Source organism: Pelosinus sp. IPA-1, assembly GCF_030269905.1.
GTDB lineage: Bacteria > Bacillota > Negativicutes > DSM-13327 > DSM-13327 > Pelosinus.
On the sequence record NZ_BSVC01000006.1, the window covers coordinates 230,687 to 283,586 of the forward strand.

The 52,900-nt window shown below is 43.4% G+C and carries 81 protein-coding genes, 1 tRNA gene and 1 riboswitch (2 of these 83 cut by a window edge); of the genes, 70 read left to right on the top strand and 12 right to left on the bottom strand.

The window, feature by feature from the left end; all coding sequences use genetic code 11:
* Positions 1–107, bottom strand: the start of a protein-coding gene (locus QSJ81_RS16015) for a hypothetical protein (protein WP_285718360.1). It extends 118 nt beyond the left edge of the window; 107 of the gene's 225 nt are visible here — the first part of the coding sequence; its start codon is at positions 105–107; its stop codon lies off the left edge, out of view.
* 102 nt (positions 108–209) lie between these two features.
* Here QSJ81_RS16015 and QSJ81_RS16020 point away from each other — a divergent pair, with 102 nt between their 5' ends.
* Both QSJ81_RS16020 and QSJ81_RS16025 read left to right on the top strand, forming a co-directional pair.
* Entirely contained in the window at positions 210–506 is a 297-nt protein-coding gene (locus QSJ81_RS16020) for a hypothetical protein (RefSeq protein WP_285718361.1), read from the top strand.
* Positions 507–541: 35 nt separating this feature from the next.
* A complete protein-coding gene (locus QSJ81_RS16025; protein WP_285718362.1) occupies positions 542–736 on the top strand; it encodes a hypothetical protein in 195 nt (64 codons plus the stop codon).
* On the opposite strand, the gene QSJ81_RS16030 is transcribed toward QSJ81_RS16025, so the two are convergent.
* Both QSJ81_RS16030 and QSJ81_RS16035 read right to left on the bottom strand, forming a co-directional pair.
* Positions 722–1,075 carry a hypothetical protein gene (locus QSJ81_RS16030; RefSeq protein WP_285718363.1) on the bottom strand — a complete coding sequence of 118 codons (354 nt, stop codon included), beginning with the start codon at positions 1,073–1,075 and terminating at the stop codon, positions 722–724. The two genes, QSJ81_RS16025 and QSJ81_RS16030, sit on opposite strands and share 15 nt — an antisense overlap.
* 127 nt (positions 1,076–1,202) lie before the next feature.
* Entirely contained in the window at positions 1,203–1,379 is a 177-nt protein-coding gene (locus tag QSJ81_RS16035; RefSeq protein WP_285718364.1) for a hypothetical protein, read from the bottom strand.
* 170 nt (positions 1,380–1,549) lie between these two features.
* On the opposite strand from QSJ81_RS16035, the gene QSJ81_RS16040 reads away from it, so the two are divergent.
* From QSJ81_RS16040 to QSJ81_RS16270, 48 genes are all read left to right on the top strand, one after another.
* The gene (locus QSJ81_RS16040; protein ID WP_285718365.1) at positions 1,550–1,714 is read left to right on the top strand and encodes a hypothetical protein; all 165 of its coding nucleotides are present in this window, start codon (positions 1,550–1,552) and stop codon (positions 1,712–1,714) included.
* Between the two features lie 296 nt (positions 1,715–2,010).
* Positions 2,011–2,547, top strand: coding sequence for a hypothetical protein (locus QSJ81_RS16045; RefSeq protein ID WP_285718366.1), 537 nt, complete (start codon positions 2,011–2,013; stop codon positions 2,545–2,547).
* A gap of 64 nt (positions 2,548–2,611) precedes the next feature.
* Positions 2,612–2,860, top strand: a complete 249-nt coding sequence (locus tag QSJ81_RS16050; RefSeq protein WP_285718367.1) for a hypothetical protein — start codon at positions 2,612–2,614, stop codon at positions 2,858–2,860.
* 55 nt (positions 2,861–2,915) lie between these two features.
* Entirely contained in the window at positions 2,916–3,116 is a 201-nt protein-coding gene (locus QSJ81_RS16055; protein WP_285718368.1) for a hypothetical protein, read from the top strand.
* Positions 3,117–3,416: 300 nt separating this feature from the next.
* Positions 3,417–4,163, top strand: coding sequence for a rolling circle replication-associated protein (locus tag QSJ81_RS16060; protein WP_285718369.1), 747 nt, complete (start codon positions 3,417–3,419; stop codon positions 4,161–4,163).
* A gap of 100 nt (positions 4,164–4,263) precedes the next feature.
* Entirely contained in the window at positions 4,264–4,668 is a 405-nt protein-coding gene (locus QSJ81_RS16065) for a single-stranded DNA-binding protein (RefSeq protein WP_285718370.1), read from the top strand.
* A 97-nt stretch (positions 4,669–4,765) separates the two neighbouring features.
* Positions 4,766–5,119 (top strand): DNA cytosine methyltransferase, encoded by a 354-nt coding sequence (locus QSJ81_RS16070; RefSeq protein ID WP_285718371.1) that lies wholly within the window; start codon positions 4,766–4,768, stop codon positions 5,117–5,119.
* Between the two features lie 7 nt (positions 5,120–5,126).
* Positions 5,127–6,473, top strand: coding sequence for a DNA cytosine methyltransferase (locus QSJ81_RS16075; RefSeq protein ID WP_285718372.1), 1,347 nt, complete (start codon positions 5,127–5,129; stop codon positions 6,471–6,473).
* Between the two features lie 119 nt (positions 6,474–6,592).
* Complete coding sequence (locus QSJ81_RS16080) at positions 6,593–7,048, top strand: hypothetical protein (RefSeq protein ID WP_285718373.1); 456 nt, start codon at positions 6,593–6,595, stop codon at positions 7,046–7,048.
* Positions 7,045–7,644 carry an ASCH domain-containing protein gene (locus QSJ81_RS16085; RefSeq protein ID WP_285718374.1) on the top strand — a complete coding sequence of 200 codons (600 nt, stop codon included), beginning with the start codon at positions 7,045–7,047 and terminating at the stop codon, positions 7,642–7,644. The genes QSJ81_RS16080 and QSJ81_RS16085 overlap by 4 nt, the downstream gene beginning before the upstream one ends.
* Positions 7,641–7,928 (top strand): hypothetical protein, encoded by a 288-nt coding sequence (locus tag QSJ81_RS16090; RefSeq protein WP_285718375.1) that lies wholly within the window; start codon positions 7,641–7,643, stop codon positions 7,926–7,928. Before QSJ81_RS16085 ends, QSJ81_RS16090 begins: the two co-directional genes overlap by 4 nt.
* Before the next feature lie 147 nt (positions 7,929–8,075).
* Positions 8,076–8,264 (top strand): hypothetical protein, encoded by a 189-nt coding sequence (locus QSJ81_RS16095; RefSeq protein WP_285718376.1) that lies wholly within the window; start codon positions 8,076–8,078, stop codon positions 8,262–8,264.
* A gap of 13 nt (positions 8,265–8,277) precedes the next feature.
* Positions 8,278–8,589, top strand: a complete 312-nt coding sequence (locus tag QSJ81_RS16100; protein WP_285718377.1) for a hypothetical protein — start codon at positions 8,278–8,280, stop codon at positions 8,587–8,589.
* Positions 8,561–9,319 (top strand): ParA family protein, encoded by a 759-nt coding sequence (locus QSJ81_RS16105; protein WP_285718378.1) that lies wholly within the window; start codon positions 8,561–8,563, stop codon positions 9,317–9,319. Before QSJ81_RS16100 ends, QSJ81_RS16105 begins: the two co-directional genes overlap by 29 nt.
* 43 nt (positions 9,320–9,362) lie before the next feature.
* On the top strand, positions 9,363–10,319 hold the full coding sequence (locus QSJ81_RS16110; RefSeq protein WP_285718379.1) for a hypothetical protein: 957 nt from the start codon (positions 9,363–9,365) through the stop codon (positions 10,317–10,319).
* A 63-nt stretch (positions 10,320–10,382) separates the two neighbouring features.
* Entirely contained in the window at positions 10,383–10,880 is a 498-nt protein-coding gene (locus QSJ81_RS16115; RefSeq protein WP_285718380.1) for a hypothetical protein, read from the top strand.
* A gap of 221 nt (positions 10,881–11,101) precedes the next feature.
* Complete coding sequence (locus QSJ81_RS16120) at positions 11,102–11,455, top strand: hypothetical protein (protein WP_285718381.1); 354 nt, start codon at positions 11,102–11,104, stop codon at positions 11,453–11,455.
* 726 nt (positions 11,456–12,181) lie between these two features.
* Positions 12,182–12,718: a hypothetical protein gene (locus QSJ81_RS16125; RefSeq protein WP_285718382.1), complete on the top strand. Its 537-nt coding sequence runs from the start codon at positions 12,182–12,184 to the stop codon at positions 12,716–12,718.
* Entirely contained in the window at positions 12,696–14,612 is a 1,917-nt protein-coding gene (locus tag QSJ81_RS16130) for a phage terminase large subunit family protein (protein ID WP_285718383.1), read from the top strand. The genes QSJ81_RS16125 and QSJ81_RS16130 overlap by 23 nt, the downstream gene beginning before the upstream one ends.
* Before the next feature lie 15 nt (positions 14,613–14,627).
* On the top strand, positions 14,628–14,846 hold the full coding sequence (locus QSJ81_RS16135) for a DUF6148 family protein (RefSeq protein WP_285718384.1): 219 nt from the start codon (positions 14,628–14,630) through the stop codon (positions 14,844–14,846).
* Positions 14,847–14,856: 10 nt separating this feature from the next.
* On the top strand, positions 14,857–16,500 hold the full coding sequence (locus QSJ81_RS16140) for a phage portal protein (RefSeq protein WP_285718385.1): 1,644 nt from the start codon (positions 14,857–14,859) through the stop codon (positions 16,498–16,500).
* On the top strand, positions 16,497–17,693 hold the full coding sequence (locus QSJ81_RS16145; protein WP_285718386.1) for a head maturation protease, ClpP-related: 1,197 nt from the start codon (positions 16,497–16,499) through the stop codon (positions 17,691–17,693). The genes QSJ81_RS16140 and QSJ81_RS16145 overlap by 4 nt, the downstream gene beginning before the upstream one ends.
* Positions 17,693–18,091 (top strand): head decoration protein, encoded by a 399-nt coding sequence (locus QSJ81_RS16150; protein ID WP_285718387.1) that lies wholly within the window; start codon positions 17,693–17,695, stop codon positions 18,089–18,091. Before QSJ81_RS16145 ends, QSJ81_RS16150 begins: the two co-directional genes overlap by 1 nt.
* Positions 18,091–19,140: a major capsid protein gene (locus tag QSJ81_RS16155; protein ID WP_285718388.1), complete on the top strand. Its 1,050-nt coding sequence runs from the start codon at positions 18,091–18,093 to the stop codon at positions 19,138–19,140. Before QSJ81_RS16150 ends, QSJ81_RS16155 begins: the two co-directional genes overlap by 1 nt.
* Before the next feature lie 25 nt (positions 19,141–19,165).
* Positions 19,166–19,519 carry a hypothetical protein gene (locus tag QSJ81_RS16160; protein WP_285718389.1) on the top strand — a complete coding sequence of 118 codons (354 nt, stop codon included), beginning with the start codon at positions 19,166–19,168 and terminating at the stop codon, positions 19,517–19,519.
* Complete coding sequence (locus QSJ81_RS16165; RefSeq protein WP_285718390.1) at positions 19,516–19,839, top strand: hypothetical protein; 324 nt, start codon at positions 19,516–19,518, stop codon at positions 19,837–19,839. Before QSJ81_RS16160 ends, QSJ81_RS16165 begins: the two co-directional genes overlap by 4 nt.
* Positions 19,836–20,411 (top strand): phage tail protein, encoded by a 576-nt coding sequence (locus QSJ81_RS16170; protein WP_285718391.1) that lies wholly within the window; start codon positions 19,836–19,838, stop codon positions 20,409–20,411. The genes QSJ81_RS16165 and QSJ81_RS16170 overlap by 4 nt, the downstream gene beginning before the upstream one ends.
* A 1-nt stretch (position 20,412) precedes the next feature.
* Positions 20,413–20,895 carry a hypothetical protein gene (locus tag QSJ81_RS16175; RefSeq protein ID WP_285718392.1) on the top strand — a complete coding sequence of 161 codons (483 nt, stop codon included), beginning with the start codon at positions 20,413–20,415 and terminating at the stop codon, positions 20,893–20,895.
* On the top strand, positions 20,885–21,163 hold the full coding sequence (locus QSJ81_RS16180; protein ID WP_285718393.1) for a hypothetical protein: 279 nt from the start codon (positions 20,885–20,887) through the stop codon (positions 21,161–21,163). The genes QSJ81_RS16175 and QSJ81_RS16180 overlap by 11 nt, the downstream gene beginning before the upstream one ends.
* Before the next feature lie 13 nt (positions 21,164–21,176).
* The gene (locus tag QSJ81_RS16185) at positions 21,177–22,652 is read left to right on the top strand and encodes a phage tail sheath family protein (RefSeq protein ID WP_285718394.1); all 1,476 of its coding nucleotides are present in this window, start codon (positions 21,177–21,179) and stop codon (positions 22,650–22,652) included.
* A gap of 13 nt (positions 22,653–22,665) precedes the next feature.
* The gene (locus QSJ81_RS16190) at positions 22,666–23,181 is read left to right on the top strand and encodes a phage major tail tube protein (protein ID WP_285718395.1); all 516 of its coding nucleotides are present in this window, start codon (positions 22,666–22,668) and stop codon (positions 23,179–23,181) included.
* Positions 23,182–23,195: 14 nt separating this feature from the next.
* Positions 23,196–23,483, top strand: coding sequence for a phage tail assembly protein (locus tag QSJ81_RS16195; RefSeq protein ID WP_285718396.1), 288 nt, complete (start codon positions 23,196–23,198; stop codon positions 23,481–23,483).
* A 151-nt stretch (positions 23,484–23,634) separates the two neighbouring features.
* Positions 23,635–25,926 carry a phage tail tape measure protein gene (locus QSJ81_RS16200; protein WP_285718397.1) on the top strand — a complete coding sequence of 764 codons (2,292 nt, stop codon included), beginning with the start codon at positions 23,635–23,637 and terminating at the stop codon, positions 25,924–25,926.
* The gene (locus QSJ81_RS25735) at positions 25,895–26,125 is read left to right on the top strand and encodes a tail protein X (protein WP_352230904.1); all 231 of its coding nucleotides are present in this window, start codon (positions 25,895–25,897) and stop codon (positions 26,123–26,125) included. Before QSJ81_RS16200 ends, QSJ81_RS25735 begins: the two co-directional genes overlap by 32 nt.
* The gene (locus tag QSJ81_RS16205) at positions 26,026–27,141 is read left to right on the top strand and encodes a phage late control D family protein (RefSeq protein ID WP_285718398.1); all 1,116 of its coding nucleotides are present in this window, start codon (positions 26,026–26,028) and stop codon (positions 27,139–27,141) included. The genes QSJ81_RS25735 and QSJ81_RS16205 overlap by 100 nt, the downstream gene beginning before the upstream one ends.
* Complete coding sequence (locus QSJ81_RS16210; protein WP_285718399.1) at positions 27,141–27,632, top strand: phage baseplate assembly protein V; 492 nt, start codon at positions 27,141–27,143, stop codon at positions 27,630–27,632. The genes QSJ81_RS16205 and QSJ81_RS16210 overlap by 1 nt, the downstream gene beginning before the upstream one ends.
* Positions 27,633–27,644: 12 nt before the next feature.
* Positions 27,645–28,217: a phage tail protein gene (locus tag QSJ81_RS16215; RefSeq protein WP_285718400.1), complete on the top strand. Its 573-nt coding sequence runs from the start codon at positions 27,645–27,647 to the stop codon at positions 28,215–28,217.
* Positions 28,214–28,534 carry a hypothetical protein gene (locus tag QSJ81_RS16220; RefSeq protein ID WP_285718401.1) on the top strand — a complete coding sequence of 107 codons (321 nt, stop codon included), beginning with the start codon at positions 28,214–28,216 and terminating at the stop codon, positions 28,532–28,534. The genes QSJ81_RS16215 and QSJ81_RS16220 overlap by 4 nt, the downstream gene beginning before the upstream one ends.
* Complete coding sequence (locus QSJ81_RS16225; protein WP_285718402.1) at positions 28,524–29,633, top strand: baseplate assembly protein; 1,110 nt, start codon at positions 28,524–28,526, stop codon at positions 29,631–29,633. The genes QSJ81_RS16220 and QSJ81_RS16225 overlap by 11 nt, the downstream gene beginning before the upstream one ends.
* Positions 29,630–30,271 carry a phage tail protein I gene (locus tag QSJ81_RS16230; RefSeq protein WP_285718403.1) on the top strand — a complete coding sequence of 214 codons (642 nt, stop codon included), beginning with the start codon at positions 29,630–29,632 and terminating at the stop codon, positions 30,269–30,271. The genes QSJ81_RS16225 and QSJ81_RS16230 overlap by 4 nt, the downstream gene beginning before the upstream one ends.
* 4 nt (positions 30,272–30,275) lie before the next feature.
* Positions 30,276–31,739 carry a gp53-like domain-containing protein gene (locus tag QSJ81_RS16235; protein WP_285718404.1) on the top strand — a complete coding sequence of 488 codons (1,464 nt, stop codon included), beginning with the start codon at positions 30,276–30,278 and terminating at the stop codon, positions 31,737–31,739.
* Between the two features lie 12 nt (positions 31,740–31,751).
* Entirely contained in the window at positions 31,752–32,138 is a 387-nt protein-coding gene (locus tag QSJ81_RS16240; RefSeq protein ID WP_285718405.1) for a hypothetical protein, read from the top strand.
* A 110-nt stretch (positions 32,139–32,248) separates the two neighbouring features.
* On the top strand, positions 32,249–32,545 hold the full coding sequence (locus QSJ81_RS16245) for a hypothetical protein (protein WP_285718406.1): 297 nt from the start codon (positions 32,249–32,251) through the stop codon (positions 32,543–32,545).
* Positions 32,546–32,549: 4 nt separating this feature from the next.
* On the top strand, positions 32,550–32,798 hold the full coding sequence (locus QSJ81_RS16250; protein WP_285718407.1) for a hypothetical protein: 249 nt from the start codon (positions 32,550–32,552) through the stop codon (positions 32,796–32,798).
* A complete protein-coding gene (locus tag QSJ81_RS16255) occupies positions 32,798–33,463 on the top strand; it encodes a hypothetical protein (protein ID WP_285718408.1) in 666 nt (221 codons plus the stop codon). Before QSJ81_RS16250 ends, QSJ81_RS16255 begins: the two co-directional genes overlap by 1 nt.
* 58 nt (positions 33,464–33,521) lie before the next feature.
* The gene (locus tag QSJ81_RS16260; protein ID WP_285718409.1) at positions 33,522–34,094 is read left to right on the top strand and encodes a GH25 family lysozyme; all 573 of its coding nucleotides are present in this window, start codon (positions 33,522–33,524) and stop codon (positions 34,092–34,094) included.
* A gap of 2 nt (positions 34,095–34,096) precedes the next feature.
* Complete coding sequence (locus tag QSJ81_RS16265; protein WP_285718410.1) at positions 34,097–34,450, top strand: hypothetical protein; 354 nt, start codon at positions 34,097–34,099, stop codon at positions 34,448–34,450.
* Positions 34,450–35,052 carry a hypothetical protein gene (locus QSJ81_RS16270; RefSeq protein WP_285718411.1) on the top strand — a complete coding sequence of 201 codons (603 nt, stop codon included), beginning with the start codon at positions 34,450–34,452 and terminating at the stop codon, positions 35,050–35,052. Before QSJ81_RS16265 ends, QSJ81_RS16270 begins: the two co-directional genes overlap by 1 nt.
* A gap of 107 nt (positions 35,053–35,159) precedes the next feature.
* On the opposite strand, the gene QSJ81_RS16275 is transcribed toward QSJ81_RS16270, so the two are convergent.
* A complete protein-coding gene (locus tag QSJ81_RS16275; RefSeq protein ID WP_285718412.1) occupies positions 35,160–35,462 on the bottom strand; it encodes a C1 domain-containing protein in 303 nt (100 codons plus the stop codon).
* Positions 35,463–35,725: 263 nt separating this feature from the next.
* On the opposite strand from QSJ81_RS16275, the gene QSJ81_RS16280 reads away from it, so the two are divergent.
* The 3 genes from QSJ81_RS16280 to QSJ81_RS16290 all read left to right on the top strand — a co-directional run bounded on the left by QSJ81_RS16280 (position 35,726) and on the right by QSJ81_RS16290 (position 36,912).
* Entirely contained in the window at positions 35,726–36,004 is a 279-nt protein-coding gene (locus tag QSJ81_RS16280; protein ID WP_285718413.1) for a hypothetical protein, read from the top strand.
* A 111-nt stretch (positions 36,005–36,115) separates the two neighbouring features.
* Positions 36,116–36,595, top strand: coding sequence for a hypothetical protein (locus QSJ81_RS16285; protein WP_285718414.1), 480 nt, complete (start codon positions 36,116–36,118; stop codon positions 36,593–36,595).
* A gap of 77 nt (positions 36,596–36,672) precedes the next feature.
* The gene (locus tag QSJ81_RS16290; RefSeq protein ID WP_285718415.1) at positions 36,673–36,912 is read left to right on the top strand and encodes a hypothetical protein; all 240 of its coding nucleotides are present in this window, start codon (positions 36,673–36,675) and stop codon (positions 36,910–36,912) included.
* Positions 36,913–36,941: 29 nt separating this feature from the next.
* Here QSJ81_RS16290 and ku read toward each other — a convergent pair whose 3' ends face one another.
* From ku to QSJ81_RS16305, 3 genes are all read right to left on the bottom strand, one after another.
* Positions 36,942–37,751, bottom strand: a complete 810-nt coding sequence (gene ku / locus QSJ81_RS16295) for a non-homologous end joining protein Ku (protein ID WP_502929662.1) — start codon at positions 37,749–37,751, stop codon at positions 36,942–36,944.
* Positions 37,752–37,849: 98 nt separating this feature from the next.
* A complete protein-coding gene (locus tag QSJ81_RS16300; RefSeq protein WP_285718416.1) occupies positions 37,850–38,344 on the bottom strand; it encodes a hypothetical protein in 495 nt (164 codons plus the stop codon).
* A 19-nt stretch (positions 38,345–38,363) separates the two neighbouring features.
* On the bottom strand, positions 38,364–38,612 hold the full coding sequence (locus QSJ81_RS16305) for a hypothetical protein (RefSeq protein WP_285718417.1): 249 nt from the start codon (positions 38,610–38,612) through the stop codon (positions 38,364–38,366).
* A gap of 145 nt (positions 38,613–38,757) precedes the next feature.
* Between QSJ81_RS16305 and QSJ81_RS16310 the strand changes: the two genes are divergently transcribed.
* The 10 genes from QSJ81_RS16310 (at position 38,758) to QSJ81_RS16360 (ending at position 43,195) form a co-directional block, all read left to right on the top strand.
* Complete coding sequence (locus QSJ81_RS16310; protein WP_285718418.1) at positions 38,758–39,027, top strand: hypothetical protein; 270 nt, start codon at positions 38,758–38,760, stop codon at positions 39,025–39,027.
* Between the two features lie 75 nt (positions 39,028–39,102).
* Complete coding sequence (locus tag QSJ81_RS16315) at positions 39,103–39,384, top strand: hypothetical protein (RefSeq protein ID WP_285718419.1); 282 nt, start codon at positions 39,103–39,105, stop codon at positions 39,382–39,384.
* 32 nt (positions 39,385–39,416) lie between these two features.
* Positions 39,417–39,581: a hypothetical protein gene (locus tag QSJ81_RS16320; RefSeq protein WP_285718420.1), complete on the top strand. Its 165-nt coding sequence runs from the start codon at positions 39,417–39,419 to the stop codon at positions 39,579–39,581.
* A gap of 98 nt (positions 39,582–39,679) precedes the next feature.
* Entirely contained in the window at positions 39,680–39,868 is a 189-nt protein-coding gene (locus QSJ81_RS16325) for a type II toxin-antitoxin system HicA family toxin (RefSeq protein WP_285718421.1), read from the top strand.
* A gap of 25 nt (positions 39,869–39,893) precedes the next feature.
* Positions 39,894–40,298: a type II toxin-antitoxin system HicB family antitoxin gene (locus tag QSJ81_RS16330; protein WP_285718422.1), complete on the top strand. Its 405-nt coding sequence runs from the start codon at positions 39,894–39,896 to the stop codon at positions 40,296–40,298.
* A 207-nt stretch (positions 40,299–40,505) separates the two neighbouring features.
* A complete protein-coding gene (locus QSJ81_RS25805; RefSeq protein WP_502929663.1) occupies positions 40,506–40,844 on the top strand; it encodes a L,D-transpeptidase family protein in 339 nt (112 codons plus the stop codon).
* A 38-nt stretch (positions 40,845–40,882) separates the two neighbouring features.
* Positions 40,883–41,026, top strand: a riboswitch (cyclic di-AMP (ydaO/yuaA leader).
* A gap of 51 nt (positions 41,027–41,077) precedes the next feature.
* The gene (locus QSJ81_RS16345) at positions 41,078–41,668 is read left to right on the top strand and encodes a 3D domain-containing protein (RefSeq protein WP_285718423.1); all 591 of its coding nucleotides are present in this window, start codon (positions 41,078–41,080) and stop codon (positions 41,666–41,668) included.
* Positions 41,669–41,807: 139 nt separating this feature from the next.
* Entirely contained in the window at positions 41,808–42,257 is a 450-nt protein-coding gene (locus QSJ81_RS16350) for a DMT family transporter (protein ID WP_285718424.1), read from the top strand.
* A gap of 173 nt (positions 42,258–42,430) precedes the next feature.
* Positions 42,431–42,970, top strand: a complete 540-nt coding sequence (locus QSJ81_RS16355; RefSeq protein WP_285718425.1) for a hypothetical protein — start codon at positions 42,431–42,433, stop codon at positions 42,968–42,970.
* 148 nt (positions 42,971–43,118) lie between these two features.
* Positions 43,119–43,195 (top strand) — tRNA-Val (locus QSJ81_RS16360).
* 587 nt (positions 43,196–43,782) lie between these two features.
* On the opposite strand, the gene QSJ81_RS16365 is transcribed toward QSJ81_RS16360, so the two are convergent.
* Complete coding sequence (locus QSJ81_RS16365; RefSeq protein WP_285718426.1) at positions 43,783–43,947, bottom strand: Y-family DNA polymerase; 165 nt, start codon at positions 43,945–43,947, stop codon at positions 43,783–43,785.
* Positions 43,948–44,118: 171 nt separating this feature from the next.
* Positions 44,119–45,156, bottom strand: coding sequence for a tRNA 2-selenouridine(34) synthase MnmH (gene mnmH / locus QSJ81_RS16370; RefSeq protein ID WP_285718427.1), 1,038 nt, complete (start codon positions 45,154–45,156; stop codon positions 44,119–44,121).
* A gap of 285 nt (positions 45,157–45,441) precedes the next feature.
* On the opposite strand from mnmH, the gene selD reads away from it, so the two are divergent.
* From selD to QSJ81_RS16390, 4 genes are read left to right on the top strand one after another with little or no spacing between them, the layout of a single operon-like run.
* Positions 45,442–46,464: a selenide, water dikinase SelD gene (selD, locus tag QSJ81_RS16375; protein WP_285718428.1), complete on the top strand. Its 1,023-nt coding sequence runs from the start codon at positions 45,442–45,444 to the stop codon at positions 46,462–46,464.
* 12 nt (positions 46,465–46,476) lie between these two features.
* Complete coding sequence (gene yedF / locus QSJ81_RS16380; RefSeq protein WP_285718429.1) at positions 46,477–47,088, top strand: sulfurtransferase-like selenium metabolism protein YedF; 612 nt, start codon at positions 46,477–46,479, stop codon at positions 47,086–47,088.
* A 38-nt stretch (positions 47,089–47,126) separates the two neighbouring features.
* Positions 47,127–48,269 (top strand): aminotransferase class V-fold PLP-dependent enzyme, encoded by a 1,143-nt coding sequence (locus QSJ81_RS16385; protein WP_285718430.1) that lies wholly within the window; start codon positions 47,127–47,129, stop codon positions 48,267–48,269.
* On the top strand, positions 48,266–48,502 hold the full coding sequence (locus QSJ81_RS16390; RefSeq protein ID WP_285718431.1) for a putative Se/S carrier protein: 237 nt from the start codon (positions 48,266–48,268) through the stop codon (positions 48,500–48,502). Before QSJ81_RS16385 ends, QSJ81_RS16390 begins: the two co-directional genes overlap by 4 nt.
* Positions 48,503–49,096: 594 nt before the next feature.
* Here QSJ81_RS16390 and QSJ81_RS16395 read toward each other — a convergent pair.
* Both QSJ81_RS16395 and QSJ81_RS16400 read right to left on the bottom strand, forming a co-directional pair.
* A complete protein-coding gene (locus QSJ81_RS16395) occupies positions 49,097–49,219 on the bottom strand; it encodes a hypothetical protein (protein WP_285718432.1) in 123 nt (40 codons plus the stop codon).
* A 398-nt stretch (positions 49,220–49,617) separates the two neighbouring features.
* The gene (locus QSJ81_RS16400) at positions 49,618–50,271 is read right to left on the bottom strand and encodes a cysteine hydrolase family protein (RefSeq protein ID WP_285718433.1); all 654 of its coding nucleotides are present in this window, start codon (positions 50,269–50,271) and stop codon (positions 49,618–49,620) included.
* Positions 50,272–50,571: 300 nt separating this feature from the next.
* Here QSJ81_RS16400 and QSJ81_RS16405 point away from each other — a divergent pair, with 300 nt between their 5' ends.
* From QSJ81_RS16405 to QSJ81_RS16415, 3 genes are all read left to right on the top strand, one after another.
* A complete protein-coding gene (locus tag QSJ81_RS16405) occupies positions 50,572–50,646 on the top strand; it encodes a putative holin-like toxin (protein ID WP_256380546.1) in 75 nt (24 codons plus the stop codon).
* A gap of 721 nt (positions 50,647–51,367) precedes the next feature.
* Positions 51,368–51,640, top strand: a complete 273-nt coding sequence (locus tag QSJ81_RS16410) for a hypothetical protein (RefSeq protein ID WP_285718434.1) — start codon at positions 51,368–51,370, stop codon at positions 51,638–51,640.
* Between the two features lie 145 nt (positions 51,641–51,785).
* Positions 51,786–52,049, top strand: a complete 264-nt coding sequence (locus tag QSJ81_RS16415) for a GlsB/YeaQ/YmgE family stress response membrane protein (RefSeq protein ID WP_285718435.1) — start codon at positions 51,786–51,788, stop codon at positions 52,047–52,049.
* A gap of 231 nt (positions 52,050–52,280) precedes the next feature.
* Here the strand turns inward: QSJ81_RS16415 and QSJ81_RS16420 are convergent, their stop codons facing one another.
* Positions 52,281–52,900, bottom strand: partial view of a LysR family transcriptional regulator gene (locus tag QSJ81_RS16420; RefSeq protein ID WP_285718436.1) — the 3' portion only. Its footprint extends 331 nt past the window's final position; 620 of the gene's 951 nt are visible here — the last part of the coding sequence; its start codon lies off the right edge, out of view; the stop codon is at positions 52,281–52,283.

The window sequence follows — 52,900 nt, forward strand, 5'->3', positions numbered from 1 at the left end:
AACACCGCTAGTACATCAAAACGCAATATATTATCACACTTAGTACACTTCTTTTCTAAGGTTTGCCCAAGAAGGTCATTTAAAGCTTTTTCTTGGTCTTGGTTCAATTAATCACATCCTAACTGCGCCTGTGCCAAGCTATTGTCTTCGACATTATAAAGAAAAATATCCTGCTTTAGTTAGGAGGGTAGAAAGGGGATGAGGAAACAATGATATCAGAAGAAAAAGGTACTGATAGAGAAAAACCAATAATGGTAGAGGTTAATGAAGAAACGTTTAATTTTCTCAAGGGAAAAAAACAAAAGCAGGATCATCTAATTGCTTTCATAAGCGAAAAATTGAAAAATCATTCGAGTGATGAAGTTAGTGAAAAATTGAATTTTGCTTTAGAACTTTTTTATGAAGTAGAAAAAAGTGGCGTGGCCGATGTTATTACAACAATAAAAGTTGCTCAATCAATCACACTGCAAAAAAATAAGTTATTTAAGAGTAGCACAACAAGGTGATAGAAAGCTAGCAGGATAGAAAGGGGGTTGAGAAAATGTTAGCGACAAATGAAACCGCCACTACTGGTAATAGTGACGGTAATCAAATTAAAAGCAAACATACTGATTTTGCAGTTGCTCATATTGCAGAAGAAATCGCAAAACAATTTATTAAATTTGGAATAGGTAATAAAAAAGCCAAGCTCATATTTGACGAAGTATTAAAGCTCGTAAAATTATTCGATGCTTGATCTTAGTTCATTATAGAAATCTTCTAGTTTTTTAAATTCTGAATGAGTTTCTTGTAAGCTATGATCGGTTTTTAGAGAATCTAAGTATTCTTGATTTACAAACAGAAACTGATGGTAAAACTGTTCTACTAGGTAATTAGGGCCTTTAGATTCTCTGATCAAATAATATTGATTCTGAAATTGTTTTGCACATTGGAAAGCTTGGTTCATGAATTGTAAAGAGACATAAAGTTTATTAGAAATATTCTCTTCTTCAATATATGTATCTATTGCATATTCGGAATTCAAGATGCACTCATGAGCCACTTGTAGTAAATATTCCATGCGGTTATCCATCATATCACCTCCTTCAAGGTGCAATTCGACAAAAGGCATAAATCACCTGTATTAAATTGTAAAAGAACAGAAGGGAATTGCTAAAAAAGAAAGTCATTTATTTTAAGCAAGGGATGCTAGACAGGGTAGATTATTTATCAATTTCAATTTCTCCATATTTTTCTTCATAGTTTTGTACATAACGTTTCAAAATGAGTTCAGCCTCTTTGCTTACGGAGCGCCCGTGAATTTGAGCTAGGCGCTGCAGTTTAGCTTTAAATATATCATCAGCTGTACGTACTGTTATTGGTGATAAATTAGACGGCAATTGCAACGCCTCCTACAAGGTATTCAAATTCAAGGATAACACAAAAGAGGCGGAACGGTTCAGAGTGGTGCTGTATGCATCTAAACGTTAACAAAGTGATGCACTTAACTTAAAAAAATCCAGTAATGTTGGAAAAGCTGTCGCACATAGATTGTATGGGAGGGGATGTTATGATTGACGCGGCGTTGTCTAGCATGCCAGTAAGTGAGAAAGCAAAAGAAGCTTTCAACAAAGTAGTTATGGAAATTCTATGTGAGATAGAGATGGAGAAATTCAAAAAGCTTAGTCATAATGTAACTCAATCTGATGAAGTAACTACGGAAATAGCCAGTTAGTCTGGCTTATGAATAAATTGGACAGGCAGGGTGATTGTATGGAAATTAATAATGTCCGTTATCCTTTTGCAATAATCACAACATCGCGACAAGCTCAACGGCTAGAGAACTTATTCTTGTTAGCGCTTCTTCTACTGGTGCTCTTTTTCGTGCCAGGTGAATTGTAAAAAAGAAAGCCTATCGTGTGGACAGGCTAAGTGGGGGTGAGAACGTAAGAAGTTGTCCTCTGATATAAGTATAGCAAATCATTCTGTCAGATAGTTTAGTGATATTCCGACAAAAGGAAGTGGTAAAAAATGATAGACGTACCAATGATGGATAGTATTGGTGACATGCTTGAATTAGCAATTATGTGCTGTGATCGACCACCGAAAGCACTAGCGGCAGATATAGGGTATTCAGTAGATTCTATTTACTCGGCTTGTAAGAATGCAAGAGCGATACCTAATAAGGCTAGGCAGAAACTATCCCAAATGAATAGTATTGCTGCTTCAGCAGTTGCATTAGAAGCTACTGGGTTCATGAAACTATTCGGATACCAAAAGGTTGATAGGCATGTGCAAAGCATGATCCTTCGTCTTAAAAAACAGGACAAAGAGGTCTTTGTATTGCTTGAAGATCTGCCAACTATCTTACTAGACAAAAATGATCGTAAAGATTTATCCGAAAATGAATTGAATGATTTAGAACTAACAGCACATAGGCTAGTAGATCGTGCAAATTCAACTATTAATCTAATCATGGAACTGGAATATAAGTATGGATTAGGTGTTACACAGTACATGCAGGGCAAAGAAAAATCGCCTGTGTTGGCGCACAGACGACTTAGTTAAAATATCAAATTCACCCCGATTATACCACGCCATATAATGCGGGGTCAATGGGAGGGCGTTATACATGAGTAAATTGACATTTGAGAGTTTTAGAAAACTACATAATTTATATCCAAAAACGGATAAAGCATATATCAGCGGTTATGAGTACGCTAAAAAACATGATCTTTTTAAATTAATGAGTGTAAATGAATTAATAGAAGCTCTGCGGGTCTATGTGGACATTGGCAGAGAAAATAAAGATATTCGTGCATTTGGTTTTGCCCAAGCAATCAGAGAAATGATCGGAGAGCGCCTGGGTGTAGCTGCATGAGTCAGAGGGTTATCTAATGTTCAAGACACAAGGTAAATAAGGGGGCGGGTTATAAGTGGCATATAAAAAATATCATCCCCACAAGTGCGGTGAATGTCGTTTTATTAATCGTGATGCCTATCGTGGAGCCGGGAAGAAAGTGTGCTATGAGATACAGCGTAATATTAATAATCAGAAAGTTGCAGTAGAAGTGACGGAAACTCAAAAAGCCTGTAATAACTTTCTTGTCGCGAAAAAAATAGACAGGGTAGGATGATACCTACTTGGGAAAATGTCAAAGATTTAAATTTTGGAGGAGGTAAATTAAAAACCCTTACGAGCTACTGCAAATAGCTTGTAAGGGTTTACTAGAGAGACTGTACATACGATGTAATTCGGTTAATTAATTATATTATATGTACGCAAAAATATCAATAAAAATACGGCTTAAGGCCGTAATTAACTTGATAAAGCTAATTAATACTAGAAGAAAACTATACACTTTCTATCTACAGTATATTCAATTCAGAAAAAAATATACCAAATAGAAAATATAGTTAAAAATAGGAGAAGTTAGATGTCGTACAGAGAAAAAATAACAACAGCTGGTAAGATCAAGGATGTTATTAAATACCATACCAGTAGAAATACATCATCTAAACGACCAAGAAATAAAAATATGAATCCTACATCTGAATTACAGAAAAAAGGCAATGAGAGAAGATCATATGAAAGCCTTTACTATGATATGAGTGAAAATTTTAAAGAAGATGATTTGTACCTAACATGTACTTATGGGAAAAACATGGAAGAACCACAACCCAAAGAGGCAAAGTCATTATTTAAAAAGGCTATTGATAAATTACGTTACCAATACAAAAAAGTAGGAGCTGTACTGAAATATATAGGCGTAACAGAACATAAAAAAGGACGCATACATCACCATTTATTAATTAACAATGTCCAATTGGGAATTAAAGCGATTAAAAAGGTTTGGAATTTAGGTTTTACTAAAATACAGCTTTTTGGAGGTGAGCCGGAAGATTGTGAACGTCTTGCCAACTATTTTATCAAAGAGAGTAAAAATACTTTTAATACTGAGGATAAAGTACATGGTCGGCGCTGGATCAGTAGTAATAACTTAGTTCATCCAGATAAAACACCAAAAATAAGAACCGTACATGCTAGCTCATGGAAAGAAGAACCGAAGCCTATTAAGGGCTATTATATTGCAGAAGTTAAAAGAGGTCATACGGAACATAATTATCCATATTTGTTTTATCGCATGATTAAGATTCCAGGCAGTGACGAAGATCGAATATGATTTGCCATCTGTTCTGTTAATTACATAGTATCAGATATTTTTGTCAGATAGTTTATAGAAATTCCGACAGAATAAGGGCAAAAAGAAAGGGGGAAATAATTTGAATAAAGTGATCATAGTGGGGCGCTTGACTAGAGATCCAGACGTGAGATATACCCAAACAGGCAAAGCAGTAGCTTCTTTTAGTGTTGCAGTAGATACAGGATATGGTGAAAACAAACGCGCTGATTTTATTCCTGTCGTAGTATGGGACAAGTTAGCTGAAGTTTGCGGAAACAACCTTACAAAAGGTCGTCGTGTACTAGTAGAAGGACGTTTACAAATTCGTGACTATGAAAAGGATGGACAAAAACGGAGAGCTGCCGACGTAGTAGCTCAGAACATTGAATTTTTAGATACAAAGCAAGCAGTAAGTAATCCTGCTGCAGCTCCTGCCAAAACCGCAGGATATGATACCAGTTCATTTGGGACAGAGGTTTTTCCCGAAGAAGAAATTCCTTTTTGATAGAGCCTCCGAGAAAACGGAACAGGAAAAAGGCTGAAAAGCTAGTCAATCGGGGGCGGGTTTAAAAATGTTATTAGAGCGTGAGGGAGGGGTGAGTATGAAACAAGCAACAAAACAAGCTTCATTATTCCGCGAAATTATAGTAGACAACTTCGCGGGTGGCGGGGGTGCTAGTACGGGAATAAGTTTAGCAATAGGCCGCTCTGTAGATATAGCAATCAATCATGACCCTGCTGCAATTGCAATGCATAAGGTTAACCATCCCGACACTGAGCATTATTGTGAGTCAGTATGGGATATTGATCCAAGAATAGTTACAGGCGGCAGACAAGTGGCTTTATGCTGGTTTTCACCTGACTGCAAACACTTTAGCAAAGCCAAGGGCGGGAAACCAGTTGAAAAGAAAATTCGAGGATTGGCATGGGTAGCTGTCCGATGGGCCGCTACTTGAAAATGGCATGCCAGATACTAGTAAGAAAGGCAGGACCTTTCAAGCCTTTGTAAATGCGTTAAAACGTCAAGGATATCAAGTAGATTGGAGAGAGTTAAAAGCATGTGACTATGGGGCACCAACAATTCGAAAGAGACTATTTCTAATTGCGCGGTGTGATGGTCAAAAGATTGTTTGGCCGAATCCGACACATGGAGACCCAAAAAGCTTAGAAGTAAAAAATGGAAAACTAAAACCTTGGAAAGTTGCCGCTGAATGCATTGACTGGTCACTGGATTGTCCGTCCATATTTGAGCGTAAAAAAGAGTTAGCTAAAAACACCATGCGAAGGATTGCCAGAGGAATACAACGATTTGTAATAGATAATGCTGATCCTTTTATTATTAAGGTTAATCACCATGGTACTGATTTTAGAGGGCAGAGCGTTGATGATCCGCTACAGACTATTACTGCGAAGAATGGTTGGGGGATGGTTACTCCATATATCGCGCGAATAGGTCAGACTGGCTTTGGCGGTAATCGACTACAGTATGACATTAATGATCCTCTTACAACAGTGACTACAAAGGCAGAACATTTATTGGTTACACCTACATTGATGGTAAATACGACAGGTCACCCAGGAAGCAAAGTAGACGAACCAATAAGAACCATTACAACAGGCAATCAACATGCATTAATTAGTCCTGTCTTAATTCAGATGGGGTATGGAGATCCAGAAGGAAGACGTGTACTGGATTTAAATAAACCACTAGGCACCGTTACAGCAGGAGGTAATAAATTTAGTTTAGTAGCTGCTTTCCTCGCCAAGCATTATGGCGGTGGATATACAGGACCAGGAGCAAACCTGAATGATCCTGCTCCCACAGTGACAACCGTCGATCATAATGCACTCGTAACAAGTCATTTAATTAAATTAAGAGGAACTTGTAAAGATGGGCAACCAGTAACGGAACCAATACCAACTATTACAGCCGGCGGGATGCATGTGGGAGAGGTTAGAGCATTTCTACTAAAGTATTATGGCACTGGCGAAGGACAATCTTTAGACGGACCAATGCACACTGTTACTACAAAAGATAGATTCGGATTAGTAACTATTCACGGTCAAGATTATCAGATCGTAGATATAGGCATGAGGATGTTAGAACCACATGAATTATTTACGGCAAATGGTTTCCCGAAAGATTACATTATTGACCGAGATTGTGATGGAAAAAAGTATTCTAAATCAGCACAAGTAGCCAGGTGTGGGAATGCAGTGCCTCCACCATTTGCAATAGCACTTGTAAGAGCTAACCTTCCTGAATTTTGTGACGGTTACGGTGAAGTTGCTACCGAACAGGCGGTATAAGATGCGGCAAATAAGTGCTAAATCAAGTTGGAAATGGATACGGCGTAACTACCGTATCCTAGCCTGCATCGTATACCAAGATGGTAGGAGAGAGGTTATATTGGGGAGGGCGGGATAACATGAGTTTTAAAGAGCAATTAAATCGATTAAAGGAAGCTGCTTTAATGAGGCAGCCAGGGCGCAGGGTAGATTTAGCATTAGTCTATAGGAAAGATTTAACCGAATTAATTTACCATTTTGATAGATTAGACCAAGAAGAGAGAGCAAGATATAAACCTGAAGAATTAAAAGGCACTGGATTGATATTTAGAGAGCGTCAACGGCAAATAGAACAAGAAGGGTGGACAGAAGAACACGATCAGGAGCATAGAAAAGGAGAACTTGCATTGGCAGCTGCTTGTTATGCTATACCTACAGAAAAAAGAACATGGTATTGTATCATAGAGAAATTATGGCCTTGGAGTAATAATTGGTGGAAGTCTACACCAAATGACCGTATTCGTGAATTAACAAAAGCAGGGGCCTTGATTGCCGCTGAAATAGACAGACTTATATCAGAAGGTGAAAAATCATGAAAGCAATAACCATATTACAGCCATGGGCGGGGTTTATACCTGCAGGTGCTAAAGCAATAGAGACTAGATCATGGGAAACCAAATACAGAGGCCCAATAGCCATACACGCAGCCAAGGATCAAGATAAAAAAGGTGAGCGTATTCGTCATATAGTGGCTAGAGCCGAACAATACGGCATCTTTGCCCCAGAAATGCATTTCGGTGCTATTATCGCTATAGCTAATTTAGTGGATTGTCTTAGGGTAGTCGGAAAGGTATCCCTCAAAATCGGAAATGAAAAAAGAGTAGCAGCTGTTTTAGAAAATGGCATAAAGGTTACGGGGATTGAACTGGAACTTGGTGATTTCACTATTGGACGTTATGCATGGATACTATCCAACGTGCAATCAATAGACCCAATACCAGCTAGAGGGCAGCAGAGGATTTGGAATTGGGCGGGTGCTACAGATAGGGGAAGAGTGATGGATAGTAATATTGAGTACTGGTGCAAGCATTACGACAAGCCATGTGATGAAGTAGACACTAGTGTTGATTCTGATATATGCGAAAAGTGTAATGATGAAATTAGAGTGCCTTATGATGAGGAGGGAGAATGATGGATGCTAAGATGCGTAATAGGGTACAGTTGTTGATTAATGATAATATTGATGATCAATTCATTATGAAAATGACTGGAATTAATCTTCAAGATATTCTTATAGCATTTAGACAGCAAGAAAAATACGCTGAGTTAGGGCGGTTGGCGGTAAAAGTGAATATTTGTAATGAACTATTTAATTACGGTTCTACTAATTGTTTAACTCATGGATGTTGTAAGAATGAATATGATTTTTGCCAAAAACGATCAGAATTACTGGCGGAGGTAAGCCATGAAAGATAAAACCAAGATAATCATATTAGGTAAAATACATAGTTGCATCACTTGGATTAATTATCGCTTTATAAGTGTTTCGTGTACCTTGCTGTCTATCAATAAAAAGATAACCAGCAAGATACAGGTTATCCATGACAGGAGAATAGTGGGATAATGCGCGAGAAGAAAAAAGAACTTGAAAGGATGGCAAAGCTAGGACAAGCCACAGAAAAAGGACTAAAAGTAATTCTAGAAAGTATACCATGCAAAGGAATCTATCGTTCTAGCCCGTGTAAAGAAAAAAATACCTATACACTTGGATGTGCGTTAAGGTATTTCTGTGAATTAAAGGCAAAAGAATAGGAGGCGGCTATACATGATAAGTAATCCATATCCTTCAAAGGGAACTGCTAAGAGTGGAGCAAAGGTATATGCAGCAAATAAAGGATTAACTAAATTTATTTTAATAGTTGACCCAGAGAAGAAATGGTACTTATTCTCTGATGAAGATAAAGCACCAGAAGCAAAAATGATCGTGTTTGGAAGATTCCAACTCATAAAAGGTAAATGGCGTGATAAAACACCTTTAGGTAAGGTTGCATGTAGCGGTGGGAGAGTAGTAATAACCGAAAACCTAATTGCAATAAGGAGAGAGTGTCATGAAAAATGTATCCATCCTAAATCTTAAAGGTGGAGTAGCTAAAACCATAACAGCTATTAACATGGCCCATATACTAGCAATAATCCACGGTAAGCGGGTCTTGCTAATAGATAATGATAAGCAAGGAAATTCATCGAAGTTTTTCAACTTACATAATTACGAAATGCCAGGGATAGCCGAATTGCTAACAGTAAGGAATACCAAGATACGTGAGGTTATACAACATACCCAATACGCTAATCTAGATTTAATTAGTGCAAATATGAACCTTGTAAATGCTAATTTACAAATTATCATGGACGTATCAAGGCAACAGCAAACCATCTTAAAAAAAGCTTTACAACAAATCGAATCAGAATATGATTACTGCATTATAGATAATGCACCAGATATTAATATCAGTGTAATAAATAGCCTAGTCGCTGCCAATGAAGTAATAGTGCCAATAAAAATAGATCAGTTTTCGTTTGACGGACTAAAAGAACTAACAGAGCAGTTTGAAGCAATCAAAGAATTAAACCCAACATTAAACTTCAAGGGATGCCTAGTTACACAATTTACAAAAAATGATGTAAATGTTCAAGGCGAAGACCACTTAAACAACCAAGCAAACTATCCTATCTTTGCTACTCATATCAGAAGAACAGAGAAAGTAGATGAAAGTACATTTTCGAGACAGCCAATCATTGAATACTCGCAACGGTGCGGAGCTGCAAAGGATTATATGAACTTTGTTAAAGAGTATTTAGGGGAATGAAATAAAGGTGTCCAAGTTGGATACCTTTACAGGGGGTGGAGTAATGGCAAAATTTAACTTAAATAATCTATTAAACTCACAATCAAAACCTGCAGATAAGAGTGAAATAATAGGGGCGGGTAATGACTTTAAAAGCAATGCAGCCAATATTGAAAAAGGTAACTTTTTAGATATATCATTAGTTGATAATGAAACTAAGCAATTCTTGAAAGAAAAAGAAAAAAATATTGAAAGTGTATTTCATAAAGCTAGGTACGATGTTGGTAAAGAACTAAGGGAAGCCCAGGAACAGTTAGCAAAGCATGGATATGGTTGTTTTGGTGAGTGGTGTGAATCAATAGGGTTTAATCGTGAAATGTCATCAAGATTAATGAACTATCATGACTTGATTGTCAGAAATTCTGACAAGCGAGATTTTATTGAATCTCTTCCTAAAACATTAGCTTATGAAACTGCTAGACCGTCTACACCTTTAGAACTTAAAGAAGCAGTTTTAAATGGTGAAATAACCACGAACAAACAATTACAGGAAGCTATCAAAGCCCAAAAAGAAGCCGAACGCCGAGCGGAAGAAGCAGAAAATGAATTAAAAGAGCTAGAAAAAGCTCTTGATATTACCGAGGAAGATAATACAGTACTTCGTAGGGAAAATAAAAAACTGGTTGATAGACCAATCGAAATAGCGGTTCAGGAAGTTATTAAAGAAGTAATTCCAGCTGATTATGAATTTCTTAAGAAACAAAATCAATTATTGACTAATCAGGTTGAGGAATTAAGCAATTTACAGGATGCAAACAATAATATTTCACCACAAATAACTATAGATGCAGCTAATAAAATCAAAGGGATTCTAGAACAAAGATTAAGTATAGCCACGCATGACAGAAATAAAGAAACAGCCGAAAACACCGAATATATAAGACTTTTAGAACTATTAATTAAAGTAGTAAGTAAAGAAGTATTTAAGGTTATGGGTGAAGATATCTTTAAAAATAAATAATTTATAAAGGGAGGCTAGACCTCCCTAATGGTATTTAATAATTGATTTTGTGGGGGTAAAAAAATGGCAATTCTAGCACTAGATATAACTTGGCAGGACATTAAGAAGCAAAATCAAACAGCGGCAGAGTGGCTTTTATACTATCACCAACGGAGGCATTTATATTTCCAAATGTTAAATAACTTCTCGGAACTGGCAGCTACTCAATATACTGGAATGCCTATTGGTTCGGGAACAGGTAACCCAACCGCACAGAAGGCAGTAGATTTAGGGAAATTAAAAGAATATGAACTATGGATTATGACTATAGAAGATGCAGAAAGGATATTAAGCCCCAAAAAAAAGGTCTTCCTTGAAGTTAGACGACTAGCAGAAGATATTAAGCATGATGGAGATATTGGAAGACCAAATTGGGCGGGTTATACTCAAGTAAATTATGCTGAAAAGATAAATAGACTATATAATTACGATCATGTACCTAGTGATAGGACTATGAGATCATGGTGGGATAGTATGGTTGACATAGTAGTAAGAATTGCAATAAAGCGAGGATGTTTATAAAAATACTTTTCGGCAGCCGAAAAGTACAATATTAAGGTGTTATTATAATATCATGGAAAAAGTTGAAACCGCTCCCGACTGTGGGCGGTTTTTATTATGCCTAAAATGAGGTGATAGATTGATTTGTTATACAGACTGTGCTTGTAACGTAAATAACGACTGTATAAGAGCAACCTTACATACCAAGTCTGCAAGGTGCAGAGATAGGACGGTGCCAAAAGATGCTAGAAAAAAAGAAGAGAATAGTAGATCCGAAAGGTATGAAGAAAGTAAAAGCCATTGACCACTGCGAAAAATGCGGCAGGATGTCAAATGGCTTTTATGTTTTAGAAGTTGCTCATGTAAAAGGAAAAGGGTGTAGTGGCCCAGACATTAAAGAAAATTGCTTAAAACTATGTGGACCTGCTTCTATGAGTATGGGATGTCATGGAGCCGATCATAGGGGAGAGATTACTGACGATGAATTGTTCGAAATTATAGCAAGACGTGAGGATAAACCATTAGAGGTTATACAAGAGATAGTTCATAAGGCGTGGAGATTTAGAGAATATCGGGCGGATGATGTTAATGTTTAGGAAAAAAATATTTATACCAGGGTTACGCGACATTTCTGAAAAAAGGGGGCCGGCATAGTGCCGACAACAAGGACGAAGATCGTGGCGCGGATGATCCGTCACCACGCGAGCACAGATGTACTTATTATCGGTCTGCAGCAATGAGATCGCGACGCTTGCAGGATTGGTGCCCAAGTGTCGCCAGACTGCAGCCGAGCAGAGGTCACGGTGAAGCGACAATAGCTGCGGCGCAGATTAGACATAAGCGCGAGGGAACGGTGCAAATTGTACGCGCTATGGTGGACACTGACGTGGCTGTTATCAAGGCGCAAGACGACTTCATTGGTGTGCGGATGCTCTCCACCAGGCGGAGAAAGGTGAGCTCGATGCCTATGACGCAAAGTCTACGGCGCTACGAAAAGTAGGCAAAAATTAAGAAGACAGAAATGAACAGGGGATTAGGCCAGTAGTTTCGCGGGTTGGAGGGCGTAGGTACTTCCAGCGAAGCAAAAAGCCTGCGGGTCTATCGAACCCCGACTTTCGACTAGATAAATGGCGTTTTTTTTCGGACATTTACTTTCGAAAAGTTTTTAGAAAAACGTGTCTACTGTAAAAAAACACGATGGTGGCGCGTTTAGAAATGGCAAGGTTTTGCAGGCTCTCGATTTTTTGGGAAATAATGCGAAAAGTCCTGCTAAAAACTATAAAAAACCGGGTTAAAAACTCTGTAGGATTTGGGGGTGCGCTGTGGCGGTTGAATTTAGAAAAGATATTTCGGATTTGGTTGTGTCGTCGGACACATTGGCGAGCTGTTTTAATTTGACGCGGCCGCGCATTAACCAGATGGCAGATGAAAATATACTGGTGCGCGAAGTGAATCGCAAATATTTGCTGCTGGAAAATATCCAGAGGTATGTCCGGTATGTGAAAAGCTCGGCGAAAGAGGAAGACGGCGACGAAGAATTTCAGGCGATCTATTGGGAAGAAAAAGCGCTGCACGAAAAAGCGAAGCGCGAGCTGACGGAGATCCGCCTGGATAAGACGAAAGGCAAAATGCACGAAGCCAGGGACGTCGAGCTGGTTATGACGGAAATGCTGACGACGCTACGCACGCAGCTGCTCGGATTAGCGAGTCAGCTTGCGCCACGATTGGCCGGCAAAGACCAGGAAGAAATTTATGAAAACATAAACAGCGCGATCGAGGAAAAGCTGCAAGAGCTGTCGGAATATAAGACGGAACTTTTCGAAGGAGAGATCGAGGATGAACCTGGCGAAGACACGTAGCCTTTTCGCCAAGGTTTTAAAGAAAGCGCTGGCACCAATACCGAAGATGTCGGTGTCGGAGTGGGCCGACAAGTTTCGAGTTCTGTCGTCGGAGGCGTCGGCGGAGCCTGGCCGCTGGCGAACGGATCGCGCTCCGTACCAGCGAGCCATCATGGACGCTTTTACGACGTCGAAAATCTGGAAGGTTGTGGTCAAGTCAGCGTCGCAGATCGGCAAATCGGACATTATGAATAACGTTCTGGGGCGCTTTGCGCACATTGATCCAGGGCCGATCATGATGATCCAGCCGACGATCGAGCTGGCGGAAGACTATTCGAAAAGTCGCATATCGCCGATGCTGCGCGACACGAAAGTATTGGCGAATCTGTTTGCGGACGTCAAGGCGAAAATAAGCGGCAATACAATATTAAGCAAGTTGTTTCCCGGCGGCCGTCTGATTATGTGCGGTGCAAATAGTCCGTCGGGACTGGCGAGTCGTCCGATCCGCGTGCTGCTCGCCGACGAGGTTGACCGTTTTCCGGACAGCGCCGGAACGGAGGGCGATCCGGTCGAGCTGGCGGCGAAACGGATGACGACATTTTGGAATAAGATCATGGGATTGTTTTCGACTCCGACGATCAAGGGAGCGTCGCGCATCGATACAGAATATATGGCCGGAACGCAGGAAGAGTGGCAGCATAAATGCCCAGGCTGCGGTGAGCTGCACCTGGTCACGCATCGTAATATTGATTACGAGCATACCGAGACGATCAACTCGGACGGTACAAAGTTTGTAATCGTCCTTTGGGTGAAATGGCGCTGTCCGGACTGTGGCAAAGCATTTACTCAGGCAGAGATGGCCCAAACGGAACAAGAATATGTGATGCAAAACCCTGCGGCGCTGGAAAACGGCATCCGTAGTTTTTTTGTCAATTGCTTTGCGTCGCCATGGATCAAATGGGACGATGTCATGCGGGAGTACCTGGAAGCGAAGGGCGTGCCGGAGCGTGAAAAAGTTGTCTATAATACGCGCTTTGGCGAGAGTTACGAAGCGAAAGGCGCGATCGAGGACGCTGATATTTTCCTGCGCCGGCGCGAAGACTACGGCGCGGAGCTGCCGGACGGCGTGCTGCTGCTTACGGCGGCCGTCGATACCCAAGATAACCGGCTGGAATATGAGATTTGCGGCTGGGGCGTCGGTGAAGAAAACTGGGGGATCCGCAAGGGTGTCATTTGGGGCGTACCGGATATGCCGGAAGTATGGAAGGAGCTGGACGAGCAGCTGGATCGCACATATCGGTTTATAAACGGCACCGGACTGATCGTCGCACGCACACTGATTGACTCAGGTGGTCACTATACGAAGGAGGTGTATGAATATTGTCAGCGCAATTTCCGCAAAGGTCGTTTTGCGATCAAGGGCATGGGGGATGTGGCAGGCTTGCCGCTGATCTACAAATTTTCGAAGGTGCCGGCATACGGGATCCCACTGATCATGTTGGGGGTTGATAGTGGAAAGCAGTATGTAATGGATCGGCTGCAGATCGAGGAACCAGGGCAGAAATACTTTCACTTTCCTCTCGATGCAAAGGGCGATGAAGGGGCCGCGATGACTGCGCGTGGTTATGACCGGGCGTATTTTAACGGCATGATCGCAGAGCGATTGGTGCCGCGCATCCGGAAAGGGAAGCGGGTTATGGTTTGGGAAAACGTTTCGAGTGACAAGCGAAACGAGCCGCTGGACTTGCGGGTGTATAACCTGGCGAACCTGCAGACGATCAATCCGAACTGGGAAAAATACCGGCAGGCGCTCGGCTTAGAGAGCGCCGATGAACAACCAAAGAAAACAGAACAGAAGGGGCCGCCGAAAAAGCAGCAGCAATATGGCTGCATTCGGCGGTCTTCTGCTTACTAAAAAGGGGGTGCCAGCATGAGCGTCAGCGAGATCCAAAAACAACGGCTGCAGAGCTATTTAGAGACAGAAAAAGAAGTGCTGACCGGCCAGGAGTACCAGACCGGAAAACGGCGGATCCGGCGCGCTGAATTAAGCAGCGTTAACTCAGGTATTAACCAACTACTGGCGGCCGGTGCCGGATGCGACGGGCCGGTGCCGGGAACGCGGGCGCGCCGCTGCATTTTACGGGACTGAGGTGGCATGAATGGGACGAAGGAAACATTTGGCGAGAGCGAGGACGCCCACGCCGGCACCGGCGCAGGAAAAGAAAGTCGGTGCCACGATCACACGGCAAATAAAAAACACCGGATACTCTACCGGCGCGGCAAGTTATTCGAAGCCGGGACTGGCGGCATGGACGCCGATCCGGAGCAGTCCGCAGTCAGACATTGACGTAAATCTTAACACGCTACGGGCACGATCGGCCGACTCAGTAATGAATAATCCGCTGGCATCCAGCGCGATCGGAACGTCGAGAACGAACGTGATCGGCGCGGGGCTGCGGCTGAGTCCGAAACCGAAAACCGGTCTGGTCGGTATGACGGCCGAACAGGCGAAAGAATGGAGTCGCAAAGTTAAAACGGAATTCGAGATCTTCGCCAGCTCTAAGTTTTGCGACATTACGCGCAAAAACAATTTATATGACCTGCAGGACATCGCCTATCAGTGTTACATGATTGACGGCGATAGCTTCGCAACATTTCAATATCGTCGGCCAATGCCTGGAATGCCTTACAGTCTGCGTCTGCGGGTGATCGAGGCGAGTCGCGTATGCAATCCAGGAGTACAGAGCCTGGCGGCGACATTGAATCCGTGGATGGTCACGGTACACAATCCGCAAAATGGAAACCGCATCGTCAACGGAGTCGAGATCGATGACGACGGCGCGGTGGTTGCATACTGGATCGCGAGCCGGTATCCGTATGATCCGGCGAATACACAGGAAGTACCGGAGTGGAGTCGGGTGGAGGCGTTCGGAGTAAAGACCGGCGCGCCGAACATATTGCAAATCAGTCATGACACGCGGCCGGAACAATACCGGGGTGTGCCGGAGCTTGCGCCGGTATTAGAGGTTTTAAAGCAGATCGGGCGCTATACCGAGGCGGAGCTGACGAGCGCCATTATCAAGTCGTTTTTCAGCGTTTTTATTAAAGAACAGATGGGCGCGTCTACTAACGGCGGATTTCCGCTTCCGGAAGCCTACGGAGAAGACGAAAAAGTCAGTGTGGATCCGAACTCGTTCGAGCTTGGTAGTGGTACGCTGAACGTCTTACCGCCTGGCTATGACGTGACCAGTATGGACGCCAGCCGGACGCTGTCAACTTATGAGCCGTTTACCAAACAGCTGATCCAACAGATCGGCGCGGCGCTGGATATACCGGCAGAAGTATTGACGAAGTCTTTTAACTCTTCATACTCGGCAAGCCGCGCGGCGCTGTTGCAAGCCTGGGCGGCTTTTAAAATGCGCCGCACCTGGTTTGCCAGGGATTTTTGCCAGCCGGTTTATGAGGCATGGCTGACGGAAGCGGTGGCGATTGGCCGTATTGATGCGCCGGGATTTTTTACGGATCCGTTGATCAAAGCTGCCTGGTGCAGCGCGGAATGGTACGGCCCGGTTATGGGCGTGCTTGATCCAGTTAAAGAGGTGCAAGGATCGGCGCTGCGTGTACAGTACGGCTACAGCACACGCGAGAAAGAGACAGCTGAGCTGACCGGACAGGATTGGGACGAAAACGTCGAGCGCAGCGCGCAAGAACTGAGCCGCATGAAGCAGCTCGGACTGCCGGCATTGACGGCAACGGTAAACAAACAGGAAGAATCACAGCCGGAAGGAGGGCAACCTGAGTGAAGTTTTGGAGTTTTAAAAACAGCTTGGCAAACGTAGGAGAGGTCGAGCTGATTTTGTACGGCGACATTTCGAAAACGTCTTGGTGGGGCGACGAGGTCACGCCGGAACAATTTGCAAAAGATTTGGCAGCCTGCACCGGCAAGGACGTGCGCGTCCGGATCGACAGCGACGGCGGTGACGTCTTTGCAGCGCATAACATTTGCAATCAGCTGAAAAATTACGCGGGCAATGTGACGATATGCGTGGACGGCATTGCGGCCAGCGCGGCAACGATTATTATGACGGCCGGGAAGGTGATCATGCCGGTCGGATCAATGATCATGATCCATAATCCGACACTGCAGACAGGATGGGGCGCGAGCTTTGACGCGACGGAGCTGGCGAATATGTCCCAGGCGCTGGAGACAATCAAACAAAACATTATTGACGTCTACATGCAGAAATGTAATCTCACGCAAAAGCAACTGTCGAGCATGATGGACGCGGAAACCTGGATGACGGCGTCGATGGCGCTGCAGTATGGTTTCGCGGATGAAATTGAAAATTCGACCGGCTCCGGCGAGTTACTGGATCAGGAAACAGACGACGGGCGAGAGGGCCTGATGGAGTCGCTGCTGCCGACAATGGTGGACGGCAATTATTTGGTCGTCAACAATGCGTCACGGCATGACGTGCGGCGACTGAGCAATGTCGCCGGTCTGCGCAATGCAATCGCCCAGGCGCGGCTGCCGAAAGTGCAAAATAACATGAGACAGCAAAGGGAGGAAACAACGGTGATTATCAAAAACTGTGCGGATTTGCGCAAAGCCTATCCGGATTTATGCGCGGAGCTTGCCGCTGATGCGGTGGGCCAAGAGTCGGCGCGAATCGCAGCGCTGGATGCGCTCGATAACGTACAAAACGCGGCGATCCACGCGATCGTCTGCGATGCTAAAAAGACCGGCAAGTCGGCCGAAAACGTGAAAACATTCGTCGAGATCATCAACAAAATGACGCCGGCAGCGCCGAGTGATCAGCAAGCACCGGCACCGGGAGCGCATCCGTTCGCAAAAGTCATCGAAGACTCGGCGCAATCTGGTGTCAATGGCGTCGGATCCGGCGGACAAATTGAAAACAAGGATAAAAAAGAGGTTAACGCGGCGGCCGATTATATGGCCGAAGTGATGAACCGGAAGAATGGGGTGGCGAAGTAATGTCGGAATTGGTTGGAACTGCAGCAACTTTCAGTTACAAAAACCTGGTTGGCGGCGTCAATCCGCCGATTCACACGTCGGTTGAAACGCTGGCGAAAGGAAGCGGAACGTATGTGAGCGGCGCGGTGCTTGGAAAGATTACAGCAGCCGGTGCGACGCAGGGTAAATGCCAAAGGGTAAACAGCGTAAACACGGACGGCAGCCAGACGGCAGACAGTGTGCTGCTTACTGATAATATCGACACGACTGCCGCAGATGTCATGGTGGTCGTTGCTAAGAGCGGATGCTTTAACCGCGAGGCGCTGACCTTTGGCGGTAGTGACACGGTTGATAAACACGAAGCAACATTGCGCGATCTGAACATTTATTTGACTAGCAGCAAAGGAGTTGGATGCTAATGAATTTGAATCAAACGCAAACATTATTGGAGGCGATCAGCCGATCCTTTCCGCCGCAGACGTTACTGCGTGACACGTTTTTCCCGAATCCGAAAACATTTGTGACGAAGACTGTTCTGATGGATTATCGCAAAGGGAATCGGCAGATGTCTCCGTTCGTGGCAAAAGGCGGATCTGGAGTCAACGTGAACCGAACAGGCTTTGTTACGAAAGAATATGAACCGCCGATGATGGCTCCGGAGCGGCCAACGACTGCGGGAGACATTGAGGCGCGTGGGTTTGGCGAAAATGTTTTTTCCAGCAAAACGCCGGCGCAGCGTGAAATGGAGTTACGGGCGCAGGATATGGCGGATCTGATTGCGATGAACACGCGCCGTATTGAGTGGATGTGTTCGCAAACAATGGTTTTCGGGCAATTCCAGGTCGCAGGCTATGCGGACGACGGCAAGACGCAGCTGATTGACACCGTCACATTCAGCGACTGGACGCAAAAAATGATCATGAGCGGATCCGACATGTGGACGAATTTGTCTGCCGACGCATACGGGCAGCTGCAGATGGCGTCGCAGTCGGTATCAAGAGCCGCCGGCATCGTTCCGGATGTCGGGATTATGAGCTTCAAAACGCAAAACTGGTTTATGCAAAATGCCGGCATTAAGGACATTTTGAAAGTACCGAACCTGAGTAACTTGTCCATGATGAACCTGGCTCCGCGCATTACGTCGCCGGGCGTTGTAAGAATCGGCATGATTGAAAGTTTGAATCTGGAGCTGTACGGCTATGATGGAATTTATCAGGACGATGCCGGAGCAATCCAACAATACATTCCGGACGGGTATGTTGTTATCGGTGCGCGTGGTCGTGGATCACAGCTGTTCGGAGCAGTAACGCAGCTCGAATTTGACGACGTTTATCGTACTTATGAAGGTTCGAACGTTCCGAAAGTTTGGAGCGAGCAAGGAAAAGATACGAAGATGCTGCGCGTCGCCAGCAAAGCTGTTGTCAAGCCGGAAACCACTGACGATTGGTATACTTTGAAAGTATTCTAAACGAAGAAAACGGAGGAAAAACAAAATGGATATTCAAATTTTGCGTTTCAGCGTTCGCCATAACGGTGAAGTGTTTGGGACGGGATCGACGCTGTACGATATGGATGACGAGGTGGCCCGCAAACTGGTAGAGGAAAGCAATGGTGACATTGTTAAGCTGCCGCCGCGTCCGGCCACTCCGGTGCAGCCGCCGGTGCAAGATCCGCCGAAGGATCCGGCAAAGGAAGATAATGCGGGGAAAGATAAAGACGACGGTAAAGGAAAGAGCGGAAGCAAGGGCAAAGGAGATGCTGTCGATAGTGGCAGCGGCGAAACCAATCAGCCGGACGAAGATGGCGCAGGATTACCACTGGTGGATCCTAACGAATTGAAAAAATGAAGCTAAAAGACCTGATGGCAAAAGATATTGACCAGGTCTTTTTTAATGAGGATCAATTTGCCGAAACTCATACGCTGGTGATTGAAGATGTGACCTATAACATACCACTGACGATCGAGCACGACGTGGACGGTGCGATGCAGCATCCGCTAGAAGAGGGATGGATGAACAGCATCACACTGTATTTTTCGGCGAAGATGATCAAGCGGCGGCCGGTGAAAGGGCAGCTGATTGAGTTTGACAAAAAAGACTATGTTGTCGCGGATTGTTTTGACGATTGCGGCTGCTATGAGTTGCGCCTGGAGGTAAACGGACGATGAGCGAGTTGATCGACTTTCCGGGATTTGCGCAAGAAGTTGCAAGGGCGAATGCTCTGCTAAGTCACATCAAAAACGGGGGGCCGAGGGCGATCAACTCGGCCCTAAATCGTACCATTACCGGCGTAAGGACAGACCTGGTGCGCAGCGTGCGTGATAATTATGACGTCAAAGCGTCCGACGTCCGGAATGCAATGCAGCTGAAAAAATCCAATCCGTCGACGCTCACGGCGTCGATCGGCGCGTCTGGTGCGCCGCTGCCGTTGATCAATTTCCGCGTAAAGCCGGCACAGCCTGGCAAGCAAAAGCCGGGAAGCACGCTGCGCGTCAGTGTCAAAAAGAGCGGCGGCAAGCCGATCAAAGGTGCATTTGTGGCGAAGCTCCAGGGCGGCCGTGTCGGCGTCGCGATCCGCGTCGGCAAAGCGCGGCTGCCGCTGAAAGAGCTGCATGGCCCGTCGGTGCCGCAGATGCTCGGCGAAGCGAACCTGGCGACGAATGTTATGAGCAGCGCGCAAGAGCGGTTTTTAAAACGGATTGCGCATGAGGTTGATTGGCTGCTGGAAAAGGGGAAGTAAAATGATTCTGCTGCAGGACGCGCTCGCGCGGCGTGTTGAAGAAATTACGCGCGATTTGACAATGCCGACGGCAAGCGGAGCGAAAGCGCTGAATGTGGTTAGCGGCTTTTTGCCGCCGCCGCGTGAAGGTGATCAGGACGACGAGTTTGCTGTGGCCGTCCGCCTGTTTGAAGGTGATGACGATATGGATCAGATGGCTGATGCGGCGAAAGCGACGGCGAAAGTTGCGATTAAGGTCGTGACCAAGACAAAGGACGTACAGCTAGGCCAGCGGATGACTCTGATGATCATGGAACGGATCCGGAAGAACCTGCACGAATATCCGTTTTTAGAGCAGCGTTACCGGACGATTTTGCCGCTCAAATGGCAAGCTCCGAACGGCGAAACATGGCCGCTGTGGGAAGGATATATGCTGACGACCTGGGTTGTTCCGATGCCGCAGGAAAATTGGGAAGAAGGAGAGACTGCAAACGATGTCTATTAAAGCCGAAGATAAAAAAAATGATAAAAAAGGAAATCTACACCGGGTGTATTGTGGACCGACGCTGCCGCGCCAATATGGCTTGCAGCAGCATGCGGTAATCATCGGCGAGTTGCCTGAACATATGACGCAAGCGGCTGCCGAATGTCCGTCTGTTGAGCAACTGATGGTGCCGATTGCCGAGCTGGCTCCGGTGCGCCTGGCGCTTAAAAATCCGACCAGCTCCGAGAGTTGGCATAATAACGCAATCAAACAGCATTTTTACAAGTAAGGGGGGGCAAACAATGTTTAAACATGGGATTTTTTCGAGCGATGTGCCGACGTCGATCGTGCCGCCGGCGCAGACCAGCGCCGGGATGCCGGTCGTATTCGGTACAGCTCCGATCCACCTTGCCGGCAGTATCGGAGAAAATGGATGCGGGCCGACAAACGTGCCGGTATTGGCGAATGTTTACGGTGATGTGGTGACGTCGCTCGGTTATTCGGATGACTGGAAAAAATACACGCTCTGCGAATTTATGTACAGCCATTTTCAGCTGTTCAATGTTGCGCCGGTGGTATTTGTCAATGTGTTGGATCCGGCGAAGCATAGCAAGGCATTAAAAGATCAAGCGGTTACGCTCGCGCTCGGTAATGGCACGATCGGCAGCGTGTCGCTGGGGACGGACGTTATCCTGTCAAGCATCGTCATCAAGCTGACGCAAGCAGGGCAGCCGCTGGCGCTCGGTACGGACTATACTACAGCGTATGACGCAAGCGGTAATGCAGTGATCACTCGGATGAAAAACGGCGCGATTGCAAACGATACGGCCACGCTGTCGGTATCGTTTACGCAGCTGGATCCGACGATGGTGACAAGCGCTGATATTATTGGCGGTGTTGATGCGGCAACTGGCAAACTGTCCGGATTGGAACTGATCAATCAAGTATTTCCGCGTTTCCGGATGCCGCCAGGGCAACTTGTCGCGCCGCACTGGTCGACGAGGCCGGAAGTGGCTGCGGTAATGGAAGCTAAAGCTGCCGCGATCAACGGTGTTTTTAAGTGTATCGCTCTGTGCGATGCACCGACGGACACGCTGCGCAAATATCAAGACGTGCCGGCATGGAAAAATCAAAACAATTATGTTTTCAACCGGCAGACGCTGTGTTGGCCGCGCGTGAAGCTCGGCAGCCGGATTTTTCACATGTCGACGCAGCAGGCCGGCTTGAATTGCCTGGTAGACAGTACGAACGACGATGTGCCGTATGAATCAGGCTCGAACAAGAATTTGCAAATGGACGGGCTTTGCTTGGAAGACGGGACGGAAGTCATTCTGGACTTGACGATGGCGAATTATTTGAACAGCCAGGGCATCACGACGGCGCTCAATTTTATCGGCGGCTGGAGATTGTGGGGCAACATGACGGCGGCTTTTCCGGCATCCACGGATCCGAAAGATGCTTTTCTCTGTATCCGCCGAATGTTCGACTGGCAGGCAAATACGTTTTTACTGACTTATTGGCAAAAGCTCGACAAGCCGTTGAATCGAGTACTGGTCGAAACGTTTGTAAATAGCGAAAATCTTCGCTTGAACGGACTGACGGCGCGCGGTTTTCTGCTGGGTGGCCGCATGAAGCTGCTGGAAACGGAAAATCCGGTGACAGATCTGATGAATGGCACGATCCGCTTCCATACCTATATGACACCGCCGACGCCGGCGCAGGACATCGAGGATCAGCTGGAATTTGATCCGCAATATCTCAAAACGCTGTTTGGATAAAGGGGGGTAAGACGTGAATTTACCGGAAAATATGATCAACTATGCCGTCTATTTGGACGGCTCGCGACTGATGGGTACGGCCAGTGTTGATTTGCCGTCTTTGGATCAGATTACACAGAAAATTACCGGGGCCGGTATTGGTGGCGAAGTCGAAGCGCCGGTCATGGGACATTTTGCAGCGATGACGCTCGGCGTCAGCTGGCGGACAATCACAAAAGAAGCGATGATCCTAGCGCAGCCAGCGGCTCACGCGCTGGAGTTTCGCGGCAGCCAGCAGGTTTACGATACGGGATCCGGCTTGTATTCTACAGTGCCGGTCAAAGTCATTGTGAAAGCGAGCCCGAAAAAGACGGGCCTGGGGAAAATGGTCGTCGCCGCGCAGACGGACACGAAAAACGAATTTGAAGTCTCATATATTAAAGTCTATTTCAACGGCGAAGAACAAATCGAAATTGATAAATACAACTTCATTGCGCGGATCCAGGGTACTGATTACCTGGCAGCTGTTCGCAATGATCTTGGAATTTAAAAGGAGTGACGAAAATGCCAAGTTTTAAACTGACTAAGCCGGTCGAATACGAAGGGAAAACGTTTGATACGATCAATTACGATCTGGATGCACTCACCGGCGATGATTTGCTGACGGCGGAAATGGAAATGACGACAAACGGGACGATCGCGCCGATCATCGACATTTCGAAAGCCTACCATGCAGGCGTCTTTGCGCGGGCGGCAAAAGTCGATTTTGGTTTTATGCGCAAAATGCCGGCGAAGGATTTTGCACGCGCGACGATGCTGGTGATGAGTTTTTTCGGCGGCTCGGACTTGTAGATAAGCGCCTGGGCGATTTGATTCGCGGTTTGTGCATGGAATTAGCGCAAAATACCGAGGATCGACTTGAATTTTTCGTAAAAATGGAGCTAAAAAAGATGCTTTTATGGCTTCATTTTGTGCGAAAATCGTCCAAAAAGGAGGGCTAAAAATGGCGAAAATCTATCAAATTGCCTTTGAATTGGCCGGAAAATTGGGTTCAAACTTCAGTCAAACGTTTCTTTCGGCGCAAAAATCGATCGCAAATGTGGACGGACAGATCCGAAAATTGACGGCAAATCAGGGCAAAATTACGCAATTTGACGCCATGAAGCGCGAACTGGTTGCAACGGAACGCGAATACAAGGCCGCACAAGACAAAGTAAAAGCCCTAGCTAACGAAATGAAGACCGCCGAAACGCCTACAAAGGCGTTGACGCGGTCTTTTGAACAGGCAAAGAACGAAGCTGCAAAGATGAAGGATAAAGTCGATCAGCAGCAGGCGACGCTCGGAAAAGTGCGGGCCAGCCTAAAGGAAGCCGGCGTCGCGACGACGGATCTGGCAGCGCAAAACCGAAAGCTCGGCCAGGAAATCGGGCGATTGAACCAGCAAAAATCCACGTATGCAGCCTTGCAGGCGCACGCAGATAAATTCAAAGCGTCGAGTGTATCGGCGTTTAAATCGGTTGCGGGTGCCGCAACGGCCGCAACGGTTGCCTTGTCTGGCTATTATGCGACGGCTCTCGGTTTTGCAAATGGCGTCATGGAAAAAGCCGCGAAAGCTCGCGGAGCTAACGCGAAGTTGGGGATCGGCATCGAGGCGTACCAGGAACTGCAGTATGCAGCGAAAATGAGCAACGTCGCGGCCGATGACTTCGACGGCTGCATGAAAAAGATGGTTGTATCGCTGGCAAAAGCCGAAAACGCCTTTAAAGAGAAAAAACTGGGGCCGAAGGGCAACCAGGAGGTCATCAAAGAGGCGAGCGGCTTGAACCTGGCGCTGGAACAGATTGGACTGTCCGCGCAGGAGCTGAGTCAGATCGGGCCGGATCGGGCGCTGATGAAAATTGCCGGTGCTTTGAGTAATGTGAAAGATCCGGCGGAAAAGACGCGTCTGGCGGTGGCTCTGTTCGGGAAAGAAGGTTTGGCGATGATGCCGCTTTTGAATCAAGGAGAAGCCGGCCTGGCGTCATTCCGTGAGGAGGCGAAAAAGCTCGGCCTGGTGCTCGACGAAACGACAGTAAAGCAGGCAGCGGCCTATGGCAAGGTGAAAAAGCAATTCGGCAATACAGTCGACGGCGTTAAAAATATCATCGGCGCAGCGATTTTACCGGCGCTGACAACCGGCGCGCAAGAATTAACTGATCTGATCAAAATGAACCAGGGCGACGTCAAACAGTTTGCATCGCAATTCGCAAATGGGTTGAAAGCATGCATCCCGTACACGATCCAGTTTATCAAGGGCGCGAAAGAGGTTGCCGTGGTCGGCATCGGCATTGCGAAAGGATTGGCGTATGCGGTAGGCGGGTTTGACAAACTGGCCTGGGTACTTGGCGCGATCATTGGAATAAAGGCAGCGACTGCGTTCTACCAGATGGGGCAGAATATGGTTGCAATGGGCCGCGATGCAGTCAAATTGTATAGCATTATGCGCAATGTATCAGGCGCGACGAAACTGTGGGCAGGCGCCCAGGCGGCGCTTAATTTCATTATGGCGGCCAATCCGATCGCACTGATCGTGATCGGCGTGGTGGCAATCGGCGCGGCGATCTTCTACGTGGTAAAACACTGGGACGATTTCAAAGGTTATATCCAGCGGTTTTGTCCCTGGATGATTTCGGCTGTATCAACGGCGGTCGATGCGGTACTGGCCGCGTGGGAATTTTTTAAAAGCGCCGGCGTTGCGATATTTGAGGCGTATGTCGCTTATATCAAGATGGCGTGGGGCGTGGTAAAAAGTGTTTTAACCGGCGATTGGGACGGCGTGCTGGCGAGCGTGACAGTGTTCGTCGATAACATCAAAGGAATTTTCGCACCGTTTTTCAATTGGGTATCTGATAAATGGCAGTCCATGAAAAACGCTTTTTCCTCGATGCCGACGCCAACGGGCGGCGCTCCTGGTATTAGAATGCATGCCGACGGCGGCATATTTGATCGGCCGCATCTTGGTATGGTTGCCGAGGCGGGCGAAGAGGGTATTGTGCCGATTAAAAATCGGACACGCGGCCTACAGGTGTTGGCGCAAGTGCAAAAGCGTCTGGGCGTCGAGCCGCCGGTGCAGCCGGTGCAGGTGATGGCTTCAAAACAAGGAGCTGCCGGCAGTATGCAGGTAACATATGCGCCAAATTATCAGATTATCGGCGCAGATCCGGAAAAGGTGGCGGAAGTCGCGCGCAAAGATCGCGAAGATTTCGAAGCGCAAATGGAACGGTATGAGGCGCAGAGGGCGAGGGTTGCTTATTAGTATGTACACGACAAAGCAAGGCGATATGTGGGACGGAATCGCTTATAATATTTACGGCGACGAGCGCCGCATGGACGTCCTAATGGCGGCAAATCCGGCATGGATCCGCACAGTGGTCTTTTCGGCCGGCGTAGTGCTGCAGGTGCCGGATGTCGCTCCAAACGTGACGCAGAACCTGCCGCCGTGGAGGCGGTCGTGAGTACGGCGCGGCAAAGTTGGCTGGATGTGATCTACAATAAAACCAGTATTACGGCCGACCTTGCGCCGCACTTAAAAAGCTGGTCATATACGGATAATCTGAGCGGCCAGGCAGACGATCTGCAGATCACGGTCGAAGACCGGGCGCAGCTATGGCAGGGCAACTGGTTTCCGAGCCGTGGCGATACGCTGACGGCGACGATCCGGCGTAAAAATTGGAACAAAGACGGTGAGGATAGTCAGCTGCCGCTCGGCCGGTTTGAAATCGACGAAATCGAGGTCGGCGGGCCGCCGGCGGAAGTCAAAATCAAGGCGCTTTCGGTGCCGCAGTCGTCTCCACTTAAAGGCCAGAATAAACACCGGGCCTGGGAAAAAACAAAATTATCGGTGATTGCAAGGGACATTGCTGCAGGTGTGGCAATGTCCCTTGTTTATGATGTGACTGATGATCCGCATTATGACCGGATCGAGCAGACCGAAGAAACAGACCTGGAATTTTTGCACCGGATATGCAAAGAGGCCGGTCTGGCGCTCAAAATATCTGATCTGCAAGTCGTGATTTTCGATGCCGCAAAATATGAGCAGGCTGAACCGACGCTGATGATCGATAAAAAGCAGTATACCTTCCTGAGCTACAGCGGAAAATCGACGATCAACGAGGTTTATCATAGCTGCACGATCAAATACAAGCAGCCGAAAAGCAAAACGACGCTGACGTATACCTTTACGCCGCCAAATCCTCCGCCGACACAGCGGACCCTGGTGCTGCGCGAACACGTCGACAGTCTGGCCGAAGCAGAGCGCAAAGCAAAAAAGGCGCTGCGCGAGAAAAATTCGGCGTCCGACACGTATGGTTTTACGATTGCCGGCGCGCTGGATGTATGGGCCGGAATGACGGTGACGCTAAAAAATTTCGGCGCGTTTGATGGCAAATGGTTGGTCACGCAGGTTTCGCATAGCCAAAGCGGTGGTCATAAAGTGGCGGTGCAGCTGCGCCGTTGTTTGGAGGGATATTGATGCAACCTGATGCGGCTAAAATATTAAGCAGCTTGTTTCGAGTTGGCCCGGTGACAAGCATTGACGATGTGGGCCAGCGCGTCCGCGTGACGTTTGGCGATATGGATAATCTGGTTTCGCCCTGGTTGCAGGTAGCCTGTCGCGGATCCGGACAAGATGACGAATACTGGATGCCGGACATCAATGACCAGGTGCTTTGCTTGATGATGCCGACCGGAAATGCCGAGGGTTATGTGCTGTGCAGCGTGCGCGGCAATACTCCGAAAGCCGGCGCGGTCGGAAAGCGGTATGTGCGATTTGCCGACGGCTCCGAAGTGGAATTTGATCGGGCCAGCGGTACGCTGACGATAATCACGACAGGGCCGGTCAATATCACGGCAGCCGGTAACGTCAACGTGACCGGCGATGTGATAGCTGGCGGCGTGTCGTTGAAAAATCATACACACGGCGGCGTCGTATCTGGAGGCGGAAGTACCGGAAAACCAAATTAAAGGGGTGGGAGGATGTCGATCGGAGTGATCAGTGGGGCTACTCCCACTGAGAAAATTGAAATTGCGTTCGAAGTTTATTTCCAGTCGGCGACGCAGACAAACTCTGCTTTGACGGAAATGATTGCATCGAAAGCGGGCGCGGTTGGCTTAACGAATGCGTACAATACGGTATTAAATGCCAGTAATACAGCTGCAGGATCGAAAGACAAGAATCGCGTCATGACGTTCACGCAGTTTCAGCGGTCAGCTGATGGCCGATGGGCCACGCATGAGATTATCGGGCAGCGAAAGCCGATCCTGGAGTTTTTAGGGCCGGGGCTGGAGACGATCAGTTTTAATGTGATGCTCATGACCTCACTCGGCGCGGATCCGCTGACGGAGGCAAAGAAATTTCGAAAATTGCGCGATGCTGGTGCGGTCTGCGATTTCGTTTTAGGAAACGCCCCGGTGGGCGAAAACAAATGGGTTGTGCAGAAAGTCTCCGAGGCGCACAGCCATTTTGACGGAAAAGGCAATGTCATTGTCGCAGATCTGTCGCTGACACTCTCCGAATATATCGCGGATCCGGACGGAGGTGCGATATGAGTGAATTACTGCTTGATACGAGGGAACAATTTGTGATCAACTTCGCGCCGACGGAAACAGATGAAATCATGCAAAATGTCCGGATGATCATCCTGTCGGCCATGCAGACCTGCCCGATGCATCGCAGCTTTGCCTGGGATGGCGGCATACTTGATCGGCCGATCAATGTGGTGCAATCGATCCTTGGAGCGCGCCTGATCTCAGCAGTCAATCAATATGAGCCGAGAGCAGAACTGACGGGCGTGACATTTGCCGGCGATGGCGCAAGCGGTTTGATGATGCCGATCGCGAAAGTGAGGATCAAAAATGCTCAATAATTTACCTGATATAAGTTTTACAACGAAGGATCCGGCGCAGATTGAAGCGGAAATGCTTGCCGCTTACCAGGCGCAGACCGGAACGACGCTCGCGACGGCCGATCCGCGCAAGAAGCTGCTGCAGGCGCAAGTGCCGATCATCGTCGGCCAGCGTGCCGCGATCGATTACAGCGCAAAAATGAACCTTCTGGCATACGCCAAGGGGGATTTTTTGGATCATATCGGCGCGGAGCTGGACTGCAGCCGACTGCTGAGCTCGCCGGCGCTCATGACGGAGCGTTTTACTTTAAGCGCCGTGCAAACTTCGCCGTATTTGATTCCGAAAGGGATCCGTGTGACGGTTGGAGACAATGTGTTTTTTTCGACGGTGGCTGATACGTTGGTGCCGGCTGGTGCGCTGACGGCTGACATTACGGTGCAGTGCATGACGAGCGGAGTGGCAGGAAACAATTACGCGCTTGGAACGGTGGCAACACTGGTCGATCCGCTTCCGTATGTTGCGAGCGTAACCAATACAACGGTAAGCAGCGGCGGCGTCGATGTGGAAGAGGACGATGCATATCGCGAGCGGATCCATGAAGCTCCGGAAAAATTTTCCGTGGCGGGGCCGGAGGGTGCATATAGCTATTGGGCGAAAACGGCGTCCAGCACGATTATCGACGTCGCCGTTACGTCGCCGAGTCCTGGCGTTGTGTCGCTTTATCCGTTGGTAAGCGGCGGAAACCTGCCGACGCCGGATCTTTTGAACGCGGTAGCAGCGATCTGCAGTGATCGGAAGGTGCGGCCGCTGACGGATAATGTCCAGGTGGCGGCTCCGACCGGCGTCAATTACAACATTGATGTGACGTATTGGATTGCGCAAAAAGACGCGACGATAGTGTCGACGCTGCAGTCGGCGATCCAGCAGGCTGCGCAAAATTATATTGCATGGCAGCGCTCAAAGCTCGGCCGCAGTATTGATCCATCGCAGCTGATCTTTCTTATGAAACAGGCCGGCGCAGAGCGTGTGGCGGTAAGTGCACCGGTCTATCAGGCGCTGACGTTGGCGCAGGTAGCGCAAGAGCAGACGGTGTCGATCAAATACGGAGGTACTGAATGATGAACACGCTCGACACAGTCAAGCTGATCGACGTCGTGCCGCCGAGTATCGCCGGTGATCCGCAGGTGCAGGGAATTTCCGCCGCCGTATCGCCGCAGCTGCAGCAAGTCAGTGCGCAAATTGACGATTGTTTGATCATGCCGCGCATCGATCAGCTGCCGGAAAATATCGTCGACCTGCTTGCATGGCAAAAGCACGTCGATTTTTACGATGTTACGCTGTCAATCGATCAGAAGCGCCAGCTGGTCAAAGCGTCAATCGAGGCGCACCGGCACAAAGGGACGCCCTATGCGGTGGAATTGGTTGTAAATGCGATTTTTGGCGACTCGGTGGTGCAAGAGTGGTTTGAGTACGGCGGCAAGCCGTTTTATTTCCGAGTGATCAAAATAAAAGGCCAGGTGACGGCTGATATGTGGCCGCGCCTGGCTGTTGCCGTCAATTCGGTCAAGAATGTGCGCTCCTGGCTTGAAGGGGTATCACTCTCACGAACTATTAACAGCAAACTTTACTTAGGTGTAGGCCAAAGCATCCATAAAAAGATAGATATTTTTCCTGTTGCTTTCCGCATGCCTGACATATCTAGTCGGCAATATTTGGGTGGAGCTATAAATGTACATAAAAAAATAGGGATGAGGTGATCATATGCCAAACTGGTCAGGAGGAATCCTTACAACCAAAGGACAGGCATTACAAGCGAAAGTAGATGCGGGTCAAACGTTGCTCACACTTACGAAAATGAAGATCGGTTCTGGTGTCCTTCCGACAGGACAAACATTGCAAGGGCTCAATGATTTAGTTGCACCGGAGATGATTGTGCCAATAAGTGCTGTTTCAGCAGAGGGTAATGTATCGACCATAACTGGTGTTATAACAAATGCGGGACTAACTAATGGTTTTAACGTCCGTGAACTTGGGGTTTTTGCTCAAGATCCAACTTTGGGCGAAATATTATATTCCATCACTACAGACTCAGCACCAGATTATTTTCCACCAGAAGGTGGAGCAATAACGGTGTCTGAAGAATTTAATTATCATATTACAGTTAGTAATGCATCAAATGTTACAGCAGTTCTCAATTCAAGCGGATTAGTAACTGTAAGTATTTTGCAACAACATAATAGTGACCCGAACGCACATAGCGAAGCAATAGCAAAACATAATAGTAGCCTTAATGCACATGCTGGACTATTGCGTCTATGGCAGCCCATACGCGCCTATGTTGCTGGTGATATTTGTTACTCACCTACAGGTGCAAGTTATAAACGGTTTGAATGTACGGTAGCGGGTACAAGTGGAGCTACTGAACCGACATGGCCAGCAGTGGGTAGCACGATTGTTGATGGAACGGTAACTTGGAAAGTAGTCGATATAAAGAACTTTCTCCCATTAGCTGGTGGAATGGTAACAGGAGATGTCTTAGGAATAACAGCATCGCAGCTTGATAACAGTAAAAAACTGGCGACTACTGAATTTGTGAAGAAAGCGGGATTACAGTTAGCCGCAACAGCGCAATATACCGCTGGCCCAATCACACTATCAGCAGCACAAGCAGGGCAACTCATTGACTTGGCTTCTGGGTACACCGGAACAATTACCTTACCTGCTGCAGCATCTATTCCCGATGGATCTATTTACTATTTTTGGTCTGGGGCAAATGTGGCTGTACCAGTTCAGCGGTCTGGATCAGATACCATATATGTAAATAATTCTACTGTCACATCAATTAATTTAAATAGCGGCGATTCACTTATTTTAATGAAAACAGGTGCAGTAGGTGTGGGAGCTTGGATTGCTATTGGCGGTACTGCACGATTACCATTTATATCACAATTCGGCAGCAGCATAACTGGCAATGGCTATCAAAAACTACCGAGTGGGTTAATTTTGCAATGGGGAACAGCTGCTATTGTATCGGGTGGAGCAGTAACTTACCCAATCGCTTTTCCGAATGGTGTGTATTGGTTTGTGCCAGCGGTAACAGCGGTAATTAATTTTAATTCTGCATACGCGAGTGCTGCGGCAGCTCCTGGGTTAGCAAGCACTATTGTATATCATGGGGGTGGAACAACCCCGTACAATATCTCTTGGATGGCGATTGGGAAATAAGGGGGTAATAGGATGGTAAAAGTACATTATGACCAAGTTGGTAACATATCAGGGTATTACCCTAATAGCATTGAATATTCATCTATTCCAGAACCGTATATTGAAATAGATGACCAAGCACACCGGGATTGCTTTAATAATCCTGGACTTCGAAAAGTTGATCCTATAAATAAGGTAATTGTAGTTTATATGCCTCCTGCACCGACAGAAGAAGAATTAAAACAACAAAACCTAACTGCTCTCGATGCAGAATATCAGCCACGCTTTGCAGAATTATCGCAAGCTTTAGGTATGGCAACACTGGCAGATAGTACTGATTTAATCGCCAGTATAAAAGCTGACTACGCAAAGTTGAAAGCTGAATATAATGCAAAGCGAGGTGAGATAAATAATGGCTAAACGATGTTTCGTGTGTGGGGCTAAAGAAAACGAGGGTAAATGTACAAATCAAGATTGCAGTCGTAGCAAGTAGGAGCCGAGGGGCTCTATTTTTATTTTGGGGGTGGGGTATGGGTGAAAAGGCCGTAAGCGATAGCGCCTTAAGTGAGTTATTTGATTTAATACGCCAAAATACAGAAGCGATTCACAAAGTTGACAAAAACGTAGTTGCTTTACAAATTAAGATCGAGGAAAAAGATAAGGTATGTCAAAAACACGATGATATAGAGGTTATCCAAAATAACCGCCTTGCATCTTTAGAGCTATGGCGCGCAAGTCAATCTGGTGTATGGGTATTTGCGTGGAAGATTGCGCCGCTGGCTGTATCTTGTGTGGCAGTTTATGCTGCTCTGCGTAAGGGAGGTTAACGGGATGAAATGGTTAACTGACCACATTTCTATAGTGGCAATATCAATTACACTTATAGGGCTAATCTTTGTATTTTTATCATGGGCCGTTGGCTATTATGCTAACGGCCTTTATGGTTCCAAATTTGAACTTGCAAGTTGCTGGCAGGGATTAGCTGCTATTGGTAGCCCTGGCTTGTTGGGGCTACTGAAGTGGATAATTGACAGCTTTGCAAACTCTGCAAAAAATAAAATGCCTGGGGAGGATTCATAATGGACAAACAATTCCACCAACTCGCTCCACGAATCGCCTTAAAATTAATGCCTGAAGAATTTCAGGCTTTTTTTATTGCCGATGGATACAAGGAATCCCAAATCTCAATTGATGCTGATCTTCCAGACATGGTGGATCATGACAATATCACGATTAATGCTGAAATTCACCATGCACACAGCTATAAATTAGAAAAGTTAGAAAACGGTACTTATCATTGGTTAGATGGTGATGCACTCGAACGCCTAAAAGGCTTATGCGCTGATGTACACGATTTTTATGCAGAGGGCAGGTTTGATATGGTGCGTTACTGCCTTGCAAAAATGACTCACTATAGAATCGATTCTATGACATATCCTCACAACCATAGAGGCAAGCCTTGGAGTACGTACCATACTAAATTTGAGGATGAATTAGGGGCATTTATTATCCATAACCAAAATAAAATTGGTGAATTAATTTTCCAGCCTTACGCCGACATTTACAAAGGCGCACGTCAAACGGCTCTTACTGCATGGGAAGAAGGTTTAGTAATCGTTGAACAGTTAGAAAAAGGTATACCGATGACAGAAGAGCAGAAATTACATATTTGCCGTACATGTATTAAAGGCATTGGTGACTTATGGACTACGCTATGGAATGAAATTAATAGAAAGAAGGTGTAAGGTTTGTTGAAATGGCTAACAGATAGTTGGCAAGTACGAATAAAGGAGGATTTTAATAATGAGAGGTATTGACGTATCAGAAAACAACGGTGTAGTCGATTGGCAAGAGGTAGCCGATGCAGGTATTGAGTTTGTAATGATTAGAAGCTCATACGGTTTAAATTCAAAAGATAGTATGTTTACTATAAATGTTAACGGTGCTCACGCTGTAGGATTGAAGGTTGGTGCATACCATTACAGTTATGCTTTATGCCAGGAAGATGCTATTCAAGAAGCTAAAAACTGCCGAGAAGTTATCGACAATGCCGGAGTATTGCTTGAACTTCCTGTATTTTTTGACATGGAAGATGCTGACGGTTATAAGTCGCGCCACGGAATGCCAGAAGATATTACAGAAATATGTCGTGCTTTTATCGATAATCTTGATCTAGATTGCGGTGTATATGCGTCTTATTCTTGGCTTACAGATAGAATCGATTGGCAGTCGCTTGGTTGTGCTGTATGGAATGCACAATGGGGTGATATAGACGATATTAAGGGCTATATGTGGCAGTTTACTGATAGTCTCAATATTAACGGTCAAATATTTGACGGAAACGAATACTACGAAAAAAATAAAAAGGAGATGTGAAAATGGAAAATTACACTAGTGAACAATTGGCGACTATGACTCAGGAGCAATTAACAGGAATCATCCTGCAAGCTCAAGCAGAAACAGTTGTAAAAAGTGATAACAAAGAGGCAATTGATCAAGTAAAAACAGTAATTACGAATTTAGAAACTATTGGTGCTGAACTATTCGAATCTGAAATTACCGCACTAAAAGGAAAATTGGCCACGTTGGAAGCGCAGGCCATAGAAACAGTTAAAGAAGAACTTCAAAAGGCTGAAACCGAGGCCGTTAGTTTTTACGATAAGTACCGTACTGAAATAATTGTTGTAGCTGCAATCGTATTAGTTCACTTACTTGGAAAGGTGGGTTTCTAATGATCGATAAAAAATATATAATTGTTTCCGTGGCTGTCATAATCGCATTTTTAGCGGGTTTGTTTGCAGGGGTTAAGTATCTAGCCCCTGCTCTTACAACGACTAACAGCGTATCAAATACAGTCGAGAAACAGCCAATATACATCACTGGGCAGACAGTGAAGGAAACTGAATTGCAGTATGTTAAAGGCGAAACAGTATATTTACCTGCTCCTGCAAGCAATACGGAACTAGTTACACCAGTTAACAAAGATACACCTGGTGCAGTAGCAACGAAATTAGATGGGAAGTTCAATATTGGCAAACCTGATTTTGTTTATCAAGTGAATGGGAAAGTTGGTAAATTCACAAAAACAGACGATGAACAATATATTTTTGATAAGGGTATGTTAGATTTAAAACAGACAAGTACAATAAAAATACAAGCCGAGATTCCTACTATTGATCTCACACGCCATAACGTAATGACAGTTGGTGCAATGTTTACTAAGGGTAAGATTGAACCTGGAGCAGGATACACAGGTAGTATGAGTAAAGTAGGTGCTTACCAACTTGCCGGCAGTCAATCGGCTGCTTACGTTGGGGCGGGATTTAAGTTTTAAAAGTTCCCAGGGAGGACAATAGAAATGTAGTGATAGTTATCCACACAAAAGCGCCGTCTTACCTTAATTGGTAGGATGGCGCTTTTTTAATTAAAGTATTAGCTATTTCATTGATCCGTGCCCCACTGCGTATTACAATGGGGGCAAATGCTATTGTTTTTATCTTTTATTACCTTATTACAATGAGAACAGAGAGTGGTGAATTTATAAGCAATTGAAATTATAACTGCAATGAGTCCGAGGATGATAGTTAATATAGGGAATTGTCTATAAAGTGCCATGAGAGCAAGTAGACCAGTTGCAATTAATGCCCACTTAATTCCTCCAAGCAACTTGGTTGTAATGTAAAGAATGACTCCAAGCGTGACCAAGCCAAAAAACGCACCAGCAGCATAGCCAAGTAATTCCATTGTTATTTCTCCTTTCATAAGACAGGGGATTGATAATGTATAATTACCGTAAATACCATCATATTCCTGCAAAGAACAAAAAATACAATAAGTAACGGTAAGGGTATGTTTACATATTGTTATATCCTCCTTACTCTAATTGAGTGGGAGGATTTTTTTGTTTTTTCATGATGAATTGGTAAAATTCTTATTTAATAGAGGGAAAATCTGTAATAACAGCGTATTTATTATATAATAATTATAGATTAAGGATGGTGTTTTTTATGGTCGAAGCTTTTAATATTTCAATTCAACACGATACTAAAATTCATGTTGATAGTCAGGATATTCGTGAATGGTTAAAGCAATCGCTAAAAGACAAAGATATTGAAGTGATTGGTTATTCAAGTAAGGAAAGTTGTATATTTTCTTATGGTACTATTGTCAACGGGTATATGGAAATTCAAGCCTCTTTTTCTGTTAGTGCGGAATTTATAAAGGACAACCTTGTTCAAGAAGACGGCGCGCTTAAGGTTGTAAATATTGCTAAGAAATCATTGTAAGCAAAAGACGTCTACCTAAAAATGGTGGGCGGCTTTTTGTTTCGTTAAAAGTATTTTTAAAATGTTGGATGCCATTAAGTATCCAAATAATATAATAAGTAGGTGTTATTTTTGGAAGAATTGATTGCTTCAATAGAAAAATCTCTAGACAGTAAAAATTGGTATGCAGCATTAGCTGTAGCGCTAATTTTGCCGGACATTTGCGGGAAAAATGACAATCCTAAAAAAAGTTCTAGTGAAAGATATAAATTATGGTTCGATACATATGTTAAGCGTTGTTATATGATACAGGAAAGCATTGGGTCGGCAAGTATTTCCGGTGGTGATTGTTATGCTATTAGATGCGCGCTGTTGCATGAATTTAGCGAAGATTTATCAAGTCATAAAGCAAGGCAAATTTTGGCTAAATATAAATTCTGCAGTCCCAATGCTAACTTTTCTTATTCGTTCAAAATAAAAGAATCCGGTTGTGAGATAGCGATAAGAGTAGATGAATTTTGTAATAATATATGCATGGGCGTAAGAAAATGGATAGAAGAATCTAAAAGTAAAATGAGTGAAAATCAACAGTTTGTTAAAATTCATGAGTAATCAAGTATAGCTTTCGCCATAAATTTCATATTTACACAATCGAACAAATGTTCTAAAATGCATTTAAGAGGTGTAATATGAACAATTACAAAGTTTTCGTAGAAGTAACAGCAAGGCATGATTTACAAGGGAATATTCGCCCATTATCAATAAAATGGGAAGATGGGCGGGTATTTGAAGTTGATCGGCTCCTAGATGTTCGCCAAGCAGCATCATTAAAAGCTGGTGGTATGGGAACGCGGTATACTTGCAGGATATGTAATAAGCAGGTTTATTTGTTTTGTGATCAAGGGAAATGGTTCATGGAACGGAAATAGGAAAACTCCCTATAAGTTAGGGAGTTTTTTTATGCTGGCTTTTTAGATTTTCTAGGTGCTTTTTTCTTATTTTCAGCTTTTACAGCATCCATACTAGCTTGTAGTGCCGACATTAAGTCTAGGTATCTAGGTGTAGGATCGGCAGACTTGATAAATTCTTCATTACCAGCCTTATCTTCAATCATTTTGATAACCTGTTTTTGGTACTCATTCTCATATTTAGTCGGATCGAATTCTGTTATTAAGGTATCAATTAGCGTCCTAGCCATACCTAATTCTTTATCGGATAGTTGTACATCCGTAGGAAGGTAAGAATCGAGTTCCTTTGCAGGGACAATTTCATCCGCAAAACGCATTGTTGATAGTGTGATAATTTGGTCAGTTGGTCGTATTGCTGCTAAATATTCCTTATTACGGAGTACGAATTTAGCAATACCTACTACATTGGCTTCAGTCATTCCCTTCAGCAGTAGGGCATAAGCTTTCCCAGCTCCTTGATCGGGTACCAGGTAATATGAGCTGTCATAATACCGATTGTCGATTTCAGTAAGTTTTACAAAATCAGATATTTCGATTATGCGACTAGCTTTAGGGGATATGGCCTCTAAATCACTTTCTGAAATAATAACGTAACGGTCAGGGGATACCTCGTAACCTTTAACGATCTCACTCATTGGTACTTCCGCGCCATCGCCAGCAACTTTTTTGTATTGTATTCTGCTAAAGTCACTTTTTCGTAGCTGATTAAAACTAATAGCCTTGGAGCGGGTAGCCTTATACAAAGTTACTGGTACATTAACGAGTCCAAACGAAAGCATACCTTTCCACATTGATTTCATAATCCCACTCCTTTCTATAAATTAGTTTACATAATAATGATTATTATATCATAGAAGGTGGGTATAATCATGGGGTAAATAATAGAAGAGTCGCCTACCTAATTGGTGGACGACTCTTTTTTGCGAAATGATATTCTATATTCCTGCTTTTTCTCAAGTAAGTTACTAAAGTTCAGTAATTGTATTTTTACAAGGAAGAGAAAACTCTTCTTCTTTTTATTGTTTTTCTTTACTTCTGCGTATTCTAGGATATCAATTTTCCCTAGTCGTTCTTGGTGTTGCATTTGTCTTATGATTGTATCGTGTGTTTCAGTGGTGTAAATTGTATCTTTTTTAAGACCTTTTAAAAGTTTTTTGAGTTGATTAATAAAAAAACGTTCTCGACCCGTAAATAAGATAAATGGAATCGCTAAGATTGTAGGATACGTACCGATAAAGTTAGGTTTATTCTCTATTGAATATTTTCTTGTAACAACAAAAATCAAGCTTTTTCTGTTATAGCATAGGGAGTAAAGGAGTTCGAGAGCAGTAAGCAAAATAAGGATTATTTGCCAAAAGCTTAAACCATCAATAAAAATAGCTAATTCGTACATAAATGCCCCCATATGATAATTACTTTTCCTTTTTACGCCACTCGATTTCATAACCAAGCACATTTGCAATACGGAGTACCTTCCAGAATGGAATATTACCTTGCTTTAGCTGCCTTGTTACGGTCTGTGGTGTATCTACAGTACCGTATTTTTCATTTAATTGACGAATCGTATCAGATACATTTGACCCTGCACCAGCTATGTATTTCTTTATTTCAAATTCAATCTCTCGCGCTTCTTCTTCGGGAACTGAATCCATTTTAGGCATAAACATCCCTCCTGTGAATAGAATAACAAATTTAATTAACTTTGTAAATAATTTTATTAAAGATGATTAAAACATTATTGACTTTATAATTAACTTAGATTATAATTTAATTAAAGATGATAATAAGAACACGGAGGCGCTAATCATGTTAAAATGCTATACACCGGAAATGGGCGAAAAGGAGCCAACAACTATAGAAATTAGAAAACGTGGTAATCTAGCATTAATCAAAACAGTTCCTATTGAAATATCAGCTATGAGAGGCCATTATGGTGGATGGTATGTAAGGACTAAACAACAACTCAAAGGGCGCGGCATCCGGCAAACTGGCGAAGGAACTTACCGTATTACTGATTTGGCATTTGAAAAGCTACAAGCCGCCAATGATATAAAAATGAGATGTTTACTCGATTAGATCAGAGTGACAGCCTTTGGGCTGGTAATGCGGCAAGCGGGGTCACAAGCCCGCAATGAGGAGGAATTGAGAAATATGACAAAGACAGAATTAGAAATTATTACTGAAATCTTAGAGGAATACGCTGTAGCACATGGATATTATCATGCAGCTGCAAACGCTGATATAGCAAAGTTACAGGAGGGAACCGAGAATATAAATTCCATGAAATCAATGGGAAGCCAGACTGTTGTAATTGTTGATTTAATGGAGAGATTAGGAATTAATAATGCAAAACAATTAAGGGCTGAATTTACAAGAAAAGGCTATGAACGGTATTCAAAAAATCAAAGCACAGGCACAGAGGAACAGGCTTAACCGCCTGTTCTAATTTTAAGGGAGTGTTGAAAATGACCAACTCCGTTAAAATATGTAAAGCTAATTATAAAGATAATTGCCATAACTGCCCGTTACGTCCTTCATGTTGTCGACCAGTAGGACCAGGAAGAGAGGCATACGATGAATGGGTTTTAGAAAAAGAGAATTTAGCAGATAAAATTTTAGCCGTCAACTAAGGCGGTTTTTCTTTGTAAAATAATACAATACTTTATTGACGATACGTATTATACGTGTTATAATATAAATGTGGTAAGGGAATAGGGGGATTCAGAAAATGCCAATGACGCCGAGGGAAATGGTTAAATTGCTTGAAAAGAATGGTTTTGACTTAATAGGAAGTAATGGCTCTCATAGAAAATATTTTAACAAGCAAACTAATAAAACAACAATTGTTCCTTATCACAATAAAGAACTAAAAAAAGGTACAGAGCAAAAAATATTAAAAGATGCAGGGTTAAAATAGACCCTGCATCTTAGGAGGGTTATATATGGCAAAACATTTTTATCCTGCGGTTTTTCATCAAGAAGATGTGGGTTATTCAGTGTTTTTCCCAGATTTAGAAGGATGCAATACAGAGGGGGATACTTTAGAAGAAGCTTATGAAATGGCTTTTAATGCATTAGGTTTATACTTAGAGGGTATTTCAGAGTCTAAATATCCTGCAAAAACAAACCCCAAAGATATCAAATTAGAAGAAAATGAATTTGTGGCAATCATTGAATTTGACTTGTTATCTTATAAGAAAAAGAATGATACAAAAGCTGTTAAGAAGACATTAACCATTCCATCATGGCTAAATGAATTAGCAGAAGAAAATCATGTTAACTTTTCAGGGGTATTACAAACAGCCTTAAAGGAACATTTAGGGTTAAATTCTGATAGCCGACAGTAAAGGATATGAAGATAATTAATGAAGATTGTATAAAGTAGCCGCTAATTTAGGGAAATGCCAAATGACACATTGTATTTAAAATCTGATGTATTAACGCGACTAGAACCGTCCAAATAGGACGGTTTTTAGGTGAGTAATAGATGGTTAATTGCTTGGGGTGTTCCTTTATTTACATAGTTATATTTGTCATGTTTATTTACCTATGCTATGAACAAGCCTTGGTCAATCGGGCAATTTGCGAGTCATGGCTGTATTCGTATGCGGAATAAGGATGTGGAAGAATTATTTGAGTGGGTCCCAATTAATACCCCTGTGCGTATTGAGGGGCGTAAAATAAAGGTGGAGCGCACTTTGAAATTTCAGATGTCCGGTTCTGATGTTGCTTTACTGCAAATGAAATTAAAAGAGATCGGTTACTTTAACGGACGGGCAGATGGAATCTTTGGAAGCATTACGAAACAGGCCATTGAAACCTATCAAACAGAACATAATATGGAAGTTACGGGTATAGTAACGAAGCAAATGGCAGAGATATTAGGCATTTAAAACCTTGTTTTTTGACTAATTGCCAAAAATATAGTATAATCTCTACAATGCCGAATCCATAACAGGTACGGGGGAACCAATAAATATACAGGGGATAATCCGCAAATGCGGAGGGGCGCGTTCTCAATTCTCTCTTTTCCCTATCCCGACAGCTAACCCCGGAGGCTGACGAATTCTGAGCAAATAGTTATGAATTAACTATCTCAGGGTCGTTTAAAAGAGAGGTGGACAAATTGAAAAAATTCCATGTATTAGCAGCATTGATTTTTTGTATGCTGCTGAGTAGCGTTGTCGCTTTTGCCGCACCAGGGGACAAGCTTATTAAGCTAGGTATGCGCGGTGAAGATGTACAAATGGTGCAAAAATCACTTTTAGAAAAAGGTTTCTACGTCGGTGAGATTGATGGTGTTTTTGGTAACGCAACACTAAAGGCAATAAGAGATTTTCAAATTAGCAATGGATTAGTAGCAGACGGAGTTGTTGGTAAGGAGACCTTAATGTATTTAGGGCGTCCTGGTAGCGCTGAAGGTAACCCAAGCAGATTTGGCAGATCACTTACTATGAGTGCATCCGGCTATAGTGCTTATGATGATGGAAACTCTAATCATACATATGGCGGTAATTTAGTTCGTAAAGGAATTGTAGCAGTTGATCCAGGGGTCATTCCCCTTGGAACCAGGTTATTTATACCCGGTTATGGCTACGCAATAGCAGATGATATTGGCGGCGCCATAAGAGGAGATAAGATCGATTTAGCATTTGATAGTCATGGGGAAGCCATGCAGTTTGGTAGACAACGGGTAACAGTATACATCATAGATTAGCAGGCGGTTGCCTGCTCCTTTTTTTTGCGTAAAATTTTTATTATTATATCAGATAGCTTGTATAGAAAGATATATCAAATAGGATACTACCTTTATAAAGAATAGAGAAAATACGGTTTCTCATTGAGGAGTGTAAGATTTGGATATATCAGGGAACTTACTTGCATTATCATTGGCATTTATCTCGGGTATTCTTATGGCAGTACAAGGATCACTCAATACTGGGCTAAGTAAAGTCGTTGGCCTCTTAGAGACAACATTTATTGTACATATTACAGGGACGATCTTGCTACTAATACTACTTTTTGCTTTCCATATGGGAAAAGGCAATTTATCTCTTTTAAGTGAAGCACCTTGGTATGTTTACTTAGGTGGAGTGGTTGGTGTAGGTATTATTTATTTGGTGGCTGCTAGTATACCACAGGTAGGGGTTGCCAATGCTACAACAGCAATTATTATTGGACAGGTATTAACCGCCATTGTCATCGACCATTTTGGCGCATTTGGCTTGACACAAATGGCCTATGGTTGGAATCAAATAGTTGGTCTTATCTTATTGGCCATTGGTGGCAAACTACTATTAAGTTAAATAATACACTACATTTTTAAGAAAGAATGATCTCATTAGCCTCATGTTAGAAGCATAAGGCTTTTCTGTCTGTCAGGGTACTTTCAAATTTCTAATGATACAAAGAGGAATTACAGAAACAATAGTCGAAATATCAGTAGTTATTTTTAAAATGGTAATCGGAGGAATGCTAAGTGAAAGTTTTTGACAATGATAATAGAGAAGGTTTATTGAATCGGCCGGGAAAAAGTTATTCATTAACCTTTGGCGAAGAAAAAACAAGTCATGAAGGGCTTGATGATATCTATCTAGAAATTGAAGAGCGGATATTAGAAGCCATTAAAATAGGCGAGCCTTTTACTTTCGACGGGATAAACGAGCGGGGAAATTTATATTACACGATTGAACGTACTGAAGAAGACTATATTCTAAGCGTCAAGGAAATTACAGAGGAAACAGGAGAGCTAATCAAAAGTACCTTAGAAAGTGTTAAGAAATTAGGCAAAGAGAAAATGGAAGAGATCATGGAAATCATGATTTTAGAAGATATAGACATTGATATTACAAAAACAATGGTTTTACCGTTGGAATCAAGCTATGAAGGCTTAATTGCAACCCTTCAAGAACTTAGAGAAACGGCAAATGAAGATCTTATAGATAATTTAAGACGTCTCCAAGAAATCGTTGAAGAATACGAAGAAGAAGATGAAGACGAGTATGACGACGAATTTTAATAAGGGATGGTAAAACACCCCTTTATTCATAATAGCATTACATAAAATTTATAAATATACTTGCAAAGATTCGATCAATACTCTATAATATAAAGAGTGCTCCACCATCTAAGTCTCAAAAGACATTGGTAGTGGAATAACATAATAAGGGGTTATAGCTCAGTTGGTTAGAGCGCTTCGTTGACATCGAAGAGGTCTGCGGTTCGAGTCCGCCTAACCCCACCAGTAAATTCAAGCCTTCGCAGGTATGCGAGGGCTTTTCTTATGTAAAGTTGTATCTTATGTTGTACCTTATCACATTTTTAAATGGACATTTTTAATGAATGTTTACTGTATGTGGACAGGCTTATGATAAGAAGGCCAAGATTGGGCTAAGGCTGACGTTTTAATTAAGGCAGAGCGCATAAGGAGTATAAATGGCTATCAAGTGGGCATTACTACTAGATATTGAGCATAAGCACGTTGAATTGGGAGGTGTTTATTCTGAAGTGTAAATACTGTCAAGTAAACATGGTTGTTACTGAACAAAAAGTACATGAGTGCTCCAAATGCGGGGCTAAGTACATAGACACATCTAAAAAATAATTGAAAAAGCCCCGTCTTACCTCAATTGGTAGGGCGGGGCTTTTTGCTATTGTATCCAGAATTTACATTATACTTATTGTATTTATATTCAAAGTTGTTCAACATTACTGCTTTCATTAACTTTTTCGTTAGATTCTACATTTTTATTTTCGTTGCTGCTCCTATTTTGATTCATATTATCGCCTCCTGCATGTATTATCTCCAGTTACTTAGTTAGGCGACACTAGTTATCTGATAAGGAACTTGCATTTCTGCTTCGCTTCCCAAATGGCATCACCTGTCTTAACTCCGAGTGCTTTAGCTGGATAGTTTTTTGCAAGTACACTGCCGTGTCGTGCTTTAATATCACCACATGCAACGACTGGTTTGTCTTGGATTTCTGGCCGGTCCATGCATTCTACTTGCGTAGAAATTGTCTAGGTCTCTAGATCTTACTAAGGAACTAGCCCATAAAAATCGCAATGAAAACGAAACCTACATTCAAAATGATAACAACCAAAGATACCTATATTTTATATTCTGAAAGAAGGAGAGGATGAGTATCTTGAATAAAAATTTTATTATTACTTTAAGTTTTGCACCATAGCCACAAATTCTGCTGTTGCCTGATCTAGGTTCTCAGCATTGATAATTGCATCATAGGCAACGTTCTTTGGACTTTCAAATCCATACAAAAGATCATAGTAATCCGTGAGCAAAGTGGTAACTAATTCTTCAATATGGTTATTTGTGAGGCATTCCAGTAAGAATGCCGTTTTTTTCTTACCTAAATTTTTCGAAATAGCCTGAATGCCCTGCTGTATTTTTGCTTTATCAATAGAATCATTGGTACTATACTCGGCAATTAATCGCTGCACCCTTGTTGGAATACTAGCGTGAACAAGTATTTTTTTGCCTGACTGCATACGTTGATATAAAACTTTAGGTATATAGACATTGCCGATTCGATTGCTTTCGCATTCAACAATGAAGTAAGGTTCATTGTTGAATTCTTCTAAAAGATTTAAAATTGCAGTTTCAAACATAGGCATTGGTGTGCTATTGCCGAGGCCAATTTGTCCAAAGACAGAACCGCGGTGATTGGCAAGTTCCTCTAAATTAATTGTTGGGATTCCTTGTGATGACAATTTATTGAGCATTGTTGTTTTTCCAACTCCAGTGGCACCATGCAGTACCAAAACCTGAGGCTTTAGATCAAATGATTCCAAGTGATCCAGAACATAACGGCGATATGATTTATAGCCTCCAGCCAATTGACATACTGAAACATTTAGCATGTCCAAAATGTTGGCAATGGACTTAGAACGCATTCCGCCACGCCAGCAATATATAACAATTTGATGATTTTTTGCATAAGCTGTGATGGTTTTTATTATATCGGGCAATTTAGGTGATACAATTTCTAACCCTAGTTGTTTAGCAGCATCAACACTAACTTGTTTATACAATGTACCAACTGAGGCTCGTTCATCATTAGAGAATATAGGAATATTCAATGCTCCAGGTAAATGCCCTTCCGCAAATTCCTTTGGTGTACGGACATCAATAAACAATCGATTAGGCAATTGTAATGAATCTTGGATAGAAATTACTTTGTACAATTTTTATTCATCCCTTTAACCGCTCTTTTTGTTTCATTTGCTAAAAATACATTCGTTAACATTGATATTATAGCAGAAAAAACATTCACTTCGGTTGGTTTGGGCATTTTTTCCTTAAGGGGTATTGCAAAAATATACAAATTCGCAAAATTAGGGAGGGTTTCGTGTATTTGTGTGGTAAAATTGGAATATAAGTAAACTATAGTTTAATACATAAGGCGAATGGCAGTGAAGATTGTTTACCGTCGCTGTTGATGCGCAAGAATAGGAAAGGACGAGTGAAGTATGCATGAGGAGATTGTTTTTTGTAAAGGCGGAGGTTGCACCGCTAAACTAGGGCCGGGAATGTTGTCTTCCGTTCTTCAGAAGTTGCCTAAGGGTGCAGATCCAAATTTGCTGGTAGGCTTTGATAGTTCTGATGATGCGGCTGTATATCAGTTGACAGATGATGTAGCAGTTGTTCAGACACTGGATTTTTTCCCGCCTATGGTGGACGACCCTTATACTTTTGGACAGATCGCAGCGACTAACGCTCTTTCAGATATATATGCAATGGGAGGACAGGTCAAGACGGCACTTAATATTGTGTGCTTCCCTGAGAAGATGGATCTAAATATTTTGGGAGAAATCATGCGGGGAGGCAATGAAAAAGTACAAGAGGCAGGAGGCATCCTGGTAGGTGGACATTCCATTGCTGATAGTGATGTGAAGTATGGTCTTTCTGTAATGGGTACCATCCATCCAGATAAGATTTACAAGAACAATGCCTGCCAAGAGGGAGATTACCTGCTTTTAACAAAACCTCTGGGCGTAGGTATTGTTTGTACTGCCCAGCGAGTAGGCGAGAGTTCTAAGGAAGCCATGGATCTGGCCATCCGTTCTATGACGACCCTTAATAAATATGCAGCGGAAATTATCGGAAAGTACCGTGTACATGCTTGCACAGATGTGACGGGTTTTAGTTTTCTAGGTCATCTTCAGGAGATGTTAGGAGATGGTTTTGGGGCTGAGATTGATAGCCTGCAAATACCCTATATACCAGAGGCAGTTCATTATGCAAATGAGTTTTTTCTCACCGCAGCTGCACAACGAAATCGCAATCACGTGGGAGATCGAGTAGACTTCAGAAAGGTTCCTTTCGCCATGGAAGAGATCCTTTTTGACCCGCAGACATCAGGTGGGCTTCTAATCAGCTTACCTCTTGAAGATGCAGAACTTGTTTTACATGAAATCAAATCCTTGGGATTGCCTTGTGGGTTGGTTGGAACGGTTACAAAAAAAGATGATAAGAGAATTATTGTAAGATAAGGGAGAATGAAAATGAAGCAAACATTAGATGCTAGAGGAAAAGCTTGTCCAATACCTGTTGTAGAAACTAAGAAAGTATTGGCAACCCTTCATGAGGGGGATACTGTAGAGGTAGCTGTAGATAATTTTATTGCTGTACAGAATTTGAGCAAAATGGCTGCACAGAAACATTTTGAAGTATCTTCAGAAAAAATTGATGAGAATCACTACCTTGTGACTTTAACAGTGACTGGAACTTCTAATAATGAAAAAGTAGAAAAAACTGTTTGTATTCCAGATAGCAGAATGGATAAAACTGTTGTAGTATTTTCTTCAGATAAAATGGGCGAAGGCGATGAAAAATTAGGCCGCACACTCATGAAGGGCTTCATTTATGCTTTGACCGAACAGGATCAGCTGCCTGAAACAATTCTGCTATATAATAATGGAGCAAAGCTATCTGTAGAGGGAGCAGATTCTCTAGTTGATTTGAAACTTTTAGAATCGCAAGGCGTGGAGATTTTAACTTGTGGAACTTGCCTAAATCATTATGGTTTGAGTGAAAAATTAGGGGTAGGCTCCGTCACAAATATGTATGTTATAGTGGAAAAGCAAATGCAGGCTACAAAGATTGTAAAGCCATGAGAAAAAATAATGACACTGTTTAATGAGAGGATCAAATTATGATTTATTTAGATCATGCAGCAACTTCTTTTCATAAGCCGCCAGAAGTAGCCGAAGCTGTTTATCGTGCTTTGCAGGGCACTGGAAACAGTGGGCGTGGAGCACATGGTGCAGCCCTAGATGCCAGTCGTCTGGTATATAAAACCAGAGAAACGATATCACACCTATTTCATGTGGGAGATCCATCACGGGTGGTGTTCACATCAAATGCTACAGAAAGTTTGAATATTGCCATTCAAGGTCTTCTTAAGCCTGGGGACCATTGCATCACCACATCTCTTGAACACAATAGTGTCTTGCGCCCTCTTTATCTTATGGAGAAGCGTGGTGTTAACCTGACAGTGGTCCCTGCAGATAAAAAAGGGTGTATTCCTATAGAAAGCATAGAGGCTGCAGTTCGTGCAGAAACGAAGGCCGTGGTATTAACTCATGCTTCAAACGTGACAGGGAATGTTTTAGATATTGAAAGGGCAGGTAAGGTATGTAAACAACATGGTCTTTTATTGATCTTAGATGCTTCCCAGACGGCCGGTTTACTCCCTATCGACATGGAAAAGGTCGGGATATCAGCACTTTGCTGCTCTGGACATAAAAGTCTTCTTGGGCCACAGGGGATCGGTATGCTTTGTCTAGCTAATGGAGTTCAGCCAGATCCCTTTAAGGTCGGAGGAACAGGAGTGGACAGTTTTTCCCATGTTATGCCCAAGTTTTTGCCTGCAGCACTTGAGGCTGGCACATTGAATACTCATGGTCTAGTTGGCCTTTTGGCAGCTTGCGATTACTTGAATAGGTATGATCAGTTAAGAATTTTTAAGGAAGCAACTGATCTTGCAAATCGGTTTGCAGATGGGGTCAAAGATTTGCCTGGAGTAACTCTATATGGTGATTTTAATGCAGCAGTCAGGACTCCTGTTGTTGCACTTAACCTAAGAGATATTGATTCAGGAGAAATAGCCGATGAACTTTTTGAACGTTTCGGTATTGCAACTCGGGCTGGAGCCCACTGTGCCCCAGGAGTCCACAGGGTCTTTGGAACCGTGGAGCAGGGTATGGTGCGTTTTAGTTTTTCACATTTTAATACTAATAACGAGGTGGACGAGGCTATACGCGCTATGCGGCTACTGGAGGAAGAAAGCTCATGAGACCAAAAGAATTGCAATGTGTAGTAACCTTTAAAACGACCACAGAAGCTATGGCTTTTGAGGAAGCTGCCAAAGAGAAAGGTTTTAGCGGTCGCATAATTCCTTTACCAAGAGCTATTGCAGCTGGATGTGGTCTGGCGTGGAGAGAAGATCCAAAGTGCAGAGATTCACTTGAAAAGCTTCTTAGTGAACATTATCTCGGATATGATAGAATTTATGAGTTAGTTATTTAAGTAGGTTGAAAGTCGCCATAAGGGTGGTAAAAATTACGATAGCTGCTCTAAAAAGAACAGCCATTTTAAAAAGGTTGATTTGGATATATATGAAGTTATCTCCAATTGGCAGTTTGCTCTACAGCAAGGCCAGATCTAAAATAATTTCAATAAATAAGGCATTGTATTTCCTTTCTTATGTGGAGTTACTTTATTATATAAATTATCCTTGAGCCTTTGGGCTCTTTTTCTTTTACTCCACCGAGGGACATTTTTTATCAAAGCAACATATTATGTAATAAAGATAATAAGGAGGGTTGATAAAAAAATGAGTGCTGATTCTGACCGGGATTGCTGTCATCTTCAAAAAAAGTGTTTAAAGTGTTGTCGTAGGTGCCCAAAATGTCATTTCGAATGTGATATAGAATGTCGTGAATGTCCTGTATGCCATCACTGCTTTGATAATTGTTGCGAGTGCTGTAAGTGTGGCTGTAAACATGATCACTGCTGGTAGGTTTATGGGCGTCCTTCGGGGCGCTTCTTCTATACAAAAAAAAACCACGCCAGGCGAAGCGTGGTTGCAAGAAATTGGAAATTGGTGGTTTAATTTAAAAATTAGCAACTAGAGAAAGAGTCTTCACCGCAACAGCAAAATAACAAGATGATGATGATAATTATGATAATACAGCTGGAACCGCCAAATCCATTGCGACCGCCGCTTCCAAAACCGAATCCCATAAGTATTCCTCCTTTTTATCTACTCACTGCATTATATGATAGCTAACTGCAGGAGGTGAATACAATGTAGACAGTGATATTAATTTAATATAATTATTTTAAGCACCATCGGATAACACAGACCGATTAAAAATAACTCAAAAAGAAGATGTCATAAAAACACAGCAAAAAGCGGGCGTTTCATACGCCAGCTATGGAAGTTAGTTGGTTTTGCATGAAACTCGTCATTGCGATTATGCCATACAAAGAGGTCAGAGGAAGGGGGTTGTTGACGGCCCTCAGAACAGTCCATTGACTCATATAACCTTGTTGCTTGCCTTCCTACTGAAGTAGATATATATGCCTATTGTAGTGCTACCCGATAAATGAATTTGGTAATTAGGGATTTTTTAATCGTGTTAAAAGTCTATTAGACTTACTTTGGTTAGTGTCGCCCGATTTCGTGTTCCCGGACTGTTAAGCATATGCCATGCAGTATACTGTTCGGCAAACGGATCGCGAGCGGACATGCCGTCAACTGGAATAATAACATTGTAGCCTCGGAAACTAGCACTAGTGGCTGTATGAAGAACTGCGCCGTTAGCGGCATAGCCAGTAATAATAACAGTTTTAACACCATTCTCTTGTAATATCTTATTTAAGTTGGTCTTGTAAAACTTATCAACGTTTGACCTCACAATAGGATCATCTGGTGTAGGGGCTATTTGCCTTATAATATCCGCGGGGTATCCTGTATGGGTTAGGCTATAGACAACCAGCATGCCTTCCCTGCGGACTATTGTCAATAGATCATTAATCTTAGAGATGGAGGCTAGACAACGGGGATTATTGCATATAGAGGTCTCCATATCCAAAATTAGTAGGGCACTAGTTTTCGGGGTAATCACAACTGGTTTCAGCTCAGGTGGAGGGGGAGTAGGAATGGTTTCCCATTCATCAATGATTGTTTGGTCCTCTACTCCCGCCTGGTTGTCCGATTGAAACCAGTAGTCACTATAATTATGACTATCGTATTCACACCATTCATCACATTTAGGACAATAATATCTCATATTAATCCTCCTAAGACACTCCGATACTTTACTATATATTATGCATCAGAACTGAAAAAGACAGCACCAGTCATGATGCTGCTTCCAAATTGCTATTAGGTAATTTAATGGTAATGAAAAAATAACAGATCATTATTTATGTAAAAGAAATTAGCATCTGTTTCATTGCATGTTCAATGTGCTAAATAAAACGTTACCGCCGACAGAATTTACTTCTTAGTAAATGTAATAATATGGTATAATAAATATACAGGTTGTTGGGGGACGGTTAGCCACACCCTTTTGAAAGGGGGTGGTATGATGACAATATTTGAGGCGATGTATCTTATGATAGCATTTGCAACACTTATTGTTTTAATCATAAAAAAGAAATAACCGCCCCTCTCTAAAGTTCGCGGTTATTTCACATACCCAAGGACTGGGCTAACCGTTTCCGGTTAGGCAACTTGTAGGGGCTGGCGTGTATCGAGCACGTCAGTCCTTTTATTATAGTATACTCATTTGGAAAAAAATATGCAACCAATAGGCAAAAATAATGGGTAGAGAAAATCATTTTTATGGTTCATGTACTTGCAATTATACCCAGAAGTACTATAATTAGTAATAGGTGGAAATTAAAAAAGTCGCCGTGTCCTGAGAGTGGTGGAACACTCCCAGGCACGAGCAGGTGTACTCGGCACCTACACGTAACAGCTAGCTGTCTACGACGACAATTTATTATACCGTGATCTTTCCTTGAAAACAAGGGAAGGTACGTTCGGAATAGTAAATTTGTGGGTCTTAGCAGAGGCTTAGCGTCTGCATGCAATCAAGACGAAGCAAAGCGCATGTGTAGGTTGAATAACCTCGCATGCGCTCTTTTAATTTCCCCTGAAACAAACTGTATGCTGGTTTCTTCTATCCTGATTTTCGGATAGAAGAAACCTCCTACAGGATGAAGATGGGGGGATATAAATTGGTATCAGTACAAGGTAAAAGAATAGGTAAACGTACCGCACCGGTGTGTGGCGGGGACTACTCCTCGCCACCATGGATGGGCGACATCTCCATTTACGAGGGACAAGATTCGGTTTGTGGAAAAATGAGGATACTGTAGATGTATAGAACCTACAGAACAACGAAAGACACAATTATGGGGGCGGAAACAGAGAACACTGATATTTCACTTAAATTGATTACAGATTTAGATGAGAAAGAATATGTGATGGTCAAGAGGCAAAAGGAAGTTGCTATATATAGTCTTTTGCTGGTTGGCAACGTCACTGAAATAGTTCACGGCGTTTCATTCAAAGAGTATAGAGACATTACCTATGCAAGACTAGATAAGGAATTATTAGAGCAAGGAATCAAACCCAAGAAAAGGCTATAATTCCTATCGGAAGTCTTTTCCGCAAAAAAGGCCCAACTAGCTTACTGCTAGTTGGGCCTTAAAATATGGCTCGCAGTGGTTTTTTATTTTACTCCCAATTAAAATTATTTTAATGGTAACACTATTATTAGGAGGCGATATAGCAATGCTTTGGATTTTAGTAGTCGGAATTATATTGGGCGGCTTAGCTGGCATGATTTCACGCAGTGATAGTTTAGGTGGTATATGGGGAGACTTAGGGATGGCAGTTATAGGTTCTTTTATTGGCGGATTTTTATTTAATATTACGGATGTCTTTGTATATGGCACAATAGAATCGATACTTTCAAGTATTATAGGAGCGATTATATTTCTATGGGCCATACGTATGTTTCGTGAATCAGAGCCGCCGGTACATAAGAAAGAATGAAGTTTACATGTAGCCACCTTGCTCTTAATTAGCTATTTGTCGTTTCACAAGTATTTTTGATTTATTCTCTATAGGGTTAAGAAAAGTAAAATAGTAGAAGAAAGCACTTCTGGAATTGTTCCTGAAGTGCTTTCTTCCTGAATGAGCCCTGATTCCTTTGAGGGAATTATGGTTCTAGTAACATATTGGCTAATAGGTTTTGTTTAGAAAACATGTAAAGGTTCTAGAAATTTACATAAAATCATAAATAGTTGAACTGAACTTTTCACTCACCATTTTGATAAAAAGTTGCGCGGCTTTAGAAACGTAGGCATTTTTTTGGACTGCCACACACATTGTCCAGTAAGGTGAATATTTTTCATCGATGTAGTAGTAGTCAGGATGATAGTCACCAGGAAATATCTTTAAATATTGAAGAGGGACGAAGGCTACGCCAATGCCCTCGCAAGCTAGCCGTCTTGCGGTCTCGTAGCTTTTAGTGGTTAATGAAATTGTTGGATTGATATTGGCTTTTTGTAAAATCAAATCAGAAAGCTGCCTGATCTTTTGTTCTTTGTGTAACATGACAAATGGTTCATTGGCAAACAAAGGGAGGTCTATTTTCGGATACTCTAATTCTTTAACATTGACAGCGTGTTGACGCAAAGGGTGATCTTTTTTTGTTGCCAGAAGAAGTGGGTCTTTAGATAGAGGATAAATATTTATATTTTGACTATTAGATTGCTCGCAAATCGGTAAGGTATGCATGATAGCAAAGTCAATCTCTCCCGAGGATAATGCCTTGTCTAATTCTGTAGAATTTCTTTCAACAAGAAATACTTCTATATTGGAACATTGTTGCTTAAATGCAG

Coding starts and splice junctions, on each gene's coding strand:
- QSJ81_RS16020 (WP_285718361.1), top strand. CDS start 210: ATGATATCAGAAGAAAAAGGTACTGATAGAGAAAAACCAATAATGGTA.
- QSJ81_RS16025 (WP_285718362.1), top strand. CDS start 542: ATGTTAGCGACAAATGAAACCGCCACTACTGGTAATAGTGACGGTAAT.
- QSJ81_RS16030 (WP_285718363.1), bottom strand. CDS start 1,075: ATGATGGATAACCGCATGGAATATTTACTACAAGTGGCTCATGAGTGC.
- QSJ81_RS16040 (WP_285718365.1), top strand. CDS start 1,550: ATGATTGACGCGGCGTTGTCTAGCATGCCAGTAAGTGAGAAAGCAAAA.
- QSJ81_RS16045 (WP_285718366.1), top strand. CDS start 2,011: ATGATAGACGTACCAATGATGGATAGTATTGGTGACATGCTTGAATTA.
- QSJ81_RS16050 (WP_285718367.1), top strand. CDS start 2,612: ATGAGTAAATTGACATTTGAGAGTTTTAGAAAACTACATAATTTATAT.
- QSJ81_RS16060 (WP_285718369.1), top strand. CDS start 3,417: ATGTCGTACAGAGAAAAAATAACAACAGCTGGTAAGATCAAGGATGTT.
- QSJ81_RS16070 (WP_285718371.1), top strand. CDS start 4,766: ATGAAACAAGCAACAAAACAAGCTTCATTATTCCGCGAAATTATAGTA.
- QSJ81_RS16075 (WP_285718372.1), top strand. CDS start 5,127: ATGCCAGATACTAGTAAGAAAGGCAGGACCTTTCAAGCCTTTGTAAAT.
- QSJ81_RS16080 (WP_285718373.1), top strand. CDS start 6,593: ATGAGTTTTAAAGAGCAATTAAATCGATTAAAGGAAGCTGCTTTAATG.
- QSJ81_RS16085 (WP_285718374.1), top strand. CDS start 7,045: ATGAAAGCAATAACCATATTACAGCCATGGGCGGGGTTTATACCTGCA.
- QSJ81_RS16090 (WP_285718375.1), top strand. CDS start 7,641: ATGATGGATGCTAAGATGCGTAATAGGGTACAGTTGTTGATTAATGAT.
- QSJ81_RS16095 (WP_285718376.1), top strand. CDS start 8,076: ATGCGCGAGAAGAAAAAAGAACTTGAAAGGATGGCAAAGCTAGGACAA.
- QSJ81_RS16100 (WP_285718377.1), top strand. CDS start 8,278: ATGATAAGTAATCCATATCCTTCAAAGGGAACTGCTAAGAGTGGAGCA.
- QSJ81_RS16105 (WP_285718378.1), top strand. CDS start 8,561: ATGAAAAATGTATCCATCCTAAATCTTAAAGGTGGAGTAGCTAAAACC.
- QSJ81_RS16110 (WP_285718379.1), top strand. CDS start 9,363: ATGGCAAAATTTAACTTAAATAATCTATTAAACTCACAATCAAAACCT.
- QSJ81_RS16115 (WP_285718380.1), top strand. CDS start 10,383: ATGGCAATTCTAGCACTAGATATAACTTGGCAGGACATTAAGAAGCAA.
- QSJ81_RS16120 (WP_285718381.1), top strand. CDS start 11,102: ATGCTAGAAAAAAAGAAGAGAATAGTAGATCCGAAAGGTATGAAGAAA.
- QSJ81_RS16130 (WP_285718383.1), top strand. CDS start 12,696: ATGAACCTGGCGAAGACACGTAGCCTTTTCGCCAAGGTTTTAAAGAAA.
- QSJ81_RS16135 (WP_285718384.1), top strand. CDS start 14,628: ATGAGCGTCAGCGAGATCCAAAAACAACGGCTGCAGAGCTATTTAGAG.
- QSJ81_RS16140 (WP_285718385.1), top strand. CDS start 14,857: ATGGGACGAAGGAAACATTTGGCGAGAGCGAGGACGCCCACGCCGGCA.
- QSJ81_RS16150 (WP_285718387.1), top strand. CDS start 17,693: ATGTCGGAATTGGTTGGAACTGCAGCAACTTTCAGTTACAAAAACCTG.
- QSJ81_RS16155 (WP_285718388.1), top strand. CDS start 18,091: ATGAATTTGAATCAAACGCAAACATTATTGGAGGCGATCAGCCGATCC.
- QSJ81_RS16160 (WP_285718389.1), top strand. CDS start 19,166: ATGGATATTCAAATTTTGCGTTTCAGCGTTCGCCATAACGGTGAAGTG.
- QSJ81_RS16165 (WP_285718390.1), top strand. CDS start 19,516: ATGAAGCTAAAAGACCTGATGGCAAAAGATATTGACCAGGTCTTTTTT.
- QSJ81_RS16170 (WP_285718391.1), top strand. CDS start 19,836: ATGAGCGAGTTGATCGACTTTCCGGGATTTGCGCAAGAAGTTGCAAGG.
- QSJ81_RS16175 (WP_285718392.1), top strand. CDS start 20,413: ATGATTCTGCTGCAGGACGCGCTCGCGCGGCGTGTTGAAGAAATTACG.
- QSJ81_RS16180 (WP_285718393.1), top strand. CDS start 20,885: ATGTCTATTAAAGCCGAAGATAAAAAAAATGATAAAAAAGGAAATCTA.
- QSJ81_RS16185 (WP_285718394.1), top strand. CDS start 21,177: ATGTTTAAACATGGGATTTTTTCGAGCGATGTGCCGACGTCGATCGTG.
- QSJ81_RS16195 (WP_285718396.1), top strand. CDS start 23,196: ATGCCAAGTTTTAAACTGACTAAGCCGGTCGAATACGAAGGGAAAACG.
- QSJ81_RS16200 (WP_285718397.1), top strand. CDS start 23,635: ATGGCGAAAATCTATCAAATTGCCTTTGAATTGGCCGGAAAATTGGGT.
- QSJ81_RS25735 (WP_352230904.1), top strand. CDS start 25,895: ATGAGGCGCAGAGGGCGAGGGTTGCTTATTAGTATGTACACGACAAAG.
- QSJ81_RS16205 (WP_285718398.1), top strand. CDS start 26,026: ATGGATCCGCACAGTGGTCTTTTCGGCCGGCGTAGTGCTGCAGGTGCC.
- QSJ81_RS16210 (WP_285718399.1), top strand. CDS start 27,141: ATGCAACCTGATGCGGCTAAAATATTAAGCAGCTTGTTTCGAGTTGGC.
- QSJ81_RS16215 (WP_285718400.1), top strand. CDS start 27,645: ATGTCGATCGGAGTGATCAGTGGGGCTACTCCCACTGAGAAAATTGAA.
- QSJ81_RS16220 (WP_285718401.1), top strand. CDS start 28,214: ATGAGTGAATTACTGCTTGATACGAGGGAACAATTTGTGATCAACTTC.
- QSJ81_RS16225 (WP_285718402.1), top strand. CDS start 28,524: ATGCTCAATAATTTACCTGATATAAGTTTTACAACGAAGGATCCGGCG.
- QSJ81_RS16230 (WP_285718403.1), top strand. CDS start 29,630: ATGATGAACACGCTCGACACAGTCAAGCTGATCGACGTCGTGCCGCCG.
- QSJ81_RS16235 (WP_285718404.1), top strand. CDS start 30,276: ATGCCAAACTGGTCAGGAGGAATCCTTACAACCAAAGGACAGGCATTA.
- QSJ81_RS16240 (WP_285718405.1), top strand. CDS start 31,752: ATGGTAAAAGTACATTATGACCAAGTTGGTAACATATCAGGGTATTAC.
- QSJ81_RS16245 (WP_285718406.1), top strand. CDS start 32,249: ATGGGTGAAAAGGCCGTAAGCGATAGCGCCTTAAGTGAGTTATTTGAT.
- QSJ81_RS16250 (WP_285718407.1), top strand. CDS start 32,550: ATGAAATGGTTAACTGACCACATTTCTATAGTGGCAATATCAATTACA.
- QSJ81_RS16255 (WP_285718408.1), top strand. CDS start 32,798: ATGGACAAACAATTCCACCAACTCGCTCCACGAATCGCCTTAAAATTA.
- QSJ81_RS16260 (WP_285718409.1), top strand. CDS start 33,522: ATGAGAGGTATTGACGTATCAGAAAACAACGGTGTAGTCGATTGGCAA.
- QSJ81_RS16265 (WP_285718410.1), top strand. CDS start 34,097: ATGGAAAATTACACTAGTGAACAATTGGCGACTATGACTCAGGAGCAA.
- QSJ81_RS16270 (WP_285718411.1), top strand. CDS start 34,450: ATGATCGATAAAAAATATATAATTGTTTCCGTGGCTGTCATAATCGCA.
- QSJ81_RS16275 (WP_285718412.1), bottom strand. CDS start 35,462: ATGGAATTACTTGGCTATGCTGCTGGTGCGTTTTTTGGCTTGGTCACG.
- QSJ81_RS16280 (WP_285718413.1), top strand. CDS start 35,726: ATGGTCGAAGCTTTTAATATTTCAATTCAACACGATACTAAAATTCAT.
- QSJ81_RS16290 (WP_285718415.1), top strand. CDS start 36,673: ATGAACAATTACAAAGTTTTCGTAGAAGTAACAGCAAGGCATGATTTA.
- ku (WP_502929662.1), bottom strand. CDS start 37,751: ATGAAATCAATGTGGAAAGGTATGCTTTCGTTTGGACTCGTTAATGTA.
- QSJ81_RS16300 (WP_285718416.1), bottom strand. CDS start 38,344: ATGTACGAATTAGCTATTTTTATTGATGGTTTAAGCTTTTGGCAAATA.
- QSJ81_RS16305 (WP_285718417.1), bottom strand. CDS start 38,612: ATGCCTAAAATGGATTCAGTTCCCGAAGAAGAAGCGCGAGAGATTGAA.
- QSJ81_RS16310 (WP_285718418.1), top strand. CDS start 38,758: ATGTTAAAATGCTATACACCGGAAATGGGCGAAAAGGAGCCAACAACT.
- QSJ81_RS16315 (WP_285718419.1), top strand. CDS start 39,103: ATGACAAAGACAGAATTAGAAATTATTACTGAAATCTTAGAGGAATAC.
- QSJ81_RS16320 (WP_285718420.1), top strand. CDS start 39,417: ATGACCAACTCCGTTAAAATATGTAAAGCTAATTATAAAGATAATTGC.
- QSJ81_RS16325 (WP_285718421.1), top strand. CDS start 39,680: ATGCCAATGACGCCGAGGGAAATGGTTAAATTGCTTGAAAAGAATGGT.
- QSJ81_RS16330 (WP_285718422.1), top strand. CDS start 39,894: ATGGCAAAACATTTTTATCCTGCGGTTTTTCATCAAGAAGATGTGGGT.
- QSJ81_RS25805 (WP_502929663.1), top strand. CDS start 40,506: ATGAACAAGCCTTGGTCAATCGGGCAATTTGCGAGTCATGGCTGTATT.
- QSJ81_RS16365 (WP_285718426.1), bottom strand. CDS start 43,947: ATGGACCGGCCAGAAATCCAAGACAAACCAGTCGTTGCATGTGGTGAT.
- selD (WP_285718428.1), top strand. CDS start 45,442: ATGCATGAGGAGATTGTTTTTTGTAAAGGCGGAGGTTGCACCGCTAAA.
- yedF (WP_285718429.1), top strand. CDS start 46,477: ATGAAGCAAACATTAGATGCTAGAGGAAAAGCTTGTCCAATACCTGTT.
- QSJ81_RS16385 (WP_285718430.1), top strand. CDS start 47,127: ATGATTTATTTAGATCATGCAGCAACTTCTTTTCATAAGCCGCCAGAA.
- QSJ81_RS16390 (WP_285718431.1), top strand. CDS start 48,266: ATGAGACCAAAAGAATTGCAATGTGTAGTAACCTTTAAAACGACCACA.
- QSJ81_RS16395 (WP_285718432.1), bottom strand. CDS start 49,219: ATGGGATTCGGTTTTGGAAGCGGCGGTCGCAATGGATTTGGCGGTTCC.
- QSJ81_RS16400 (WP_285718433.1), bottom strand. CDS start 50,271: ATGAGATATTATTGTCCTAAATGTGATGAATGGTGTGAATACGATAGT.
- QSJ81_RS16410 (WP_285718434.1), top strand. CDS start 51,368: ATGTATAGAACCTACAGAACAACGAAAGACACAATTATGGGGGCGGAA.
- QSJ81_RS16415 (WP_285718435.1), top strand. CDS start 51,786: ATGCTTTGGATTTTAGTAGTCGGAATTATATTGGGCGGCTTAGCTGGC.